At 55.2% G+C, this 56,961-nt stretch carries 50 protein-coding genes and 3 tRNA genes (2 of these 53 cut by a window edge); 31 read left to right on the top strand and 22 right to left on the bottom strand.

The features are described 5' to 3' along the window. Both AC1XYH_RS09910 and AC1XYH_RS09905 read right to left on the bottom strand, forming a co-directional pair. Positions 1 to 873, bottom strand: the 5' end (the start) of a protein-coding gene (locus tag AC1XYH_RS09910) for an acyl-CoA dehydrogenase (protein ID WP_483326348.1). Its footprint begins 1,674 nt before the window's first position; the window shows 873 of its 2,547 coding nt (coding positions 1-873); its start codon is at positions 871 to 873; its stop codon lies off the left edge, out of view. Between the two features lie 147 nt (positions 874 to 1,020). Continuing rightward, positions 1,021 to 2,331 carry a spinster family MFS transporter gene (locus tag AC1XYH_RS09905; RefSeq protein WP_483323038.1) on the bottom strand — a complete coding sequence of 437 codons (1,311 nt, stop codon included), beginning with the start codon at positions 2,329 to 2,331 and terminating at the stop codon, positions 1,021 to 1,023. A gap of 206 nt (positions 2,332 to 2,537) precedes the next feature. On the opposite strand from AC1XYH_RS09905, the gene AC1XYH_RS09900 reads away from it, so the two are divergent. Genes AC1XYH_RS09900 through queF form a run of 3 tightly spaced genes read left to right on the top strand, consistent with a single transcriptional unit; the run spans position 2,538 to position 5,137 of the window. Beyond that, complete coding sequence (locus AC1XYH_RS09900; protein ID WP_483323037.1) at positions 2,538 to 3,470, top strand: ABC transporter ATP-binding protein; 933 nt, start codon at positions 2,538 to 2,540, stop codon at positions 3,468 to 3,470. 1 nt (position 3,471) lies between these two features. Beyond that, the gene (locus AC1XYH_RS09895) at positions 3,472 to 4,248 is read left to right on the top strand and encodes an ABC transporter permease (protein WP_483323036.1); all 777 of its coding nucleotides are present in this window, start codon (positions 3,472 to 3,474) and stop codon (positions 4,246 to 4,248) included. Between the two features lie 52 nt (positions 4,249 to 4,300). Continuing rightward, positions 4,301 to 5,137, top strand: a complete 837-nt coding sequence (gene queF / locus AC1XYH_RS09890; RefSeq protein ID WP_483323035.1) for an NADPH-dependent 7-cyano-7-deazaguanine reductase QueF — start codon at positions 4,301 to 4,303, stop codon at positions 5,135 to 5,137. A gap of 77 nt (positions 5,138 to 5,214) precedes the next feature. Here the strand turns inward: queF and AC1XYH_RS09885 are convergent, their stop codons facing one another. From AC1XYH_RS09885 to AC1XYH_RS09875, 3 genes are all read right to left on the bottom strand, one after another. Next, entirely contained in the window at positions 5,215 to 5,493 is a 279-nt protein-coding gene (locus AC1XYH_RS09885; RefSeq protein WP_483323034.1) for a DUF4404 family protein, read from the bottom strand. 63 nt (positions 5,494 to 5,556) lie between these two features. Further along, entirely contained in the window at positions 5,557 to 6,111 is a 555-nt protein-coding gene (locus tag AC1XYH_RS09880; protein WP_483323033.1) for an HAD family phosphatase, read from the bottom strand. Between the two features lie 128 nt (positions 6,112 to 6,239). Next, a complete protein-coding gene (locus AC1XYH_RS09875; protein ID WP_483323032.1) occupies positions 6,240 to 6,668 on the bottom strand; it encodes an acyl-CoA thioesterase in 429 nt (142 codons plus the stop codon). A 106-nt stretch (positions 6,669 to 6,774) separates the two neighbouring features. Here AC1XYH_RS09875 and AC1XYH_RS09870 point away from each other — a divergent pair, with 106 nt between their 5' ends. Continuing rightward, complete coding sequence (locus AC1XYH_RS09870; protein WP_483323031.1) at positions 6,775 to 7,503, top strand: MlaA family lipoprotein; 729 nt, start codon at positions 6,775 to 6,777, stop codon at positions 7,501 to 7,503. A gap of 50 nt (positions 7,504 to 7,553) precedes the next feature. On the opposite strand, the gene AC1XYH_RS09865 is transcribed toward AC1XYH_RS09870, so the two are convergent. Beyond that, the gene (locus AC1XYH_RS09865) at positions 7,554 to 7,859 is read right to left on the bottom strand and encodes a PilZ domain-containing protein (protein WP_483323030.1); all 306 of its coding nucleotides are present in this window, start codon (positions 7,857 to 7,859) and stop codon (positions 7,554 to 7,556) included. Positions 7,860 to 8,086: 227 nt separating this feature from the next. Here AC1XYH_RS09865 and AC1XYH_RS09860 point away from each other — a divergent pair, with 227 nt between their 5' ends. Continuing rightward, entirely contained in the window at positions 8,087 to 9,277 is a 1,191-nt protein-coding gene (locus AC1XYH_RS09860; RefSeq protein WP_483323029.1) for a PP2C family protein-serine/threonine phosphatase, read from the top strand. Beyond that, positions 9,277 to 9,762, top strand: coding sequence for an anti-sigma factor antagonist RssC (gene rssC / locus AC1XYH_RS09855; RefSeq protein ID WP_483326347.1), 486 nt, complete (start codon positions 9,277 to 9,279; stop codon positions 9,760 to 9,762). Before AC1XYH_RS09860 ends, rssC begins: the two co-directional genes overlap by 1 nt. Here the strand turns inward: rssC and tal are convergent. Then, positions 9,751 to 10,701 (bottom strand): transaldolase, encoded by a 951-nt coding sequence (gene tal / locus AC1XYH_RS09850; protein WP_483323028.1) that lies wholly within the window; start codon positions 10,699 to 10,701, stop codon positions 9,751 to 9,753. The two genes, rssC and tal, sit on opposite strands and share 12 nt — an antisense overlap. A gap of 39 nt (positions 10,702 to 10,740) precedes the next feature. Next, a complete protein-coding gene (gene dusA, locus AC1XYH_RS09845) occupies positions 10,741 to 11,784 on the bottom strand; it encodes a tRNA dihydrouridine(20/20a) synthase DusA (protein ID WP_483323027.1) in 1,044 nt (347 codons plus the stop codon). Positions 11,785 to 12,607: 823 nt separating this feature from the next. On the opposite strand from dusA, the gene AC1XYH_RS09840 reads away from it, so the two are divergent. Beyond that, on the top strand, positions 12,608 to 13,972 hold the full coding sequence (locus AC1XYH_RS09840; RefSeq protein WP_483323026.1) for a spinster family MFS transporter: 1,365 nt from the start codon (positions 12,608 to 12,610) through the stop codon (positions 13,970 to 13,972). A gap of 210 nt (positions 13,973 to 14,182) precedes the next feature. On the opposite strand, the gene pabB is transcribed toward AC1XYH_RS09840, so the two are convergent. The 3 genes from pabB to rloB are packed head-to-tail and all read right to left on the bottom strand — an operon-like array spanning position 14,183 to position 18,092. Continuing rightward, on the bottom strand, positions 14,183 to 15,520 hold the full coding sequence (pabB, locus tag AC1XYH_RS09835) for an aminodeoxychorismate synthase component I (RefSeq protein ID WP_483323025.1): 1,338 nt from the start codon (positions 15,518 to 15,520) through the stop codon (positions 14,183 to 14,185). An 18-nt stretch (positions 15,521 to 15,538) separates the two neighbouring features. Next, positions 15,539 to 16,552: an alpha-L-glutamate ligase-like protein gene (locus AC1XYH_RS09830; RefSeq protein ID WP_483323024.1), complete on the bottom strand. Its 1,014-nt coding sequence runs from the start codon at positions 16,550 to 16,552 to the stop codon at positions 15,539 to 15,541. Between the two features lie 10 nt (positions 16,553 to 16,562). Further along, a complete protein-coding gene (gene rloB / locus AC1XYH_RS09825) occupies positions 16,563 to 18,092 on the bottom strand; it encodes an osmotic stress tolerance membrane protein RloB (RefSeq protein WP_483323023.1) in 1,530 nt (509 codons plus the stop codon). Positions 18,093 to 18,402: 310 nt separating this feature from the next. Here rloB and AC1XYH_RS09820 point away from each other — a divergent pair, with 310 nt between their 5' ends. The 6 genes from AC1XYH_RS09820 to AC1XYH_RS09795 all read left to right on the top strand — a co-directional run bounded on the left by AC1XYH_RS09820 (position 18,403) and on the right by AC1XYH_RS09795 (position 26,065). After that, entirely contained in the window at positions 18,403 to 19,107 is a 705-nt protein-coding gene (locus AC1XYH_RS09820) for a GntR family transcriptional regulator (protein WP_483323022.1), read from the top strand. Continuing rightward, positions 19,107 to 19,991: a methylisocitrate lyase gene (gene prpB, locus AC1XYH_RS09815; protein ID WP_483323021.1), complete on the top strand. Its 885-nt coding sequence runs from the start codon at positions 19,107 to 19,109 to the stop codon at positions 19,989 to 19,991. The genes AC1XYH_RS09820 and prpB overlap by 1 nt, the downstream gene beginning before the upstream one ends. A gap of 87 nt (positions 19,992 to 20,078) precedes the next feature. Continuing rightward, positions 20,079 to 21,242: a bifunctional 2-methylcitrate synthase/citrate synthase gene (gene prpC / locus AC1XYH_RS09810; RefSeq protein WP_483323020.1), complete on the top strand. Its 1,164-nt coding sequence runs from the start codon at positions 20,079 to 20,081 to the stop codon at positions 21,240 to 21,242. Then, complete coding sequence (gene acnD, locus AC1XYH_RS09805; protein WP_483323019.1) at positions 21,242 to 23,836, top strand: Fe/S-dependent 2-methylisocitrate dehydratase AcnD; 2,595 nt, start codon at positions 21,242 to 21,244, stop codon at positions 23,834 to 23,836. Before prpC ends, acnD begins: the two co-directional genes overlap by 1 nt. 82 nt (positions 23,837 to 23,918) lie before the next feature. Then, complete coding sequence (gene prpF / locus AC1XYH_RS09800; protein ID WP_483323018.1) at positions 23,919 to 25,097, top strand: 2-methylaconitate cis-trans isomerase PrpF; 1,179 nt, start codon at positions 23,919 to 23,921, stop codon at positions 25,095 to 25,097. A 179-nt stretch (positions 25,098 to 25,276) separates the two neighbouring features. Then, positions 25,277 to 26,065, top strand: a complete 789-nt coding sequence (locus AC1XYH_RS09795) for an SDR family oxidoreductase (protein ID WP_483323017.1) — start codon at positions 25,277 to 25,279, stop codon at positions 26,063 to 26,065. A 60-nt stretch (positions 26,066 to 26,125) separates the two neighbouring features. Here AC1XYH_RS09795 and folD read toward each other — a convergent pair whose 3' ends face one another. Continuing rightward, the gene (gene folD / locus AC1XYH_RS09790) at positions 26,126 to 26,980 is read right to left on the bottom strand and encodes a bifunctional methylenetetrahydrofolate dehydrogenase/methenyltetrahydrofolate cyclohydrolase FolD (RefSeq protein WP_483323016.1); all 855 of its coding nucleotides are present in this window, start codon (positions 26,978 to 26,980) and stop codon (positions 26,126 to 26,128) included. Positions 26,981 to 27,313: 333 nt separating this feature from the next. Here folD and AC1XYH_RS09785 point away from each other — a divergent pair. The 9 genes from AC1XYH_RS09785 to AC1XYH_RS09745 all read left to right on the top strand — a co-directional run bounded on the left by AC1XYH_RS09785 (position 27,314) and on the right by AC1XYH_RS09745 (position 36,891). Then, a tRNA-Arg gene (locus AC1XYH_RS09785) sits at positions 27,314 to 27,390 on the top strand. A gap of 41 nt (positions 27,391 to 27,431) precedes the next feature. Beyond that, positions 27,432 to 27,507 (top strand) — tRNA-His (locus tag AC1XYH_RS09780). Positions 27,508 to 27,560: 53 nt separating this feature from the next. Then, positions 27,561 to 27,645: transfer RNA gene (locus AC1XYH_RS09775), tRNA-Leu, on the top strand. Between the two features lie 510 nt (positions 27,646 to 28,155). Then, positions 28,156 to 29,502 carry a trigger factor gene (gene tig, locus AC1XYH_RS09770; protein WP_483323015.1) on the top strand — a complete coding sequence of 449 codons (1,347 nt, stop codon included), beginning with the start codon at positions 28,156 to 28,158 and terminating at the stop codon, positions 29,500 to 29,502. Between the two features lie 87 nt (positions 29,503 to 29,589). Beyond that, on the top strand, positions 29,590 to 30,231 hold the full coding sequence (clpP, locus tag AC1XYH_RS09765; RefSeq protein ID WP_483323014.1) for an ATP-dependent Clp endopeptidase proteolytic subunit ClpP: 642 nt from the start codon (positions 29,590 to 29,592) through the stop codon (positions 30,229 to 30,231). 175 nt (positions 30,232 to 30,406) lie between these two features. Continuing rightward, complete coding sequence (gene clpX, locus AC1XYH_RS09760; protein WP_483323013.1) at positions 30,407 to 31,690, top strand: ATP-dependent Clp protease ATP-binding subunit ClpX; 1,284 nt, start codon at positions 30,407 to 30,409, stop codon at positions 31,688 to 31,690. A gap of 186 nt (positions 31,691 to 31,876) precedes the next feature. Next, complete coding sequence (gene lon, locus AC1XYH_RS09755) at positions 31,877 to 34,276, top strand: endopeptidase La (protein WP_483323012.1); 2,400 nt, start codon at positions 31,877 to 31,879, stop codon at positions 34,274 to 34,276. 215 nt (positions 34,277 to 34,491) lie between these two features. Further along, positions 34,492 to 34,764 (top strand): nucleoid-associated protein HU-beta, encoded by a 273-nt coding sequence (gene hupB / locus AC1XYH_RS09750; RefSeq protein ID WP_092284196.1) that lies wholly within the window; start codon positions 34,492 to 34,494, stop codon positions 34,762 to 34,764. A gap of 231 nt (positions 34,765 to 34,995) precedes the next feature. Further along, entirely contained in the window at positions 34,996 to 36,891 is a 1,896-nt protein-coding gene (locus tag AC1XYH_RS09745; protein ID WP_483323011.1) for a SurA N-terminal domain-containing protein, read from the top strand. A 169-nt stretch (positions 36,892 to 37,060) separates the two neighbouring features. On the opposite strand, the gene AC1XYH_RS09740 is transcribed toward AC1XYH_RS09745, so the two are convergent. Next, positions 37,061 to 38,293 (bottom strand): OprD family porin, encoded by a 1,233-nt coding sequence (locus AC1XYH_RS09740; RefSeq protein WP_483323010.1) that lies wholly within the window; start codon positions 38,291 to 38,293, stop codon positions 37,061 to 37,063. 361 nt (positions 38,294 to 38,654) lie between these two features. On the opposite strand from AC1XYH_RS09740, the gene AC1XYH_RS09735 reads away from it, so the two are divergent. The 3 genes from AC1XYH_RS09735 to AC1XYH_RS09725 all read left to right on the top strand — a co-directional run bounded on the left by AC1XYH_RS09735 (position 38,655) and on the right by AC1XYH_RS09725 (position 42,141). Then, the gene (locus AC1XYH_RS09735) at positions 38,655 to 39,083 is read left to right on the top strand and encodes an ion channel (RefSeq protein ID WP_483323009.1); all 429 of its coding nucleotides are present in this window, start codon (positions 38,655 to 38,657) and stop codon (positions 39,081 to 39,083) included. 152 nt (positions 39,084 to 39,235) lie between these two features. After that, entirely contained in the window at positions 39,236 to 40,555 is a 1,320-nt protein-coding gene (locus AC1XYH_RS09730; RefSeq protein WP_483323008.1) for a Na+/H+ antiporter family protein, read from the top strand. 233 nt (positions 40,556 to 40,788) lie between these two features. Further along, on the top strand, positions 40,789 to 42,141 hold the full coding sequence (locus AC1XYH_RS09725; RefSeq protein ID WP_483323007.1) for a TAXI family TRAP transporter solute-binding subunit: 1,353 nt from the start codon (positions 40,789 to 40,791) through the stop codon (positions 42,139 to 42,141). On the opposite strand, the gene AC1XYH_RS09720 is transcribed toward AC1XYH_RS09725, so the two are convergent. After that, positions 42,081 to 43,034, bottom strand: coding sequence for an alpha/beta hydrolase (locus tag AC1XYH_RS09720; RefSeq protein ID WP_483323006.1), 954 nt, complete (start codon positions 43,032 to 43,034; stop codon positions 42,081 to 42,083). The genes AC1XYH_RS09725 and AC1XYH_RS09720 overlap by 61 nt on opposite strands. A 67-nt stretch (positions 43,035 to 43,101) precedes the next feature. Between AC1XYH_RS09720 and AC1XYH_RS09715 the strand changes: the two genes are divergently transcribed. The 5 genes from AC1XYH_RS09715 (at position 43,102) to AC1XYH_RS09695 (ending at position 48,634) form a co-directional block, all read left to right on the top strand. Continuing rightward, positions 43,102 to 44,019, top strand: coding sequence for an AAA family ATPase (locus tag AC1XYH_RS09715; RefSeq protein ID WP_483323005.1), 918 nt, complete (start codon positions 43,102 to 43,104; stop codon positions 44,017 to 44,019). Between the two features lie 8 nt (positions 44,020 to 44,027). Beyond that, the gene (locus AC1XYH_RS09710; RefSeq protein WP_483326346.1) at positions 44,028 to 44,990 is read left to right on the top strand and encodes a DUF58 domain-containing protein; all 963 of its coding nucleotides are present in this window, start codon (positions 44,028 to 44,030) and stop codon (positions 44,988 to 44,990) included. Next, complete coding sequence (locus AC1XYH_RS09705; protein WP_483323004.1) at positions 44,987 to 47,041, top strand: transglutaminase TgpA family protein; 2,055 nt, start codon at positions 44,987 to 44,989, stop codon at positions 47,039 to 47,041. Before AC1XYH_RS09710 ends, AC1XYH_RS09705 begins: the two co-directional genes overlap by 4 nt. Before the next feature lie 49 nt (positions 47,042 to 47,090). Continuing rightward, positions 47,091 to 47,555 (top strand): DUF3429 domain-containing protein, encoded by a 465-nt coding sequence (locus AC1XYH_RS09700; protein WP_483323003.1) that lies wholly within the window; start codon positions 47,091 to 47,093, stop codon positions 47,553 to 47,555. A gap of 83 nt (positions 47,556 to 47,638) precedes the next feature. Beyond that, positions 47,639 to 48,634 carry a hypothetical protein gene (locus AC1XYH_RS09695; RefSeq protein WP_483323002.1) on the top strand — a complete coding sequence of 332 codons (996 nt, stop codon included), beginning with the start codon at positions 47,639 to 47,641 and terminating at the stop codon, positions 48,632 to 48,634. Positions 48,635 to 48,698: 64 nt separating this feature from the next. Here AC1XYH_RS09695 and AC1XYH_RS09690 read toward each other — a convergent pair whose 3' ends face one another. The 6 genes from AC1XYH_RS09690 to AC1XYH_RS09665 form a co-directional block, all read right to left on the bottom strand. Next, on the bottom strand, positions 48,699 to 49,037 hold the full coding sequence (locus AC1XYH_RS09690; protein WP_483323001.1) for a zinc ribbon domain-containing protein YjdM: 339 nt from the start codon (positions 49,035 to 49,037) through the stop codon (positions 48,699 to 48,701). Positions 49,038 to 49,128: 91 nt separating this feature from the next. Beyond that, positions 49,129 to 50,511 carry an MFS transporter gene (locus AC1XYH_RS09685; protein WP_483323000.1) on the bottom strand — a complete coding sequence of 461 codons (1,383 nt, stop codon included), beginning with the start codon at positions 50,509 to 50,511 and terminating at the stop codon, positions 49,129 to 49,131. Between the two features lie 97 nt (positions 50,512 to 50,608). Further along, positions 50,609 to 50,893, bottom strand: a complete 285-nt coding sequence (locus AC1XYH_RS09680) for a YrhK family protein (protein ID WP_483322999.1) — start codon at positions 50,891 to 50,893, stop codon at positions 50,609 to 50,611. Positions 50,894 to 50,928: 35 nt separating this feature from the next. Continuing rightward, positions 50,929 to 51,342, bottom strand: coding sequence for a GFA family protein (locus AC1XYH_RS09675; protein ID WP_483322998.1), 414 nt, complete (start codon positions 51,340 to 51,342; stop codon positions 50,929 to 50,931). Next, positions 51,339 to 52,487 (bottom strand): YbaY family lipoprotein, encoded by a 1,149-nt coding sequence (locus AC1XYH_RS09670; protein WP_483322997.1) that lies wholly within the window; start codon positions 52,485 to 52,487, stop codon positions 51,339 to 51,341. The genes AC1XYH_RS09675 and AC1XYH_RS09670 overlap by 4 nt, the downstream gene beginning before the upstream one ends. A 90-nt stretch (positions 52,488 to 52,577) precedes the next feature. Further along, entirely contained in the window at positions 52,578 to 53,762 is a 1,185-nt protein-coding gene (locus tag AC1XYH_RS09665; protein ID WP_483326434.1) for a BamA/TamA family outer membrane protein, read from the bottom strand. 225 nt (positions 53,763 to 53,987) lie between these two features. Between AC1XYH_RS09665 and AC1XYH_RS09660 the strand changes: the two genes are divergently transcribed. Next, positions 53,988 to 54,302, top strand: a complete 315-nt coding sequence (locus AC1XYH_RS09660; protein ID WP_483322996.1) for an EthD family reductase — start codon at positions 53,988 to 53,990, stop codon at positions 54,300 to 54,302. An 84-nt stretch (positions 54,303 to 54,386) separates the two neighbouring features. On the opposite strand, the gene AC1XYH_RS09655 is transcribed toward AC1XYH_RS09660, so the two are convergent. Beyond that, positions 54,387 to 56,675, bottom strand: coding sequence for a fatty acid cis/trans isomerase (locus AC1XYH_RS09655; protein WP_483326345.1), 2,289 nt, complete (start codon positions 56,673 to 56,675; stop codon positions 54,387 to 54,389). 236 nt (positions 56,676 to 56,911) lie between these two features. Continuing rightward, positions 56,912 to 56,961: the final stretch of a DUF2238 domain-containing protein gene (locus tag AC1XYH_RS09650; protein WP_483322995.1), read on the bottom strand. The gene runs 634 nt beyond the window's last position; 50 of the gene's 684 nt are visible here — the last part of the coding sequence; the start codon falls outside the window, past its right edge; it ends in the stop codon at positions 56,912 to 56,914.

The raw sequence follows: 56,961 nt of genomic DNA, 5'->3' as shown, positions 1-56,961 counted from the left end.
GGTGGCAACGGGGCCCAGGGTGATATAGCGCTTCTCCCAGGTAACCCGCATACCAATAACTTCTTCGCCTTCCCATTGGCCTTTGCAGATGATGCCTTTATCGGGCATGGCGCCTGCATCCGAGCCAGCTTCGGGCGCGGTGAGAGCAAAGCAGGGGATTTCCTTGCCGGCGGCTAAGCGCGGCAGGTAGTGTTGCTTCTGTTCTTCGGTGCCGTAATGCAGCAATAGCTCGGCTGGCCCTAAAGAGTTGGGTACCATTACGGTAGAGCCCAAATCGCCGCTGCGGCTGGCTAGCTTCATGACGATCTGCGAGTGCGCATAGGCAGAAAACGCCTTGCCGTCGTATTCCTTGGGAATAATCAGGCCAAAAAAGCCATTCTCTTTGATGTAGCTCCACACTTCAGGCGGCAGGTTTTGATGTTCGGTGGTGACTTCCCATTCTTTGGTCATCCGGCAGAGCTCTTCTACTGGACCATCAATGAATGCCTGCTCTTCTGCAGTGAGGGCTGGGGCCGGAAAGCTGTGCAACTTGCCCCAGTCTGGTCGACCACTAAACAATTCGCCGTCCCACCATACAGTGCCGGCGTCCAACGCTTCTTGTTCGGTGTCGGAAAGCGGTGGCAACACTTTCTTGAACCAGCTAAATAGTGGTGCACTAATTTGGTTACGACGTATATCCGGGATATTGAGCGGAATGGCGATGCAGAGAAATACCGCCCATAGAATCAGGTCTATTACCCAATGCACAGGCCCCAACAGGGTCATAGCAAGTAGGTAAGCACCAACGCCAAGGCAGGCGTTGAGCAGGCTGGTGCGTACATAGGCGAGCGCGGCGATACAAAGCACTAGGCCAAGTAGCCAGAGCAGAGTCAGCATGAAGTCTTCCTTCTTCCAGAGATCCAGTAGTCAGCATAGCCGCTTTGGAGAGGCGGGGTAACTGACAGGCGTTAAGCAGTGGACCGGGAAGAAGCGCGGCGGTTCCGAACGAATGCTCAGAACCACCGGTCTATTTTGCGAAGATCAGCCGACTACGTTGGCGGTGTCTTGCTTGAGGGTTTTGCCGGCGAGATAGAAATGCCAGGAAGCCCAGATGTTGACGAAGGTCGCTGCTAGTAGCGCATAGCGCAGGCTGTCGCTTTCAAACCAGACGCGCATCAGGTCGCTGGCGATACCGATCAGCTGTGGGCCAAAGCCCAGACCGAACAGATTGAGAATAAACAGCATGATGGCCGAAGCCAACGCACGGCTGCGCAGCGGTGTGAGGCTCTGGATCATACCGAAGCTTGGCCCCAGGTAGAAAGCACCCAAAAATGCCGCTGGCATATAAAAGGCTAGTGCCAGATAGGTGTTATCGACCAGGTAGAATGCGCAGATAAACGGAATAGACAGCATCTTGGCGACACCGATGATCCAGGCATTCCAGCGCGCATCTTTGCTGGCCAGATGGTCTGCCAGCATACCGCCGATATAAGCACCCAGGCCGCCGACGATACCCATTACCGGGCCGAGGAACATGCCGACTTCGCTGGGTGTCATGCCATGGCTACGAATTAGGAAGGCGGGGGCCCAAACGATGGTGCCGTAACCGACCAGCGCAGTAAGAGTGACGCCGCAAACCACATGACGGGTAGTGCGAACCCGCCACAAAGAAGCGAAGCCAGCGCGAACGTTTGCTTTGCCTATCGGCGGCGGCTTAACGCCATCGGCAAAGCCGCGCGGTGGCTCGATCATGGTGAAACGCACAAGCAAGGCGATCACTAGGCCTGGCGCGCCGACCACAAAGAAAGCAGCTCTCCAGCCCCACCATTCGGCAACAAAACCACCAATCAAGAAGCCAAACATGATGCCGAAGTAAACGCCCAAGGCGTAGATCGACATCGCGCTTGAGCGCTTCTCTTTAGGGTAAAGGTCGGCAATCATTGAGTGTGATGAGGGGCCTGAGCCGGCTTCGCCAATGCCTACGCCAACCCGTGCGATAGCTAACTGCCAAAAGCTCTGCGCAGTTCCGCAGAGGGCTGTCATGCCGCTCCAGATGGCGATGGACCACGCAATGATATTGCGACGGTTGGAACGGTCTGCGAATACGGCAATCGGGATGCCGAGCGTGGCGTAGAAGAGAGCGAAAGCGATACCCGACAGGAAGCCCATCTGGGTGTCAGACAGCATGAGATCAGCTTTGATCGGTTCGATCAGGATGCCAACGATATTGCGGTCGATATGGCTTGAGGTGTACGCGAGTACCAACAGGATAAGTGCGTAACGGCGATAAGCTGGGGTGATGCGACTGGACATATCTGTCGCGTCTACCGAGGTGTCCGGCGTGTCTGCCATGTAATTCTCCGGGGTGTTTGTTGTTGTGGCGGGGAGAATACGATGTCTCTGTATGAGCCACAATCGACCACCCGGTCACATTTGTAGCAAATTTGTAAGTGTTTCTTAGTATTACAAAAAACCTGACCATGGGGGTTTTAAGGGTTGATTTTATGCAGTTCGCCCCCAATATCAGATCTCCACTTCTCTGGCTTAAAGGCATCTGCATGACGGCAGCTATTCGTATCAGTGGGTTGGAAAAAACCTATGCCAACGGCATGCGTGCGCTCAAGGGGATTGACCTGGAGGTGCGCGAAGGTGATTTTTTTGCGCTGCTGGGGCCCAACGGTGCGGGCAAGTCTACGACCATCGGGATTCTCTCTTCACTGGTTAATAAAAGCGCCGGTGAAGTCAGCATCTTCGGCCATAACATCGACACCGATTTATTGGCAGCCAAGCGCTGCATTGGTGTTGTGCCGCAGGAGTTCAACTTCAGTCAGTTTGAGAAGACCATGGATATTCTGGTCAATCAGGCGGGCTACTATGGGATTCCCCACCGCGAAGCCAAGGTTAAGGCGGAGCAGTATCTAAAGCGTCTTGGTTTGTGGGAAAAACGTGACGTACCGTCCCGCATGCTCTCAGGTGGCATGAAGCGCCGTCTGATGATCGCCCGTGCGCTAATTCATGAGCCCAAGTTACTTATTCTCGATGAGCCGACGGCAGGCGTGGATATCGAAATCCGCCGATCCATGTGGCAGTTCTTGCAAGAGATCAATGCCCAAGGCATCACCATAGTGCTCACCACTCATTATCTGGAAGAAGCCGAGCAGTTGTGTAAGCACATCGCGATCATCGATCAGGGCCAGATTATCCATAACACCAGCATGCGAAAGCTGCTCAATGGCTTGCACGTTGAGACCTTTTTGTTCGATTGCGCGGCCAGCTTTGAGCAAGCGCCAGAGATTGCTGACTACCCCTGCGAGTTGATTGATGAGCACACCCTTGCGGTGCAGGTGGACAAGGAGCAGGGCATGAACGACCTGTTTGCTGAACTGAGTCGCTTGGGTATCAAGGTATTAAGCATGCGCAACAAGAGTAACCGGCTTGAAGAGCTGTTTCTGATGCTGGTTGATGAGAATGCAGAAAAAGGGGCCGCTTGAGATGATGCACTGGCGTAGTAGTTGGATTGCCTTTACCACCATCCTGTTTAAGGAAATCAAGCGCTTTACCCGTATTTGGCCGCAAACGCTGCTGCCACCAGGCATCGTTATGGCGCTGTATTTTGTGATTTTCGGCAAAATGATCGGTTCGCGTATCGGCGAAATGGATGGCTTTGCCTACATCGACTACATAGTGCCGGGTTTGATCATGATGTCGGTGATCACCAATAGTTATTCGAACGTGGCTTCCAGCTTTTTCAGCACCAAGTTTCAGCGCTCGATTGAAGAGCTGATGGTTGCGCCGGTATCGCCGCACGTGATCCTCTTGGGTTATACCCTTGGCGGCGTAGCGCGGGGCTTGGCGGTCGGTTTGATTGTGACCCTAATGTCGCTGTTCTTTACGCGGCTGCAAGTACAGCATGTCGGTTTGACCATCTGTGTGGTGTTCTTTACCTCATTGGTGTTTTCGCTAGGCGGCTTTATCAACTCGGTGTTCGCGCGCACCTTTGACGATATATCCATAGTACCGACCTTTATACTGACGCCTTTGACCTACCTGGGCGGCGTCTTCTACTCGATTCACCTGCTGTCGCCCTTTTGGCAGGGGCTGTCGATGATCAACCCGATTCTGCACATGGTGAATGCTTTCCGTTACGGCATTCTAGGTGTATCCGACATTCCCATTGCTACGGCGCTGATCATCATGGCTGTGTTCACGGTGGCGTTGTACAGCTTGAGCTACTGGTTGCTGGTACGTGGGACCGGCATGCGACAATAATTAGCCTGGCCGCTGGCGTATTACCAGCGGCGCGACTTTGTGGAGACCGAGCATGTCAGAACATTCAGCAGACACTTCGCCTTTAGGTAAATCCAGTGCCTACGTGAGTGTTTATACGCCGTCACTGCTGTTCCCGATTCCGCGCCAACCCAAGTGGCAGGAGTTGGGTCTGGATGCTGCAGCGTTGCCGTTTCATGGTGTGGATATCTGGAATTGCTATGAGCTGTCCTGGCTGACCTCGTCTGGAAAACCAGAGGTGGCTGCGGCGGAATTTGTATTCCCGATCAAGGCAGCGCGGATTGTCGAGTCAAAATCCTTCAAGCTGTATCTGAACTCCTTTAATCAGACGGTCTTTCGGGATAGGCAGGAAGTGCAGCAGACCTTGGAGACCGACCTTTCGGTTGCAGCACAAGGGCCAGTGATGGTGCGCTTGTTGAGTATGCAGCAGCTGCACAAAAGCGGCATGTTGCCGATGGCTGGCGTTTATCTGGATGAACAGGATGTTGAGGTCAGCCGTTACCAATATGACCCATCACTTTTGGCGCTATGCATGCCAAGGGTGGAGGTTAACGAACAACTGTACAGTCACCTGTTGAAGTCCAACTGTCCGGTAACCGGCCAACCTGATTGGGGTAGCTTGCAGATTGATTACCGTGGGCCACAGTTGAACAGAGCGGCACTGCTTCGGTATTTAATCTCTTTTCGCCAACATGCAGATTTTCATGAGCAGTGTGTAGAGCGCATTTTCATGGATTTGCTCAGGCTACTAGGCGAGGGCAGTGAGCTGACTGTGTATGCGCGCTACGTTCGGCGTGGCGGGCTGGACATCAATCCTTACCGTTCAACTCGTGCGGGTATGCCGGAGAATCTGCGGCTTGCACGGCAATAGTAGTGGTGCGTAATTAACTAGACGTGTAGACAGCAAAACGCCGGCAATGCCGGCGTTTTTTATGCCAGAGTTAAGGCTTAGATGCCCATGTCTGACAGACTTTGCATGACGTTGCGTAAGGTGCCGGCCAATGTAGGATGGCGCACGGCAAATTGCTCGGCCATCAGGTTAACGCCATCAACCAGCGTCGGATCTTCCTCTGCCGGCTCGTCGCCTTCCTTTACCAGCAGGCGCGCGTAGATGTTATTAGCCATCCCTTGCAGGGATTCGCGCTCTTCTGCAGTCAGCTCCGCATTGGGATCGTTGAGCGTGTCTTGCAAGGCTTCCAGTTGGGCTTTCAGGCGCTGTGTGGGCATGGCTTACTCCGGTTAAGGTTTTCCATACTATAACCTGTGAGCTGCGCGTTCGTCCGCCCCGATTTACGCTCGCTCGCCCTTTTGCAGGCGTTGGCTGATATCCACCAGGCACGGCATCAGCTCGTCGACCGCATCGATAACATAGTGCGCGCCAGCGTTCAGCAGGGCCATGGTCGCTTGCATTCGCAGCTGATCCTGCTCCACGGATGGTAGCTGCTGCCATCCGGTCATGGCTTGCCGGTCTAGGCTACCGCTCAAGGCGGTCCCGACTGTCCACATGCCGGCGTTCAAGCCGGCTTGAACGCCCGTAGCGGTGCCGCTGACAAGTACGCAATCACTCAGTCGATGGCTTTCCAGCGCCATCGCGACGAGTGCCGGCAAGTCCGGCGCTGGCGCTGGCCGCTGAGCGTCATTGGCTGCTCGGTATGCAAAGGTATTGAGTGCAGACGGCAACTGGAACGGAGTTTGGCTGAGTAAACCAACAGGCTGTTGTTCCGCAGTCAGTTGCTGCAACAGCGGCGCGGCAACCGGCAGCAGCGAGCCCGCAGTGCACGCATCGCACGGCAGCAGAGTGCCGACGACGTCAAAGAGGACAGCCTCGATTCGAGCGTGGGGCATGGGTCATATCCTGGTTTGGTTACGCCATTAAAAATGCCGCCCAAGGTCGCGGTATTGTGCGCGAGAGTGGGCGGCATGATGACCGAATATGATCTGACAGTTTTATTGCACAGTGATGACAATGAACATCACACGGACTCAAACGGCTCCTTGCCCATAGCAATACGCACACTATCGGGAACCGGAATGGGCCGCTGTGAGCTAACGTCGATCCACACCATTTTAACGTCACCTTGGCCAACCAGCTCCGGCTGTCCTTTAACGTACATGCGATGGTCGAGTGTCAGGCTGGAGCGACCCACATCACCGGCATACAGCTCGACGACAACAGTAGCGGGATGTACGACGGGGCGAAGGAAGTGATGGTTGCAGGTCAGTAGCACTAAGCCCTGGCCGATCTCGCGACGATGCGCGCCCAGGCCGTCGAGCCACATGATGCGTGCCTCTTCCAGATACTGGTAATAGCGGGTGTTATTGACGTGCTGGTTGCTGTCCATATCGCCATAGCGGACGGGCAGTTCGCAGCTGTAGAGCACAGGCTTGTTGTTTTCGGTCATAGTAAAATCGCTGATCTATACGAGTAATTTGCATTACACTGGCACGCCCGGCTGGCGGCATCAGTACGCTGTCGGTTATTCAGAGATGAAAACGGAGACGTTGCTGATGAGATTTTTAAATACAGGTGCTGGTGCGGTGTTGCTGTCTTTTTCGACGCTAGCCTGTATTACACCTGTTTTTGCCGATGATTCCTATGAAGATTATGACTCTGGATACGCGAATCCTGATCCGTGGGAAAAACTGAACCGCTTCACCTTTGGTTTTAACGACACGCTTGACCGTTACACGCTCAAGCCGGTTGCCAAGGTCTATGACTGGGCAACGCCGGAATTTGTTAGCGACGGAGTGGGCAACTTTTTCGATAACCTCGGCGAGCCTATGAACTTCGTCAACAACACCTTGCAGCTGAAATTCCGCGATGCGGGTGTTGATATGTCACGCTTTCTATTCAACAGCCTGTTGGGTGGTCTGGGCGTGGTTGATGTTGCGACTCGCATGGGCTTGCAGCGCAGCGATGAAGATCTGGGGCAAACGCTGGGTGCTTGGGGAGTAGGGAGCGGTCCCTACTTTGTGATGCCTTTCTTCGGGCCAAGCACGGCGCGTGATTTCGGCTCCAAGTTTCCAGAGAACTTCTTTAATTACACTTACACCGGTTATATCAGCGATGTACGTGTGCGTAACTCCTGGTTTGCCCTGGACCTGGTTGATACCCGTGCTGGGCTGTTGGAGCGTGAAAAGCTGATACGCGGCGATCGCTACACCTTCGTGCGTAACGCATTTCTGCAAAATCGCGAATACAAGGTCAAGGACGGTAACGTCCAAGACGAGTTCTGAGCTCGGGCGAGCAACCCGCGTAGTTTGCTGTTAGTACAGGTTCGACATTCTCAATCGAGAGTGTCGAACTGAATCCCGATGACGCTACCGCCATCCTCACCTGCCTCACAACGCACTACCTGACCTCTGGCTTGTAAGCCTTGCATGCCCTCTGTAGGGGAAGGGATGGCGAGCTCGACCAAGGTCCCTTCAATGATGCGCTGCGCACATACCACCTGAGCCCCTTGATTAGACAGATCCTGACATTGCACGCCATGGGTCTGGTCATCGGATAAGACCCGCAGGGTGGCTGTGGTCTCCATCTTCATACGCATAAAGTCGCGTTTTTCGCTGTACTGCTGGTCATGAAATGACATGCTTTACTCCGGCTGAGACGCAACAGAATACCGACTGTTCCTATTGCAATATCCTAGTTCGACCTGTGCTGAGAGACAAGCGCCACGGGTGCTATGGGTAACGGTTGCTTGCCGCTGCGGATGGGAGTACTGTTTGCCCCTTGAAAACATCAGGTTTTTCCTGATCTGGCACTCCACCCTGTGGTCATGGCTCCAGCCGCGCTCCATGACATTGACGTAGGGACTCTATGCAGCTTCCAGGCACGACACTGCTGGTGATTGACGACGATGCTCACGTTCGGCAACGCATTTCAGCGCATTTGGAACATGGCGGATATGATGTCTTGCAGGCCAGTGACGCCAGCGAAGGACTCGCCTTGTTCACTGCGCAGCGTCCGGGCTTGGTGCTCTGTGACCTTCACCTGGGACACGGCCGTGGTTTTGAGTTGGTACGTGAAATTACCGACAGCGCCCCTGATATCCCGGTCATTGTCGTCTCCGACAGTGGCTTGATGAGCGACGTGGTAGAAGCCCTTCGCCTTGGCGCCAGTGATTATCTAATCAAACCCTTGGATGACTTGGTGTTGCTTGAGCACGCGGTACGTCGCTCGCTCGACCGGTCTCGCCTGCGTATTGAAAACCAGCGTATTCGTGAACGTCTGGAGCGCGCCAACCGCGATCTGGAAAACCACCTTAAAGAATTACGCGACGACCAAGCTGCCGGTCACCAGGTCCAGCTCAATATGCTGCCCGCATCGCCTTGGGTCAGCGGAGAGTACACTTTCGAGCACCGCTTAATTCCTTCTTTGTATCTGTCCGGCGATTTTGTCGACTATTTCCGTGTGTCCGATAGCCAACTGGCTTTCTATCTAGCGGACGTTTCCGGGCATGGTTCTTCTTCTGCTTTCGTTACGGTATTGCTCAAGTTCATGACGACGCGCTTGATGTACGAACAGCGCAAGGCTGAAAATGCCGGGCGTATCGAGTTCAAGCCGTCCGATGTGTTGAGTCATATCAACCGTAGCCTGATTGCCTGCAAGCTGGGCAAGCATGTCACCATGTTGGGTGGCGTAATTGACGAACACAAGCAAACGCTGACCTACAGCATTGGCGGGCATTTGCCGTTGCCGATGATTTTTGCGGATGGCGAAGCACGGTATTTGCTGGGTAAGGGGCGGCCTGTTGGTTTGTTTGACGACGCCGAGTATCACAACGAGGTAATTGATTTACCTGCGAAGTTTAGTCTGGCACTTTGCTCCGATGGGGTGCTTGATTGCCTTGAAGGGACTACTCTGAAAGAGAAAGAAGCGCGCTTGCCCCAGCTGTTTGCTGAATCTGGCGGCGCATTACGCGGGTTACTGGCAGGTTTTGGGTTAGATCCCAACAAGACCATGCCCGATGATATTTCCGTTTTGGTGTTAGGCAGGAACGCAGAATGATGAGTACTGGCAAGATCCAGTTTGCGGAATCGCAGGGCACCTTTGTACTCAAGTTCATTGGTGACGTCAGGCTGACGCTCTGTGCGGCACTGGATGCTTATATCGAAAAAATCTTCAGCGTGCTCAGTTTTGAGTCGATCGTTATCGATTTGACTGAAACCGAAGGTATAGACAGCACCTCCCTTGGCCTGCTGGCTAAGCTCTCGATTCTATCCAAGCAGAAGGTGGGCTTTCTACCTACGCTGGTTTCCAACCATGAGGACATGAACCGATTGCTGCAAAGCATGGGTTTTGACCAAGTGTTCAACATCGTCTCCGAAACCACACCCACCTGTGCCGAACTGAAAGACCTGCCAGGACAGATGTTGTCTGAAGAGAAGGTTAAGAGGAAGGTGCTGGAGGCGCATCATATTTTGATGCAACTCAATGACAGCAACCGCGAGGCCTTCCGTGACCTCGTCAGTGCTTTGGAATCAGACGCCTGATTTGATCCGCGCAGCAATCAACTTTTCCAATTTGACCTGATCGGCCGCAAAGGCGCGTATACCTTCCGCGAGCTTCTCTGTGGCCATCGCGTCTTCATTGTGTTGCCAGCGGAAGCGCTCTTCGTTTAATACGTCGCGGTCGTCAATTTGTCCTGCGTGCAGCAGCGGGGAAAGGGCTAGTACGCCATCTTCTTCCTTCAGGCTTTGTAGCAGCGCGGGGCTGATTGTCAGGCGGTCGCAGCCGGTAAGTGCTTCGATCTGGCCTAGGTTGCGAAAGCTCGCACCCATAACGACAGTGTTGTACAGATGCTGTTTATAGTAGCGGTAAATCCGCGCTACCGATTGCACGCCTGGATCATCCAATCCGCTGAAATCACGGCCTTCCTGTTTTTTATACCAATCGTAAATACGACCAACAAAAGGCGAAATCAGAAATACGCCCGCGTCTGCGCAGGCTTTGGCCTGAGCAAAGGAAAACAGCAACGTCAAGTTGCATTGAATACCTGCGCGCTCTAGCTCTGCAGCCGCTTGAATACCTTCCCACGTGGAGGCGATTTTGATCAGCACCCTATCGCGGGTAACGCCAACACTTTCATAGCGCTCAATCAGCTCGAATGCTTTTTTCAGGGTGGCGGGTCGATCAAATGAAAGTCGTGCGTCTACTTCGGTAGAAATGCGGCCCGGGATTAGCTTAATGATGTCGCTACCTACCGCCACGGCAAAGCGGTCGCAGGCTTCGGCTACTGGGTCAGGGCTGCGCGCGGCCTCGGTTATTACGCGGTTGAGCAAAGGGCTGTAGCTTTCTTGCTCGGCAGCTTTCAATAACAGAGATGGGTTGGTAGTCGCATCGACTGGCTGCAGGGTGCGGATGGCGTCGATGTCGCCGGTATCGGCGACAATCAAGGTATGTTGCTTAAGACTTTCCAGTTTTGAACTCATGGCATTCCGTATGCTTCAACAGGTTGCCTAGACCTTACCTCAAGCGGGTTGAAGCTCGCAATCGCGCGGTTGCAGACGCTGTGTCATATCTTCCAACAGCTGATCATAGAGAGCCAATGGCTGGTCTGTTTGATGAATAGTACTGCTCAACTGACGGCGGAAATGTCGAGCGCCCGGTATTCCCTGAAACAGGCCCAGTATGTGCCGGGTTACGTGGTTCATCACGCCGCCTTGCTCGATATGCCGTGCTATGTAGGGACGCATCTGTGCCATCACCTCCAGGCGCGAGAGGGGAGGCGTATCGTCGCCGTAAAAGCGCTGATCCACTTCGGCCATCATGTAGGGGTTGTGGTAAGCCTCCCGGCCAACCATAACGCCATCTAGCTCTTCTAGGTGCTGCTGCATGATATTCAGATCGGTTAGGCCGCCGTTCAGTAAGATTTCCAATTGCGGAAAATCTTTTTTCAATTGGTGCACTACGTCATATTTGAGCGGTGGAATGTCGCGGTTTTCTTTGGGCGATAACCCCTCAAGGATGGCGATACGCGCATGCACCGCGAAAGTATTACAGCCGGCCTCATGCACCTGACCAACAAAGTCGCACAGCTCCGCATAGCTGTCGCGGCCGTTGATGCCAATGCGGTGTTTGACAGTCACTGGAATACTGCAGGCATCGCGCATCGCTTTGACACCGTCGGCAACCAGTTGCGGGTGGCCCATCAGGCAAGCGCCGATCAAATTGTTCTGCACCCGATCACTTGGGCAGCCTACATTCAAATTGACCTCAGCAAAATTAGCCTTCTCCGCCAAAGCGGCGCATTGCGCGAGCTCGGCGGCATTGCTGCCGCCCAGCTGCAGCGCAAGTGGTTGCTCTTCAGGGTTGAAGCCGAGAAAGCGCGTGCGGTCACCATGAATCACCGCCCCGGTGGTCACCATCTCGGTATACATCAGGGTGTGACGGGTAATCAGACGGGCAAAATAGCGGTAATGACGGTCAGTCCAATCCATCATCGGCGCAACGGAAAAGCGGCGATTGGGCTCTGGGCGCGTGGTTGCCGGGCTAGAGTGCTGATTTTGGTGCATTAGTGACTGCCTGTTTAGTGCCTATTTACTGCCGTTTTAAGCTGTTTTCTAACGGTCGTTGCTACACAGTAGCAGCGACCGGGAAAATGTAGCACTGCTGTGGGAGCGATTACGGCATTGAAGAGAAGCGCGAGTACAACTAGCTACACGGCGCAGAGGGGCGATAGTTTATCAGGAAAGCCTGACTGTTGAGTAAACCGGCAGTCAGCGCTTGGCTCAGTGCAGAGCTCATGCACTCATAGCGAAATTGGGATGCTCCCATCTCTACCGCAGCTTATTTCGCTTGCGCCACGTGTACTAAGCTCAGGTTCCGGGGGCATTCCAGCCTGAGCGAAAGCCCGGCTGACAAACTCACAAAGTTTGTGCCTGTACTAGCTTATTGTCACAGGGGGACGCGAAGGCGTAGTAATTGCGCGCTTATTCCTGCTCGTCTGCATAGGATTGGTTCAGCATTTAGCTCTGAATCACATCTGCGCAAAGCACGCAGGCGCCTGTAAAAGTAGGCGTGCAACCTCTGCAACCTCAAGAAGAATGCGCCCGCTACCGCCACTTGCTCCGCATGCACAAGAAAGCTGTGCAGTGGGTATGATAGTGACAATCGATAGCAGTCTCTGTAGTCGCTCTGATCTGTTATTCACCAAGCTAATAGCGCGTTGATCATGTTGCTGGCGAATGCTTCCGAGGTTCGTGGCATTAGTCCAAACTGCGAGACAGGCCCTATCCATGCCCGACTGATGTTGCTCAGCAAAGTCTTGTTGTAGAGCTTGTCTATAAAGACTGCAGGCAGCGCTTTTCAGGACAATAACAAATAAAGGTAGCTTTCATGCAGCAGTCTCAACAAGCCAAGAACGCTTGGCGGGTTCTCTTCCTGCTTTTTCTCGCCAACATGTTCAATTTCTTTGACCGCACTATTCCGGCAATCATCATCGAGCCACTTCGACGCGAATGGGATCTGAGCGATTTTCAGCTGGGCTTGGGCGGCACTGCATTTACCGTCATCTACGCGCTGGCGGGCATTCAGCTGGGCCGGATGGCCGACGTAGGCTCGAGGCGCAAGATTATGGGTTGGGGCTTGGCGGCATGGAGCGGCTTTACTGCGTTGACGGGCGCTGCCTGGAATTTCTGGAGCTTCCTGGCCATTCGCATGGGCGTGGGCGTGGGGGAAGCCAGCTACGCCCCAGCAGCCAACTCGTTGATCGGCGATTTGTTTCCGGCGCATAAGCGCGCCCGCGCTATGGGCATCTTTATGTTGGGCTTGCCGCTAGGTCTGCTGTTGGCATTCTTTACGGTAGGGGCCATGGTTGAAGCCTTCGACAGCTGGCGCGCGCCGTTTTTTATTGCTGCGGTACCGGGGTTGGTATTGGCGGTTTTCGTATTCTTCATCAAGGAACCAGAGCGCGGTGCGGCAGAGACGGTAAAAATCAGTCGTGCTCCGGTCAGTAACCCGATACGTAAGATATTCGCGGTGCGCACCTTTTGGTGGCTGACGTTGGCCGGCCTAGCTTATAACTTTGCATCTTATGCCTGTAACTCTTTTATGGTGCCAATGCTGCAACGCTATTTTCATCTGCCTTTGCAGGAAGCTGCGGTATCAACCGGGGTCATCGTTGGTATTACCGGGCTGATTGGCCTGACGACAGGCGGCTGGATCGCGGACAAAGTGCACCAACGCTGGGCCACGGGGCGCTTGATGTTTGGCGCGGTGAGTATGCTAGTTGCCGCATTGGCAACGGGCTATGCGCTGCTGGCTGGCGAGATTGAGATTGGCGTATTTATCGGTGTATTCGCGTTTGGTTGGTTGTTCTCGTATAACTATTTCACCAGTGTTTACACAGCAATTCAGGACGTTATCGAGCCGCGTTTGCGAGCGACCGCCGTTGCAGTGTTTTTTGCTTGTCTGTATTTGTTTGGCGGTGGCATGGGGCCAATGGTGGTGGGCTTGTTGTCTGATCATTTTGCCGAGTCTGCACAGCTGGCGGCTGGCGCTTCGGAGATGAGTGAAGTCTTCAAGGCGCAGGGACTACACGATGCCATGTTGTTGATTCCGGTAGCACTGTTGCTCGCGATGGCGGCTTTGTTGGTGGCGTCACGTTATTTTGTTGCTGATGCTAGGGCAATGGAAGCCGGAATGGCACTTGGTGCTGAGCAAGCAGAGCTTGAAGAGGCTGCAGCAGCTGCGTCAACCTGAGTCTCTTTTTGGAAAAAAAGCCCGGCGATTGCCGGGCTTTTGCGTTTTGGTGTTAAGAGGATGGGTTATTGCTGAGCCTTTCTACGCCGAGCAGGGTGCTCGGCAAATCCAATGACGTGAAATGCTTCATGACAGGTATGGCCAGGAACGCTGTAGACCGCTTTAGACGTCTCGGCACGGGAAGGGCTGTTGCAGGATTTTTAGGGACAATCAGGCAGGTTTGACAGGTAGAGCGCTGAGCAAATTGCTGATTTTTGTCAGGGTTTCCTGGTACTCGGCATCCACGTTGGAATCGGCGACTATGCCGCCTCCGCCCCAGCAATAAATCTGCTGGTTGGTGCATATCAGGCTGCGGATGGCGATATTAAAATCCATCTGGCCTTCGCAACCTATGTATCCCACGCCGCCGCAGTAGAGGCTGCGTCTTACTGGCTCGAGTTCTTCGATGATCTGCATGGCGCGTATCTTCGGCGCACCTGTAATCGAGCCACCGGGAAAGGTGTTTCGCAGCAGGTCTATGGCATCTTGATCGGGTCTGAGGGTGCCGGTAACGCTGCTAACTAGGTGGTGCACGTTGGGATAGCTTTCCAGGCCGAACAGCTCAGGTACGCGAATGCTGCCCGGCACACAGCTACGTCCTAAATCGTTGCGTAGCAGATCGACAATCATCAGATTCTCGGCACGGTCCTTAGCGCAATGCTGCAGCTCGGCGGCTAGCACCTGGTCCTCTTCCGGGGTGTTTCCACGAGCGCGGGTGCCCTTGATTGGGCGCGCTTCAATCTGACGGTCACGCAATTGCAGAAAGCGCTCGGGAGACAGGCTTAGTAGCGCTCCGTGCGGAGTTTCCAGATAGGCAGAAAACGGCGTGGGGCTGGTTTGCCGCAGTTGCCGATAGGCGTCCAGAGGATCGCCCTTAAAGCGCGTGCTGAAACGTTGTGCCAGGTTGATCTGGTAACAGTCGCCGGCGTGGATGTACCGCTGGATGCGGTCGAAGGCGTGGCTGTAATCGGTTTTGCTTTGCTCCGCATGGAAGGGCGCTTGTAGCTGAAAGGGTTGCAGCGATGGTTGAGCGCTCTTCAGGTGCTCTAGTAATTCAATACGCTGCGCTGCTGGCAGCGCTGGGTGACATACCAGCCAGCAACGTTGTAGTAGGTGGTCGGTTACCAGGCTCCAGAGGTGGATGCCAAGACTCAGGTTGGGCAGTTGGATATCCGCTTTGGCAGTCGTGGGCAGGTCTTCCAGCTCGCGGGCTAGGTCATAACTCAGATAACCCAGTGCACCGGCGCCGAAAGGTAGCTGTTGTGTGTTGGGCCAGCGGGCGGGGCCAAGGGTACGTAAAGCGTCACGTAGCTTGGAAAAGACGTCATCCAGATTGCCAGTGGATTCAATCTGCTCAACAGGCGCTGCGCTAAGAATGCTGTAGCGGCCCAACTGTGAGCGATTATCGGCGGAGTCGAGCAGAACCGGCGAGCCAAGACCCCGCAGGCTGATCAGTCGAGGTAACGGATCAGCCTGGTAGGCAAGCTCACTGAGGTGGTATTCAGGCATGGACGGCAATGCCTGGGTTCATGCAGGTTCTGGGCTAGGCTGGGTGTCGCTAGGCTCAGCATTGAGTTGCGCGCCAAAATGCAACTGCGAGAACGCTACACGTTCGTCAACCGTTTCTGTTTTTCCGGCTTTCTTCAGTGCTGCCAAATGGTGCTCGACCAGGTGACAGCGCGCAGTGAGGCCGGTGTCGTTGGCGATCTGGATGTTAAGGCCTGGGCGAGCGTTGAGCTCAAGAATCAGCGGGCCCTTATCCTGATCCAGTACCAGGTCTACACCAATATAACCAAGACCCGACAGCTCGTAGCAGGACGCGGCCAAGGTCATGAAGCCGTTCCAATCGGGCAGCTGCACGCCTTCGACCGGGTTAGTGGTGTCGGGGTGCTTATTAATGATGTTGTTCAGCCAGGTGCCTTTGAGGGTCAGCCCGGTGGCCAGATCCACGCCTACGCCAATAGCGCCTTGGTGCAGGTTGGCTTTGCCGCCGGACTGCCGGGTAGGCAGACGTAGCATGCCCATCACCGGATAGCCCATCAGGCAGATGATACGAATATCCGGCACGCCTTCGTAACTGATGCTTTTGAAGATCTCGTCCGGGGTGACCCGGTATTCGATCAGCACGCGGTCGCGGTGACCGCCAAGCGAATAAAGGCCCGAGAGAATACTGGAGATGTGATGCTCGATCTCTTCGTGGCTGATGATCTTGCCTGAGACGGTCCGGTAGCGACCTTCGTAGCGATCGGCAATGACCAAAATACCATCGCCACCAGCGCCTTGCGCTGGCTTAACCACGAAGTCGGAGTAGGGCGCGACAATAGAGTCAAACTTGTCGATGTCTTTTTCCGTGTCGATGATGCCGTACATCTCGGGCACGTTGATGCCAGCGGCAATGGCGCGTTCCTTGGTCAGGATCTTGTCATCAACCACGGGATATAAATGGCGCTTGTTGTACTTGAGTACATAGTCGGCGTTGCGGCGGTTGATGCCCATGACACCTTGCGCCTGCAATGCCTTCCAGGTTTTCCAGAAAAACATGATGCTCTCCTCAGGCCTGTTTGCTGAGTGCTTTGAAACGCACCAGCTCGGTCAGGCGGTAGCCGCGGTAGCGACCCATGGCCAGCATGAAGGCAACCAGAATTAACAACACGGCCGGGAAGGTGAACACAAAATAGGTCAGCTCCGGAATGGTCATCAACAGGTGCGCCAGCGTGGCAGCAATCATAGTGCCCACGGCAGCTTTGAGTGAGTGACCCGCACCGCGCTCTTCCCAAGTGATCGAGAGACGTTCGATGGTCATGGTCAGAATCACCATCGGGAACAGAGACACGGCCAGTGCGCGTTCCATGCCCAGCTTGTGACTGATCAGACTAATAACGGCAATCAGCAGCACCACGAAGGTCAATACGACCGATAGACGTGGCAGCATCTGCAACTTCAAGTGTTCAAGGTAGGAACGTAACGACAGGCCCAGCGCGATGATGATGGTGAACAGCGCGATGCCCCAGACGATATCCGTCTCGCGGAAGGCCAAGGCAATCAGCACCGGGGTAAAGGTCCCGAGTGTCTGTACCCCGATCAGGTTACGCAGTACCAGAATGACCAGTACGCCGATCGGGATCATGATCATCACCTGATACACGCGCTGCGCTTGCAACGGCAGGCCGTACAGGGAGTATTCGAGCAGTGCAGAAGCACGGTTCTCGGTGGTCAGCTTGGCCAGGCGAAGGGCGTTCATCTCGCTGTTGGTAACGGTCAGTGCAACGTTGCTCTGGCGGCCGCCTTCCATCGATAGCAGCGGCTCCGGACCGGTCCACCAGACTAACCGATTGTCAGGCATACCTTGCTGCCCGGTTTCCGGGTGGAAGTACATCCAGCGCTCGCCGTTGTAGCTGCGCAGCCAAAGCTCTGGCGACTGGGCTTCAGTGTTCTCAAGGCGGATGGTGTGCACCATTTCCAGCGGGATGCGGGCGTTGGATAGCAGCAGATCAATGACCCGAGCTTTGTCCATCGCGCCGGTGCCGCCATTGAGCAGCAGCTTGACGTTGTCGTCGGTGATGTCGTTGACGCGGCGGATGGTCTCACTGATAAAGGTTTCGATATCAGCGGAGTGCTGGCGAATAGGGTTGATCAAGGCGTCGGCAGCAATTTGCTCCGGGCCTTCCAGCGGGATCGGCTGACGCGGCGGTGGCGGGGCAGCAGCAGCTTGTTCTTCGCTGTACCGTTTGGTCAGTACCAAGCGGTAATACAGGGTTTGGTTACCACTGGCACGGCGTGACGACCAGGTTACCCGGCGGTTGCCGTTCTGGCTGTTAACGCTCACACCGTAGTTGTTGGAGATAAAGCTCTCGTTGAGGCTAACGTACTCCTGATTCAACGGTGGAATATAAAACTGCGCCTTGATTGGCGTGCCGGGCGTTGCTCTGAACTCGACTTTGGCATCCAGGCTCCAGATGTCGTCGGTTTCATCTTCGGTTACCGGGATATCCAGGACGTAAATTTGATAGCCGGTAATGAGGAAACCCAAGCTTACGAGCACGGCAATCAGGATTTTCAGGTGCAGATTTATTGAATGCATAGTTTTCTCAACGTCTGTTTTAAGTCGGCGTTGCCCTGAAAATCTGGCAGGAGGCGCGGCACGCTGGCGGCATCTTAGCATGACCCTGCGCTGCCTCGTAGAGGCTGGTTACAGGTTCTGTTCAGCTATCGGCATCACGGTGTCGATGTAAATTGTCGACAATCCGACGGCCGCTGCCGCTTCAAGTTCCATTGTAAGTGGGGTTATCTGCAGCATAGCCCAGGAATTGAAGGGCGTATTGTTGACAATTACGGGTTGTGGCGCGCAAAATCCAGTGGTTTTTGAATTCCTTCTCAAGGATTGTCTACAATTGACCTCCATAGAACTGGAAGAACCTACCAAAACCCTATCTGACGGAGCCTTCCGCCAGATTCAGACGGCTATCGTCAAGGGCGATATCGCCCCTGGCACGCGCATCAGCGAGCAATACCTTTCTACTACCTTTGGGATTGGCCGCGGCCCGCTGCGCGAGGCTATTCGCCGTTTGGAAGGTCGCCGCCTCGTGGTACGCATCCCGCATGCCGGGGTAAGGGTTGTGTCGCTCAGCTATGAAGAGCTGATTGAGCTGTATCACGTGCGCGAGGCGTTGGAAGGCATGGCTTGCCGCTTGGCGGCGCAGAATATGACGGACGATGAGATTCAGGGCCTGCGCGATGTGCTCGCCATGCACGAGCAGCACAGTGGCCTGAAGGAAAATAAGTCCTACTATCAACAGGAAGGTGATCTGGATATTCACTTCTTGATAGTGCAGGGCAGCAAAAACCGAACGCTCAGCAACATGCTGTGTGACGAGCTGTATCACCTGGTGCGTATGTATCGCTATCGCTTCTCTACCACGCCCAAGCGACCACAACAGGCCTTTGCCGAACACCACAATCTTATTCAAGCCATTGCTGATCGTGATGGCGAACTTGCGGAAATGCTGATGCGTCGTCATATCAGCGCATCTCGCCGCAATATCGAGCGCCGCATGCAAGAGCAGCGCGCTACCACTTCCTCAGGAGGGAAAGTCTGATGTCGAAAACCCCAGGTCAACGTTTCCGTGATGCTATTGCTGCAGAGAGTCCACTGCAGGTCATTGGTGCTATCAACGCCAACCACGCGTTGCTGGCTAAGCGTGCTGGCTTTAAGGCTATTTATCTGTCAGGTGGTGGTGTGGCTGCCGGTTCATTGGGCTTGCCGGATCTGGGCATCAATACCCTGGAAGACGTGCTGATTGATGTGCGGCGTATTACCGACGTATGCGATCTGCCGTTGCTGGTCGACATTGATACCGGCTTTGGTCCCAGCGCCTTCAATATTGAGCGCACCGTTAAAAGCCTAATCAAGGCGGGTGCCGGCGCGGCACATATCGAAGACCAGGTAGGCGCCAAGCGCTGCGGTCATCGCCCCGGCAAGGAGATTGTCTCCACTGAAGAAATGGTCAATCGCATCAAGGCCGCTGTGGACGCCAAGACCGATCCGAGCTTCTTCCTGATTGCGCGCACTGATGCCATTCAGGCAGAAGGCGTGGACGCGGCCATCGAGCGTTGCAAGGCCTATGTTGAAGCGGGTGCTGACGGCATCTTCGCCGAAGCCGCCTACGATCTACCGACCTACGAGCGCTTTGTTAAAGAGCTGAACGTTCCCATTCTGGCGAACATCACCGAGTTTGGCGCGACGCCGTTGTTTACCCGCGATGAGCTGGCGTCTGTCGGTGTAGCTATCCAGCTGTATCCATTGTCAGCCTTCCGCGCTGCTAACAAAGCTGCTGAAAATGTTTACACCAGCATCCGTAACGAAGGGCATCAGCAGAACGTCGTCGACAGCATGCAGACACGCGCCGAGCTCTATGACCGCATCGGTTATCACGCGTTTGAGGAAAAGCTCGACGCGCTATTCGCCGCCGGTAAAAAGTAACTATTTATTGACTTGATCATCTAGCCCAGCCCCGTCCGTGCGGGGTTGTTGCACATTACAAGAATGATCCGTGAGGAGACTAACGCCATGAGTTCCACCCCCGAGAATCCAACGCCGGCTTTCAAGCCAAAAAAATCCGTGGCCCTGAGCGGTACTGCCGCCGGTAATACATCCCTGTGTACCGTAGGCCGCAGCGGCAACGACCTGCATTATCGTGGTTACGACATCCTGGATGTTGCCAACACCTGCGAGTTTGAAGAAATTGCTCACCTGCTGGTGCACGGCAAGCTGCCGACTATAGCCGAGCTGGCGGGTTATAAGGCCAAATTGCAGGCGCTGCGCGGCTTGCCCGCGTCACTCATGGCGGCTTTGGAACAGCTGCCGCCGTCTGCCCATCCGATGGATGTGATGCGCACCGGTGTGTCTGTGTTGGGTTGTGTGTCGCCAGAGAAGGATGATCACAACCATCCGGGCGCGCGCGACATTGCCGATAAACTGATGGCGTCTTTTGGCTCTATGTTGCTGTACTGGTATCACTTCAGCCACAACGGCAAGCGTATCGATGTAGAAACCGATGACGATTCAATCGGCGGTCATTTCCTGCATCTGCTGCACGGTAAAAAGCCCTGTGAATCCTGGGTGCGCGCCATGCATACCAGTTTGAATCTTTACGCAGAGCACGAGTTTAACGCCTCTACCTTTACCAGCCGCGTCATTGCCGGTACGGGCTCTGATATGCATTCGTGCATTGCTGGCGGTATTGGCGCATTACGTGGCCCTAAGCACGGTGGCGCCAATGAAGTCGCCTTTGAGATTCAAAAGCGTTACGACAACCCGGACGAGGCTGAGGCTGATATCCGTGCCCGCGTTGAAAAGAAAGAAGTAGTTATTGGCTTTGGCCACCCGGTTTATACCGTTTCTGATCCGCGTAACAAGGTGATCAAGGACGTCGCGCGCGAGCTCTCTGAAGCGCAGAACAACACCAAGATGTATGACATCGCCGAGCGGCTGGAAAGCGTCATGTGGGAAGCCAAGAAGATGTTCCCCAACCTCGATTGGTTCAGCGCCGTCAGCTACCACATGATGGGCATACCGACCGCCATGTTTACGCCCCTATTCGTCATCGCGCGTACCTCTGGCTGGTCCAGCCACGTGATCGAACAGCGTATTGACGGCAAGATCATTCGGCCGAGCGCCAACTACGTCGGCCCTGAAGATGTGGTTTTTGTACCACTCAAGGATCGTAAGTAATGAACACTGACTATCGCAAATCCTTACCCGGTACCCAGCTGGATTATTTCGATACGCGTGAGGCGATCGAAGCCATCCAGCCTGGTGCCTACGCCACGCTGCCCTATACCTCTCGCGTTCTGGCCGAACAGTTGGTACGTCGCTGCAGTCCGATCATGCTGACCGATTCGCTTAAGCAGCTGATCGAGCGCAAGCGCGATCTGGACTTCCCCTGGTATCCAGCGCGCGTGGTCTGCCACGACATTCTCGGTCAGACCGCATTGGTTGATTTGGCCGGCCTGCGTGACGCCATCGCTGAGAAGGGCGGTGACCCGGCCAAGGTCAACCCGGTGGTGCCCACTCAGCTGATTGTTGATCACTCGTTGGCAGTGGAGCACGCCGGTTTTGAGGAAAACGCCTTCGAGCAGAATCGTGCGATTGAAGACCGTCGCAACGACGACCGCTTCCACTTCATCAACTGGACCAAGACTGCGTTCGAGAACGTCGACGTGATTCCTCCAGGCAACGGCATCATGCACCAGATCAACCTGGAAAAGATGTCGCCGGTCGTGCAAGTGCGTGATGGCGTGGCTTTCCCCGATACCTGTGTAGGTACCGATAGCCACACGCCTATGGTCGATGCGCTCGGTGTAATCTCCGTGGGCGTTGGTGGGCTAGAAGCGGAAAGCGTGATGCTCGGCCGTGCCTCCTATATGCGTTTGCCCGATATCGTCGGCGTAGAGCTGGCTGGTCGGCTGCAGCCGGGTATCACCAGTACCGATATGGTGCTGGCGATTACCGAGTTTTTACGCCGCGAGCGGGTGGTGGGTGCGTACCTGGAGTTCTACGGTGAAGGCGCTAATGCGCTGACCGTCGGTGACCGTGCAACTATCTCGAATATGACGCCTGAATACGGCGCGACGGCAGCGATGTTCTACATCGACCGGCAGACCATCGATTACCTGAAGTTGACCGGTCGTGATGATGATCAGGTCAAGCTGGTGGAAGACTTCGCCAAGCACACTGGCCTGTGGGCCGATGAGCTGACAGAGGTCGAATACGAGCGCGTGTTGCGCTTTGACTTGTCCAGCGTGCACCGCAGCATGGCCGGGCCATCCAACCCGCATGCACTGCTGCCTACATCTGAACTGGCTGCCCGTGGCATCAGTGGTGTGATTGAAAACGAAGAGGGCAAGATGCCTGACGGCGCGGTGATTATCGCTGCGATCACCAGCTGCACTAACACCAGCAACCCGCGCAATATGATTTCTGCGGGTCTGATTGCGCGTAACGCCAATCGTCTTGGTTTAACCCGCAAGCCTTGGGTTAAAACGTCGCTGGCGCCGGGCTCGAAAACCGTGAAGATGTATCTGGAAGAGGCTAAGTTATTGCCCGAGCTGGAAAGTCTAGGTTTTGGCGTAGTGGCTTTTGCCTGCACTACGTGTAACGGCATGAGCGGCGCGCTGGACCCGGTCATCCAGAAAGAAGTGATCGAGCGTGATCTTTACGCGACGGCTGTGCTGTCGGGTAACCGCAATTTTGATGGCCGTATTCACCCCTACGCCAAGCAAGCCTTCCTGGCCTCGCCGCCGTTAGTGGTGGCTTACGCGATTGCTGGCACCATTCGCTTCGATATCGAGAAGGATGTGCTGGGCCTGGATCAAAACGGTAATCCAGTCACCTTGAAAGACATCTGGCCGAGCGATGAAGAGATCGACTCCATCGTCAAAGCTAGCGTTAAGCCGGAGCAGTTCCGCCAAGTCTACATTCCGATGTTCGACATTACGCATGACACCGAATCCAAGACGCCGCCGCTGTATGATTGGCGCCCGAACAGTACCTATATCCGTCGCCCACCGTATTGGGAGGGCGCCCTGGCGGGTGAGCGTTCACTCAAGGGCATGCGTCCCTTGGCAGTGCTGCCAGACAACATCACCACCGATCACCTGTCGCCGTCTAACGCCATCATGCTAGACAGCGCCGCAGGTGAGTACCTGCACAAAATGGGCTTGCCGGAGGAGGACTTTAACTCCTACGCGACCCACCGTGGTGACCACCTCACAGCGCAGCGCGCGACCTTTGCCAACCCCAAGCTGATCAACGAAATGGCCGTGGTAGATGGCAAGGTCAAGCAGGGTTCGCTGACGCGTATTGAGCCGGAAGGTAAGGTCATGCGTATGTGGGAAGCCATTGAAACCTACATGGAGCGCAAGCAGCCGCTGATCATCATTGCTGGTGCTGACTATGGCCAAGGGTCTTCACGTGACTGGGCTGCCAAGGGTGTGCGACTGGCGGGTGTTGAGGCAATTGCCGCTGAAGGGTTTGAGCGCATTCACCGTACCAACCTGGTCGGTATGGGAGTGATGCCACTGGAGTTTTTGGCGGGCACCACACGCCAAACCCTGGAGATCGATGGCACCGAAACCTATGACGTGGAAGGTGATTTGTCGCCCGGCGCGACCATGACGTTGGTTATTCACCGCAAGAATGGTGAGCGGGTGGATGTGCCGGTTGTCTGTCGTTTGGATACCGCTGAAGAAGCCGCCATCTACCAGGCCGGTGGCGTTTTGCAGCGCTTTGCTCAGGACTTCCTGGAAGCCACTGTGGCGGGTTGATTCGCCGTTCCACTTTACCCATTGCACACCGCCCCGAGGTATTGCAGCCTTGGGGCGGTGTGCATGAGAGGATCTTGTCATCATGTCCTATGTGCCTCAAATCAAAATACCCGCCACTTATATGCGCGGTGGTACCAGTAAAGGTGTGTTCTTCAGTTTGCAGGACTTGCCCGAGCGTGCACAGGTTGCGGGCCCAGCTCGCGACGCATTGCTGTTACGCGTGATCGGTAGTCCCGACCCTTACGGCAAGCAAACCGACGGTATGGGTGGCGCCACCTCCAGTACCAGCAAAACGGTGATTGTCGGCAAGAGTACCCAGGCTGATCACGATGTGGATTACCTTTTTGGTCAGGTAGCTATCGATAAAGCCTTTGTCGACTGGAGTGGTAACTGCGGTAACTTATCCGGCGCTGTAGGGGCCTTTGCCATCACCAGTGGTTTGGTCTCGGCTGAGCGCGTGCCCGCTAATGGCATCTGCACCGTGCGTATCTGGCAAGCGAATATCAGCAAAACCATCATTGCTCATGTGCCCATGACGAATGGTGAGGTGCAGGAAACCGGCGATTTTGAATTGGATGGGGTGACCTTTCCGGCCGCTGAAGTACAGATTGAGTTTATGGACCCAGCCGACGGTGAAGGCTCCATGTTCCCTACCGGTAATCTGGTTGATGATCTGGAGGTGCCGGGTGTGGGTACGCTTAAGGCGACCATGATCAATTCCGGTATTCCCACTATATTTATCAACGCAGCGGACATTGGCTATAACGGCAGCGAGTTGCAGGGCGATATCAACGGTGACGCAGCAGCGCTGGCGCGCTTCGAGCTGATTCGGGCCCATGGCGCTATGCGCATGGGGCTGATAAAGGATGTATCTGAAGCCGCAGGCCGTCAGCACACACCTAAAGTCGCTTTTGTTGCGCCATCAAAAAGCTACACGTCGTCCAGCGGTAAAGCAGTACCGGCAAGCGATATTGATCTGTCGGTGCGAGCGCTGTCGATGGGCGTATTACACCACGCCATGATGGGCACCGCGGCAGTGGCGATCGGTACAGCGGCAGCCATCCCCGGCACGCTGGTCAACTTGGCCGCTGGAGGTGGCGAGCGCACCGCTGCTACCTTCGGTCATCCCTCCGGTACTTTGCGCGTTGGCGCTGAGGCCGCGTTGGTTGATGGTCAATGGCAAGCCACCAAGGCAGTCATGAGCCGCAGTGCACGGGTGCTTATGGAAGGCTGGGTGCGCGTGCCGGGCGACGCGTTCTGAGTCGTACCGGAAGACCCGGTCTAGGCTGGGTAGCCTTTTTTTTTGCAGTCGCTGTGAGCCGGCTCGCCCTTTACTTATCAGTGTTTTGAATAGTACCGCTTGCATTGCGGGCTGCGTCTGGCGATGGCCCGGTGGCATGCTACTCTAAATTTTTTACTCTACTCGATAGGGAATTCGTCATGAATCTGGATTTATCAGGTAAGCGGGCCTTGGTGTGTGGCGCCAGTCAGGGGCTAGGCGAGGCCTGTGCCTACCAGTTGGCACAACAGGGCGCAGAGGTTGTATTGCTGGCTCGTTCGGCAGACAAGCTGCAGACATTGTGTTCACGTTTGCCGGCGGAGCATGGCCAGGAGCACAGCTTTCTTGCCGTGGATATGCAAGATCACAAGACGTTGGCTGAAGTGGTTGGCTACGAGTTGGAGCAGGGCGGGGCCATGCACATCTGGATCAACAACACTGGCGGTCCAGCACCCGGCCCCGCGCATACCGCTGAACCTCAAGCCTATGCCGAGGCGTTTATGCAGCACATGGTTAGCGCTCAAGTGTTACTTCAGCTTTTGTTGCCGGGCATGCGTGAAGCGCAATACGGTCGTATTCTCAACGTATTGTCTACCTCGGTGAAGCAGGCGATACCCAATCTGGGCGTATCCAATACCATGCGTGCGGCAATGGGTAATTGGGCCAAGACGTTGGCCGGCGAGCTGGCGGCAGACGGTATTACTGTAAACAACGTATTGCCGGGGCTAACGCGCACGCCACGCCTTGATAGCTTGATTGCGCATAGCGCTAAGGCCAGTGGCAAGACTATTGAGCAGATTACTCAGGGCATGGCGGCGAGTATTCCCGTACAGCGTTTTGCCGAGCCGGCAGAGTTTGCCAACGCGGTTGGCTTTCTAGCCTCGCCGGCGGCGGCCTACATCAACGGAATCAATTTGCCGGTCGATGGTGGCAAAACCAGTAGTCTGTAAAGCGGTGTCAAAACAAAACGCCCGGCCAATGGCCGGGCGTTTTGTTTACTGCTAGCCGGATCAGTCGTGCAGATGGGCGCAGGCGTGCAGGGTATTCTCCAGCAGGCAGGCGCGCGTCATCGGACCCACGCCACCGGGTACGGGGGTAATCCAGCTAGCGCGTTCCGCCGCCGCAGCGAACTCCACATCACCCACCAGGCGACCGTCTTCCATTCGGTTGATACCCACATCAACCACGATGGCACCGGGCTTGATCCATTCGCCTTTCACCAGGCCGGGTTTGCCGGCCGCTACCACCACCAAATCTGAGCGACGCACGTGGTCTTCCAGACTCTTGGTGAAACGATGGGTAATGGTGGTGGTGCAGCCGGCCAGTAGCAGCTCTAAAGCCATGGGGCGCCCGACGATGTTGGATGCGCCAACGACGGTGGCATCCAGGCCGTACAGGTCCACACCGGTGCTTTTCAGTAGCTTGACGATACCCATAGGCGTACAGGGGCGCAGCAACGGCATGCGTTGTGCCAAGCGTCCAATGTTGTAGGGGTGAAAGCCGTCAACGTCTTTGTCGGGACGGATGCGTTCAAGTAGTTGCGAGGCATCGAGGTGGGCAGGGAGGGGCAGTTGCACCAAAATGCCGTCTATCTCCGGATCGTCGTTGAGATCATCGATCAGGGTGAGCAATTCTTGCTGTTGGGTGCTTGCGGGCAGGTCATGCGAGCGAGAGATAAAGCCAACCTCTTCACAGTCTTTTCGTTTATGCGAAACGTAGACTTGAGATGCCGGGTCGCTGCCGACCAGAATTACGGCCAATCCTGGCAAACGTAAGCCGCGTTCAGTGCGTTCGGCAACTTTCGCGGCGATCTCCTTACGGAGGTTGGCAGCAATCTGCTTGCCATCAATGAGCTGGGCGTTCATGGGGTTCCTGACGCAGAATAAATTGGCGGCATTGTCGCACGCTCAGGCCTGTACGCAAAAGGGCGATCATGGTCTGAGTCCGTAAAAGCAGAAAACGGCGGGTTTGCTTGTCGCCAGCATAGAAAGTTTTGCCGCGCGGGAGCGATAAGCTGCTCTTCTGATTAAAAAAATTACAAACCAACGTTGACGTGGCGCGGCTCGCTAAGTATTATTTGCCCCGCTTCACAGACACAGCGATACCGGTTTGGAAGGTGGTCAGGCTCCACCGAGTGATCGTCACAAAAGATCAGTCGGACATGCCGATGATGTTTCATCATCTACCATGTGCAAAAGGTGCCCGTAGCTCAGTTGGATAGAGCATCCGCCTTCTAAGCGGATGGTCGCAGGTTCGAGTCCTGCCGGGTGCGCCATTGCGCGAAGGTTTGGAGTGTTAGTGTTGCAGTGAGTAGTGGTGGGCGTAGCTCAGTTGGTAGAGCACAGGATTGTGACTCCTGTTGTCGTGGGTTCGATCCCCATCGTCCACCCCATTATTCTGTGAAAATGCCAGGCTCCCGGCCTGGCGTTTTCGTATTAGCTTTATGCGGACGTGGTGGAATTGGTAGACACACCAGATTTAGGTTCTGGCGCCGCGAGGTGTGAGAGTTCGAGTCTCTCCGTCCGCACCATTCAATCAGCTATTGTCTTTTCCAAGACGGTTGATGATGTGTAGAAAAGCCTGTTTGAGCTGGATTCGGTTCAACTCAGTGCTAAATATCGTAAGAAGCCGCTCCCAAACAGCCGTTCACTGGCTGCTAAGCGCGGCTTTTTGCGTTTCTGGTGTTTGGGTTTTATATGTTTTCGGTGTTGACGCCTGCGCGGTGAGCCAACACTGAGAGGGTGTTGTCGGCTGATTGCAGGTTTACGAGTCAGTTGAATGGTCATGAGCTCTCTACCAATTCAAGTGCTCACCCTTGAATTTGGTTGCCTCCGCATTCATATCATTACAATCGCGTCTTGGTTTAATCGAGAAAAAGAGACGACTGTGTCGCTATCTGCCCGCTCTGAGGCGATATCTGTGCAGTGGTGCCGCCTGTTTGCGCCGATGGTGATGACTTCTACGCTTCAAGCGCATAGAATGTTGTCCCTTTGCGATTCACCAAATACATAATTCATTGTCTGTTGAACGAGGAATTTCCATGCAAGTTTCGGTTGAAACCACCTCCGGCCTCGAGCGCCGCATGACCATTGGCGTTCCTGCCGATCGTATTGAAAGCGAGGTCAATAAGCGCCTGCAGCAGACTGCACAGCGTGCGAAGGTCGATGGTTTCCGTCCAGGCAAGGTGCCGATGAGCGTTATCCGCAAGCGCTATGGCGCTTCTGCTCATCAGGAAGTGATCGGCGAAGTGATTCAATCCACCTTCTATGAAGCCATCATGCAAGAAAAGCTCACTCCGGCCGGTGCGCCGAATGTTGAGCCCAAGAGCATGGAAGAAGGTAAGGATTTCGAGTACACCGCAACCTTCGAAGTTTATCCGGAAATCACTTTGGCCGAGTTTGATGGCATTAAAGTTGAGCGTCTCGAGTCGTCAGTGACTGACGCAGATCTGGATACCATGCTGGAAACCCTGCGCAAGCAGAACACCCGTTTTGAAACCGTTGAGCGTGCTGCGCAAAACGATGACCAGCTGACTATCGATTTTGTTGGCAAGGTTGATGGTGAGGCTTTCCAGGGCGGCACTGCCGACGATAGTAATATCGTATTGGGTTCCGGTCGTATGATTCCTGGTTTCGAAGAAGGTTTGGTGGGTGCTAAGGCTGGCGACAGTCTGACACTGAACGTGACCTTCCCAGAGGATTACCAGAATCTGGATCTGGCCGGTAAAGCTGCCGAGTTCGACGTTACCGTCAAGGCAGTTGCAGAGCCTGCGTTGCCTGAGCTGAACGAAGAATTCTTTGCTCAGTTTGGTGTTAGCGAAGGCGGTATCGAAGGCTTCCGCGCCGAAGTTCGTAAGAACATGGAGCGTGAGCTGAATCAGGCGATCAAAACCAAGGTTAAAGCCCAAGTAATGGACGGTCTGCTGGAAACCAACACCGTTGATGTACCTAAGGCGCTGGTTGCCAACGAAATCGACCGCCTGCGCGAGCAAGCTGTGCAGCAGTTTGGTGGCTCCAATATTCAGGCCAGCCAATTGCCTGCTGAGCTGTTTGAAGAGCAGGCCAAGCGTCGCGTTAGCTTGGGTCTGGTTGTGGCTGAAGTGGTCAAGAAGAATGACATCAAGCCCGACAACGATCGCGTGCGCACCATGATCGAAGAGCTGGCCGCTGCTTACCAGGAACCAGAGCAGGTCATCAACTGGTACTACCAGAATGAGCAGCAGCTGGGCGAGATTCAGTCGGTTGTGCTGGAAGAACAAGTGGTGGATACTGTGTTACAGAAGGCGCAGGTAACCGATAAAAAGGTAGCCTACGAAGAAGCCGTTAAGCCCGCGCAGCCTGCACAGGTTGAAGCTGGCGAAGCGGAAGAGAACAGCGCAGACGAGTAATCTCGTTGCCGTTTTTCGCTAACGAGAGCCAGCCTTCGGGCTGGCTCTCGTGTTTTCGTGACATGCTTATTGGAGTGACAGGAATCCATGACCTATAACAGCTTTTCGCAGTTTCCACCGGACGTGCAGGCCGCCGGCGGTCTGGTACCAATGGTTGTTGAACAATCCGCCCGTGGTGAGCGCTCCTACGACATCTACTCTCGCCTGCTGAAAGAGCGGGTAATCTTCCTCGTGGGTCAGGTCGAAGATTACATGGCCAATCTGGTCGTTGCGCAGTTGTTGTTCCTTGAGTCGGAAAACCCCGACAAGGATATTCACCTGTACATCAACTCTCCAGGTGGCTCGGTCACTGCTGGCATGGCGATTTATGACACCATGCAGTTCATCAAGCCGAATGTCAGCACGCTGTGTATTGGTCAGGCATGCAGCATGGGTGCTTTGTTGTTGGCGGGCGGTGCTCCAGGCAAACGCTATTGCTTGCCGCATGCGCGCATGATGATCCACCAGCCGCTGGGCGGTTTCCAAGGCCAAGCCTCGGATATTGAGATTCATGCCCGCGAAATCCTGTTCATCCGCGAGCGCCTGAACAAGGTGTTGGCAGATCATACCGGGCAGCCGCTGGAAGTGATCGAGCGTGATACCGACCGTGACCGCTTTATGAGTGGTTCTGAGGCAGTTGATTACGGTCTGATCGATAAGATGCTGGATTCGCGTCCAAGCGCTGAGTAACCATTTGTTTCATGCCGGTGAACCCCGCACTGACTGCCGTTAGTGTGGGGTGCTGCTTCATTGCAGTGCCTGAATAACGGGGCTGACAGGTGCATGTTGATCGGGTCGCACTTGCAAAGTGGGCACAATGCCCCCATCTTTATATTCAAGAGCGACTTAAGAGTAGGGGTTTTCGATGACCGATATTACTGGGAAGAGTGACGACAACGGCAAGCTGTTGTATTGCTCCTTCTGCGGCAAGAGCCAGCATGAAGTGCGCAAGCTGATTGCCGGCCCCTCCGTGTTTATTTGCGATGAGTGCGTTGATCTGTGTAACGACATCATTCGCGAGGAAGTGCAGGAAAGTCAGGCTGAGAGCAATAATCAAAAATTGCCTACGCCAGTTGAGATTTGCACCATTCTTGATCAGTACGTCATTGGTCAGGAACGCGCTAAAAAAGTACTCTCTGTTGCCGTATACAACCACTACAAGCGGTTGAATCAGCGCCAGGGTAAAGATGAAGTCGAGCTGGGCAAGAGCAACATCCTGCTTATCGGTCCTACCGGTTCGGGTAAAACGCTGTTGGCCGAAACGCTGGCGCGTCTGTTGAACGTACCCTTTACCATTGCCGACGCCACCACGCTGACCGAAGCCGGTTACGTTGGTGAAGATGTAGAAAACATCATTCAGAAGCTACTGCAGAAGTGCGACTACGACGTAGAGAAAGCCCAAATGGGTATTGTCTACATTGATGAAATCGACAAGATTTCGCGCAAGTCTGATAACCCTTCTATTACCCGTGACGTATCGGGCGAAGGTGTACAGCAAGCACTGTTGAAGTTGATCGAAGGCACGGTTGCCTCCGTACCGCCCCAGGGTGGACGCAAGCATCCGCAGCAGGAATTTTTGCAGGTAGATACCCGTAATATCCTGTTCATCTGTGGTGGTGCTTTTGCCGGTCTGGAAAAGGTCATTCGTGATCGTTCCGAGAAGAGCGGTATTGGTTTCAACGCCACTGTGCGCAGTAAAGATGGCGGTAAGAAGGTCGGTGACGCGCTGAAAGAAGTTGAACCGGATGATCTGGTGCGTTTTGGCCTGATCCCTGAGTTCGTTGGTCGTCTACCGGTTATCGCAACCTTGAACGAGCTGGATGAGGATGCGCTGATCCAGATTCTGACTGAGCCGAAGAACGCGTTAACTAAGCAATATGCGCGTCTATTCGACATGGAAGGGGTAGAGCTGGAGTTCCGTACTGATGCGTTGAAGGCTATTTCTTCACGCGCGCTGGAGCGTAAATCCGGTGCTCGAGGCCTGCGTTCCATTCTGGAAAGTGTGTTGCTGGAAACCATGTTTGAGATTCCATCAGCCGAAAACGTCAGTAAGGTAGTGATCGATGAGAACGTCATCAAAGGTGAGGCTAAGCCTTTGCTGATTTACGAAACGGTCGAGCAGCCACCAAAGGCTATGCCTGAGGATTGATCTGCAAGTCGTTGATTGCGCCGCCACTTTGGCGGCGCAATCGTTTTTGCTATACGCAAAATGCGGCAATATTATTACGCTCTCCCTGCTTGTTTTTTCCTTTCCTAGCCCCCATCTTGAATTCATGGACTTTTCATATTTCGGCGCCGCTGTATCTGTGCGCCCCTCAGCGAGTGAGCCTCAGCCATGACGACTCTTAGCGAATTCCCGCTCCTGCCATTACGCGATGTGGTGGTGTATCCCCATATGGTCATTCCCCTTTTTGTGGGGCGTGACAAATCCATTCAAGCGCTTGAACAGGCGATGTCTGGTGGTAAGCAGGTGTTGTTGATTGCCCAACGCGATCCGGGCGAAGACGATCCCGCGCGCGATGGCATGTACGACATGGGTACTGTCGCCACCATTTTGCAGTTGCTCAAATTGCCAGACGGTACCGTTAAGGTGCTGGTTGAAGGTGAACAGCGCGCGCGCATTGACTCAATTGAAGAAGTTGAAGGCTATCAGTCGGCAACGGTTGAGTTGCTGACTGAGGTGACGCTGGATGAGCGTGAAGCCGAGGTGCTCACGCGCAGTCTGATGAGTCATTTCGAGCAGTTTGTACAGTTAGGTAAGAAAGTCCCTTCCGAGGTGGTTTCGTCTCTTTCGAGTATTAATCAGCCCGGCCGCTTGGTCGACACTATGGCCGCTCACTTATCGCTGAAGCTGGAAGAAAAGCAGGCGATTCTGGAAATACTCCCTCTGAACGAGCGGGTAGAGCATGTGTTGGGTGTGCTGGATGGCGAGATTGACTTGTTGCAAGTCGAAAAGCGTATCCGCGGCCGGGTTAAGAAACAGATGGAGCGCAGCCAGCGCGAGTACTACCTGAACGAGCAGATGAAGGCCATCCAGAAGGAGATGGGTAATCTGGATGAAGGGCACAGTGAGTTTGACGAGCTGCGCAAGAAAATTGACGACGCCGGTATGTCGGAAGAAGCCTTGACCAAGGTTAATGCTGAATTCAACAAGCTGAAGATGATGTCGCCTATGTCGGCCGAAGCGACCGTGGTGCGCTCTTATATCGATTGGCTTACGGCAGTGCCGTGGAAAAAGGCCAGCAAGGTGCGACATGACATCCAGCGTGCCGAGAAGGTGCTGGAGGAAGATCATTACGGCCTGGAAGAGGTCAAGGAGCGTATCCTTGAGTATCTGGCAGTGCAGAAGCGGGTGCGTAAGCTTAAAGGGCCTGTGCTCTGCCTGGTGGGGCCTCCTGGCGTAGGTAAAACTTCGCTGGGCGAATCCTTGGCACGGGCAACCAATCGTGAATTTGTGCGCATGGCGCTCGGTGGGGTGCGCGATGAGGCGGAAATCCGCGGTCATCGTCGGACCTATATAGGCTCGCTGCCAGGTAAATTGATTCAAAAGATAACTAAGTCGGGCGTAAAAAACCCGCTGTTCTTGTTCGATGAGATCGACAAGATGGGTCAGGATATGCGCGGCGATCCTTCCTCAGCGCTGCTAGAGGTGCTGGATCCAGAGCAGAATCACGCCTTCAATGACCATTACCTTGAGGTGGATTACGACCTGTCGGACGTGATGTTTATTTGTACTGCAAACTCGATGAATATCCCGGCGCCGCTGCTCGACCGCATGGAGGTCATCCGGATTCCGGGTTATACCGAAGACGAGAAGATCAATATCGCCGATCGCTACCTGGTGCCCAAGCAGGTTAAGAACAACGGATTGAAGAAAGACGAGCTCACTTTCAGCCAAGAATCGCTGCGTGACCTGGTCCGCTATTACACTCGCGAGGCAGGTGTGCGTGGTTTGGAGCGCCAAATCGCCAAGGTTTGCCGCAAAGTGGTGAAAGAACAGGTTGCGGAACGCAAGCCCAAACCGGTCGCGCTTGATGAGAATTTACTCGAGCATTACCTGGGGGTACGCAAGTTTAATTACGGCCTTGCTGAGGAGGCAGATCAGGTTGGTCAGGTGACCGGTTTGGCCTGGACTCAGGTAGGTGGCGAGTTGCTGAGTCTGGAAGCTGTCGTGGTTCCTGGGAAGGGGCGGCAGATCAAAACCGGCTCGTTGGGCGACGTTATGCAAGAGTCCATCAGCGCTGCTTTGACCGTGGTTCGCAGCCGTGCAGCGAGCCTGGGAATCAAGGCGGACTTCCATGAAAACAACGACATACACATTCATGTTCCGGAAGGAGCAACGCCTAAAGATGGCCCCAGTGCGGGCGTCGGCATGTGTACTGCGCTGGTTTCTGCGCTGACTAAAATCCCGGTACGGGCGGACGTTGCAATGACCGGTGAGATCACGTTGCGCGGCCAGGTATTGCCGATTGGCGGCTTGAAAGAAAAGCTGTTGGCGGCACATCGTGGGGGCATTAAAACGGTGATCATCCCGCACGAAAATGTCCGCGATTTGAAGGAAATTCCTGACCGTATCAAACAAGATATTGACGTCAAACCTGTGAAATGGATTGACGAGGTGTTGCAGATTGCGCTGCAATACATGCCGGAGCCCTTGAAAGAAGGGGTTGAAGAGATGGTTGCAAAGGATGACAATCGCGAGACTGATGAGAAAGGACGCATCAGTACTCACTGAGGCGATTTGGGTCCGGTGAGTGAAGCGCGTCCAGTGTGGGAGTGTTTTGCTAACCGGTCCGGGATTACTTCAGGCATTCCTTGACACGGTTTTTGACCGCTTGCTATAAAGCGTGCTTCGACCTAAGCAGGTATGCTGACTGGCCACAGCTTTGCTAAGACCACAAGCTTACATAATGACTAACAACTCATTTGAATTTAATAAGGGGACTTAGAGTGAACAAGTCTGAACTGATTGATGCCATCGCCGCATCTGCCGATATTCCTAAAGCTGCTGCCGGTCGCGCTCTAGACGCCGTCATCGAGTCCGTCACTGGTGCACTGAAGGATGGTGATTCGGTTGTATTGGTAGGGTTTGGTACATTCGCTGTTAAGGAGCGCGCTGCGCGCACTGGCCGCAACCCGCAGACTGGTCAGCCGATCGAAATCAGCGCTGCCAAAATTCCTGGCTTCAAAGCAGGTAAGGCACTCAAGGACGCTGTGAACTAATTGCGTCCCTGATCTGATGTGACATGCCGACGGCTCAGGCCAAGGCATGCTACGGAGCCATCCAGGACGCTACAGGCCCAGGCCTATTACGTCGCACAGATGGCTCCGTCAGTTACCAGAAAGGCGCATCGACAGGATGCGCCTTTTTTGTTGGAAGTAGAGAAAGACCATTCAAGGCTTGAGTGGCATGAACCTAGCGCTGGGCGTTCAGGTTAAACAGAATTCGGGGGCATGATGCTGCAAAACATGAGGGACAATGCGCAAAGCTGGGTCGCCAAGGTGATCGTTGGCGTCATTGTGCTGATATTCGCTTTGACTGGCTGGGAGTCCATCAGTCGTTTTTCCAATACCGCAGATGAGGCGGCTGAGGTAAACGGTGAGGTGATATCCAAGCTGGAATTGGAGCAGGCTGTGGCATTGCAGCGCCGCCAATTGATTCAGCAGTTGCAGCAAATGGGCAACAACAGCTTTGATCCAAGCATGATTGATGAAAGCTTTTTACGCACCAGCGTGCTGGATGGTTTGATTGAACGGTCGGTACTGATTCAAGGTGCTGAAGAGGCGGGCTTCGACGTGTCTGATCAAATGATCGACCAGTTAATCCTGACTACACCGGATTTCCAGGTAAACGGCAAATTCGATAGTGACCGCTTCGATATCGTGATCCGCAACATGGGTATGCCCTCGCGCATGGCTTTCCGTGGCCTGGTGCGTCAGCAGCTGCTGATTACCCAGTACCGTAATGGCTACGAAGCGACTGCATTTGCGACGCCGGTCGAGCGTAAGCAGTTGGCCGATCTGGAAAACCAGACTCGTGACTTTTTGGTCATTGAAGTGCCGGTAGCCGATGCCTCCGCTGTTCAGGTTACCGATGAGGAGATCGCGCAGTATTACGCCGCGAGTGCTCAGCAATTCATGACGCCCGAGCAGGTAGTTCTGGAAACGTTGACGCTTTCACGCTCCAGTTTCTTTGATCAGGTTGACGTAAGCGAAGACGCGGTTAACGAGCTTTATCAGCGCGAGATCGGCAATTTGGCTGAACAGCGTCGCGCTTCACACATCCTGGTGGAAGTGGCTGATGACGATGCAGATGCCAAGGCGCGTATTGAAGCTGCGGCGGCACGTATCAATGCCGGCGAAGATTTCGCGAAAGTAGCAGCCGATGTGTCAGACGATGGCGGCAGCGCGCGCAATGGTGGCGATCTGGGTTATGTCATCAAGGGTAGCTTTGATCCGTCTTTCGATGATGCGTTGTTTGCTCTAAAAACGGATGAAGTCTCGGCGCCAGTGCTTACCAGCTATGGCTATCACCTCATCAAACTGACTGACTTGAAGGCACCCGAAGTGCCGACACTTGAGTCCATGCGTGAGCAGCTGGTTCAGGAGTTGAAGTCTGAACAGGTGGAGCGCGCATTTGTTGATGCTTCGCAGGAACTGGCCAATCTGGCGCACGAAGCGTCTGACCTAGCCGAGCCGGCAGCCGCATTGAACCTGAAAGTTGAGTCCCTGGGGCCAGTTGAGCGTCTGGGTGGTGAAGGTTTGGCGAGCAATCCGAAGGTTATGAATGCCGCTTTTACCGATGACGTGCTGAAAAACGGTTACAACAGTGATCTGCTCGAGCTGGATGCCGACACCGTAGTGGTCGTTCGCGTTAAACAGCATCTCAAGCCAGAGCAGCGTCCACTGGAGGAAGTGCAGCAGGAGATCAGTGAGCTGATGGCTTACGAAAAGGCTGAAAAAGCGTCAGCTGAACAGGCTGATGGCTACATTGCCGGTTTGCAATCAGGTGAGCTGACCATGGAAGCTTTGGCGCAGCAACAGGGTGCCGAGTGGCAACAGTATGAGGCAGTGGGTCGCTCATCCAGCGACATCCCCACGCCGTTGCTGCGTAGCGTGTTCGGCCTACCTAAGCCTACTGCCGAAAAAGCAGTCTACGGGCGTATCAAGCAGCCTGCGGGCGGCTTCTGGTTGGTGGCGTTGCGCGGTGTGGCAACCGCCGGAGATGTGCAGGTTGAGGAGGGTGCTGCTTCGCAGTATCAACAGTTCATTGCGGGGCAATCGGGCCAACAGGACTTTAGCGCTGCGCAAGAACAGCTGCGAGCTGACGCTGAGATCGAACGTTTCTGATCGGCCGAAAGTACTGGCATTGCAGAAAAGGCGCTTAGGCGCCTTTTTTGCTTTTTTGTAAGCCGAAAGCGAGGAGCAAGAATATTGGAGGCAAAAAAATGCGGTGACAGTTGTCACCGCAGAAAACGACCGGCTTCGTATTGGGGGGCTTGAAGCCGTTCGGAGCAGCCTATTTCAACGCAAACGTGTAATTCAGTATTAAACGGTTTTCATCAATGTCGCGGGTGGCATTGGAGCGGACCATCGCGTTGCGCCAGCGTACAGACAGGTTTTTCAAGGGGCCGCTTTGTAAGGTGTAGCTGACATCAACATCGCGTTCCCATTCGCTGCCTTCGCGGTTACCAACAGCAAAATCGTCGCCTGTGACGTAACGGGTAAACGCGCTGAGGCCAGGTACGCCTAGAGTGGCGAAGTTAATGTCGTAGCGAGCTTGCCAGGATTTCTCGTCGGCGCGAGTAAAGTCTAAAATTTGCACATAGTTGGCTACGTACGGGTCGGTTTCGGCGAGGTACGGAAAGGCTGTGTCGCCGTCACTGTGTTGGTAGCCAAGCCACAGCTTGTGTGCCCCGGTAGCGGCAGACAGCATCAGCGACTTCATCTGGTGATCAATGTCCAATGGCTGGTTGCCACTGTCACCGGTATCAAAGTAAGCAAGGTTGGCGCCGAGCGTCCAATCACCTACCGGTTGAGCATGCACCAGATTGAACAGGGTCTGTTCGTATACATCTTCCAGTTCCGCACCCCAAATCCCAATTTTGGTGTTGTCGCTGTTAAACGCGTAGTTACCGCCCAAGTAGTTGAACCTGTCCGAACTACCACCCAAAGTGGCACGTATATCTTCGGAGTTGGTGCTGTTGCGGTAGTTCACTTCGCGCAATTGCCCGCCCTGCAGGTCTAGATTCTCTATTTCATTTACTGCCAAGCTGGCACCGGTGAACTCTTGTGGTAACAAGCGCAAATCGCCGGACGAGGCGATCGGCAGCTTGGGCATCAAACCACCGACTTTCAATACACTTTTAGATAGACGTACTTTGCCGGCAGCAGTCGCTTCGCTGTAGCTGCCGGGACCTTCGTTGCCATAGCTGTTGGGCAGTAAGCCGGTGCCTGCGCGGTCGTCGGCAGAGTCCAGTTTTAAACCCACGCCCGCATAAACATCGACGCCGAAACCGATAAAGCCCTCGGTGAAGCCCGACTCTGCTTTGAAAATAAAGCCCTGAGCCCATTCTTCTGCTTTGGACTGGGCGCCGGGATCACGAAAATCGCGGTTGAAATAGAAATTGCGTAACTGAAGGTTGGCGTTGGCGTCATCGACGAATCCGGCCGCCTGAGCATTGCCTGCCAGGGATGTTCCCAGAGCAACGGCGATAGCGCCCGCGAGGGTGTGGGTTTTCACATGCTTCATTGTTGTTCTCCTGATGTGAGTCGGTGCGCTGCTATGGCGCGAATTAACTAAAGCACGGGAGACTGGAGTGGGCCTTACGACGATAGTATTAACGTCATCAAAGTGTCACCCACCGACAATCTTGGGTCGTCATCTGAAAGGCTCGTTGTTGACAGGGTGCTGACGTTTTTCTGAGGTTTATTGGTAGGGACTTATACGGCTTGTACTTTAGTCTAGTGCGGGCAACGAGTTGGCGTTGGTTGGGCGCGTTAGAAGCGCGATGTGGCATCGCTACCGTGAAAGTAAGATAGTGCGGTAGCCTGAGCTTGCCATCGGCGGCTTTGCTAAAACGCTTGAATAACGATCCGTAGGGAAAGAGTTAATGTTGATGAACTTCGTGTTGGGCTTGTCGATGATGGCGCTGTGTTTGTTGCTGCAAGGTTTTTTGGTTATCGCCGCGCTGCGTTATTTTGCCAGACGGCAGGCGCAGGTACGCTCGGCCTTTTTGGCTGCTATGCGGGTCACGGTCGGTTTAATGTTCATTCTGATCGTCGGCAACGTAGCTCAGCTGGTGGCTTGGGCAGTGTTGTTTTATGCGTTGGGCGAGTTCGACACTATGCAGCTGGCTATATATCACTCGGCAGTCAACTTCTCTACCTTGGGCTATGGCGACATCGTTATGTCGGACAAGTACCGGCTGTTGGGGCCGCTTGAGGCGCTCAATGGTGCCTTGATGATTGGCGTGTCTACTGCAGCACTATCCCGAGCCTTCGCAGAAGCGGTTAAAGATCGAGCTTTCGTCTCGCGTTGACGGGCTTCTCTACTTGGCTTATCGATCATCGGTCTGTGCCTTCGGTCGTGCGTTTTTGACAGCGGGGGCAGCCTTCGGCAGAGTACGCGACCTTTAGGGTTGTCTGGCCGTGTGCCGAAGATGGCTAAGCCTTACTTTGCTGGAGTGCGCAAATGAATGCGGTGGTTGCGGCAGTTGCCGTCATGTTGGTATTGAGCCTGTGTCGGGTACACGTTGTGGTCGCTCTCATTCTGGGTGCAATTACCGGTGGTTTGCTCGGTGGATTGGGGTTGCAAACTACGCTGGAAACCTTCCAGAATGGGTTGGGTAAGGGCGCCAATATTGCGTTGAGTTATGCGCTACTGGGTGCCTTTGCGGTTGCTATTGCCAAGTCGGGCTTGGCGCACGCGCTGGCCGATCGTGCGTTGCAGGTAGTCGACCGTCAGCAGCAGGGTGGAGCGGGACTATTGAAGCTGGTGCTGATCCTGATGCTGGGCGGCGTTGCCATTGCTTCACAGAACATTCTCCCGATCCACATTGCCTTCATTCCGCTGTTGGTTCCGCCGTTGTTGTATGTCATGGCGCGGTTGAACCTGGATCGCCGCGCGGTAGCCTGCGTGCTGACGTTTGGCTTGATAACCCCTTACATGTTTTTGCCGGTAGGCTTTGGCGGCATCTTCCTTAACGATATTCTGCTGGCGAATGTCGCCGAGAGCGGCGCTGAAGTGGAGGGCATCAATGTGATGCACGCCATGGCACTGCCTGCGCTGGGAATGCTGCTCGGTTTGCTGGTGGCGATTTTTATAAGCTATCGCAAGCCGCGAGAATACGATGTGGCACGCATTCGTCAGGTTGAACGCTTGGAAGGTGGCTATAGCCCGATGTCTTTGCTGGTAGCACTGGTCGCGGTGGTGGTTGCCTTCATCATCCAGCTTTGGCTGGACTCCATGATTGTGGGGGCCCTGGCTGGCTTTGTGATTTTCTCCGTTTCTGGTGTGGTGCGCTGGAAAGACGCTGACGGGGTGTTTACCGAAGGCATGAAGATGATGGCGATGATCGGTTTTATCATGATCGCCGCCGCCGGGTTTGCCGAGGTAATGCGTGCAACTGGAGCGATTCAGACGTTAGTAGAAAGCTCCGCTGACCTCATTGGCGGTAATCGCGCGTTGGCTGCGTTGCTGATGCTGCTGGTTGGTTTACTGATCACCATGGGGATTGGCTCTTCATTCTCCACCATCCCGATTATCGCGGCTATTTATGTGCCGCTAGCGGCTCAGTTAGGGTTTAGCCCCTTGGCAATAGTTGCACTGGTGGGCACCGCTGCCGCGCTGGGTGATGCGGGCTCACCCGCCTCTGACTCAACTTTAGGACCGACAGCCGGCCTAAATGTGGACGGCCAGCACAATCACATCTGGGACACGGTAGTGCCGACCTTTCTGCATTACAACCTGCCGCTTATTGCCTTCGGTTGGCTGGCCGTGATGGTGCTGTGATGTTGAACCATTCTTTAAGCGCCAAGCGTTAGAGAAACAGCGCGGTCGCAGCCTATTTACCTGCGAGCCTTCGCCCCTCGGCGGAGGTTCGCAGGGGCGTCTCCTATTCTGCATGCCCGTTCAGATTGAGTTGATCAAGGCTTGCCGCGCACTTGAACATTTTTTTACCTATCTTTCGCGCTGCCGCCGTAGGCTGATTAGACTGAAGGGAGATTCGTCTTCGGAGTGGCAGGATGCAAAGTCTGAAACATATATGGCTGTTTATTCGTACTAACCTATGGATCATCCCGCTGACGTTATTGTTGGTGTGGTTACTCTTCCGTTTTCTCGATCCTGCACCACCCAAGGTGTTGGTGATGACCACTGGTAGCGAAACCGGCGCCTATCACCAGTTTGGTATGGCGTTGAAAGAGGAACTGGCCAAGCAGAAAATTGACCTGCAACTAAGGCCCAGTCGCGGCTCGTTGGATAACCTTAAACGTCTTACTGATGGCACTGGCGAAGTACAAATCGGCTTGATTCAGAGCGGTACCGAATCATTGCTGCAGCCTGTACAGCGCAAGCGTCTGATTGGTCTGGCTGCGCTCTACCATGAACCTTTGTGGCTGTTTCAACGCAAGGGCGCGAACATCACTCAATTGTCTGATTTGGAAGACAAACGAGTGGCGGTGGGCAGTGACGGCAGTGGAACCTGGGCGGTACTCAAAGGGCTGTATCAGGAACACCAAGACCTGACGCGGCTAGAGCTGCTGAATGACGGTTTGTGGCGCAAAATGGGCAGTACCGCTGCGGCGAACGCGTTGATTGCTGATGAGTTAGATGCGGCTTTTCTGGTATTGCCAGCGGGTAATCGATTGGTAACGCGTTTGGCGGCCAATCCGGACATTACCTTGATTGACCTCTCGCAGGCTGATGCCTTCGCGGCAAGGCTGCATTTTCTGGAAGCGTTGGACGTCCCCAAAGGTCTGCTGAATATTGCACAGCATGTGCCTGAGCAGGACACCAAGGTGTTATCGCCGGTAGCGATGCTGGTGGGTAATCAGGACTTTCACCCGGCGCTCACTGCGGTAGTGCTGGAAGCCGCGCGCAAGGTACTGCGCGAAGGCAATCTGCTGGATCAGCCAGGACGCTTCCCTGCAGGTGAGCCTATGGGGCTAGAGCTCAGCGCTGAGGCTGATTATTATCATCGTCAGGGCGTCCCATTCCTGCAGCGATATTTACCCTTCCAGGTCGCCTCGGCGGTAGACCGTTACGTGGTACTGATCATCCCCTTCATTGCCATCATGTTTCCATTATTGAAGAGCATGGGCCCGCTGTATCGCTGGCGTGTGCGCGCACGCGTTTATCGCTGGTATGAGCATCTGCGACGGATCGACAAGTTGATCCATAGCGGCAAAATCCGCGAGCGCTACGCGGAAGAGATTCAAGGGTTAAAGGATCTGGAGGGCGAACTCAACCATGTTGATGTGCCGCTCTCCTACGCGCACGAGCTATACAGCCTGCATTTGCACGTGCGCTATATGATCTACCGACTGGGAACCATGCAGTCGGAGGAAGAGGGTGAGGAGGCCTCTGGGCCGGCCTGAGCACTGATGAAACAGCTGACCTGTTCAATCACCGGCGCCCAGTGCTGGAAGGGTGATGCGAGTGTCAGCAGAATCTTGATATGGCCCAGGTCGTCCAGCACGTCACTCTCTACGGCGACGCCCTGTTCACGCAGGGCTTGGGCCAACTGCCGGGTATTGCGTTCTGGGTCAACTAAATCATCTTCACTGCCGGCTAGCAACAGCGCTGGTGGGCTCTTTACGCTCGCGTGTACCAAGGGTTGTGAGTCAACTGGCGTGTCAGGGTGATAGAACACCGGCTGCACATCGGGATTGCGGATCGGCAAAAAGTCATACGGCCCCGCCAAGCCAATCCACCCGCTAAGCATCTCTGGGCTGAGTTGCTCCTCTGCCAGCCAGCGTGGATCAAGAGCTAGCATGGCGGCGTTATAAGCGCCGGCACTGTGCCCCATCACAAACAAAGGCCCTGGCTCTTGTTGCCAATCGCTCTGATGAGCTTTGGTCCAGGCCAATGCTTTGGCGCTGTCGCGCAGGAAGTCTGGATAGCGTACTTCAGGATATAGGCGGTAATCGGGGATCACCGTGATGATGCCGCGGCTGGCCAACGCCTGGCCAACAAACCGATACTGGGCTCGTTCACCGCTGCTCCAGCTGCCGCCGTAATAAAACACCACCACCGGTGCGCCGGGCTCCAGTTTTTCGGGTAGATAAACGTCCAGTTGCTGCCGTGGTAACTCGCCGTAAGACTGATTGCTCAGCTTCTGGTAACCATCGTGGGATGCCAGCCAGTTGACCGGAGATAACGCCGAACAACCGGTTAGCAGGGTGGTTAATAACACAGAAAGATTACGCAGCAGCATGGGCAGATCCTCGACGCTGATTGAGTTATCGGTGCGCAAGCTGTTACAAGCCATTGCATTTGTCTTTCACGCCGCAGCGCTTGCACCTACCATGGCATGGTAACCCGGAGATGAGGTGAGCATGAAGGACGCGTTGAAAGCGGCGCAGGATGCGATAGATCAGGTCGTGTTGGGCAAGTCCCACGCGGTCAAACTGGCCTTGACCTGCATCCTGGCAAAAGGGCATCTGCTGATTGAAGACTTGCCCGGCATGGGTAAAACCACCCTGTCACAAGCGCTGGCCTCGGTTTTGGGCATGAGTTATCAGCGGATTCAATTTACCAGCGATTTGCTGCCTGGGGATATTCTCGGTACGTCGGTTTTTGATCGCAACAGCGGTCAATTTGTCTTCCATCCGGGGCCTATCTTCGCCGAGTTAGTGCTCGCTGATGAAATTAATCGGGCCACACCCAAGAGCCAAAGCGCCTTGCTGGAAGCGATGGAGGAGGGGCAGGTGACGGTTGATGGCGCGACACGCCCGTTGCCTGATCCCTTTTTTGTGATCGCCACCCAGAACCCGGTATCACAGGGCGGCACCTTTGCTTTGCCGGAATCGCAGCTGGATCGTTTTCTTATGCGTCTGTCGTTGGGTTACCCGAGCGAGAAAGCAGAGAAAAGCTTACTGCAGGGCGACGACCGTCGTGTGCGGCTGGACCGCGTAGAGGCAATACTCGGTCGTGATGAGTTGCGTCGCCTTCAAGCGCTGGTGCCGCAGGTCAACGCCAGCGAAGCCTTGGTGGATTACATTTTGCGATTGGTGAATCACACCCGCAACAGCGACGTTTGTGCCTGGGGGCTGTCGCCCCGCGCCAGTCTGGGGTTGCTGGCCGCGGCCCGTGCCTGGGCCTTGCTTGAACAGCGTAGTTACGTGATTCCTGAAGACGTACAGGCGGTATTGCCTTCAGTGGTTAGCCACCGCTTGCGCGCCGCAAATGACCCCGCAGGCCACGGCGGCGACAGTCTCGCGCTCTGGCTGCTCAACGAAGTGCCAGCGGTGTGAGCAACGGCTTGCGCGCGCGCGGTCGAGCGTTGCACCAACGCTGGTTGAAGCGGCGTATACCTCCGGCGCAGCAAATCAGCCTTGATCATAGGCGCATTTTTATTCTGCCCAGCCGGGCGGGCCTGGGTTTTTTGTTTTTGTTGGCGATTCTGCTGATCGGCGCCATTAACTACGAGAACAGTCTGGTTTACGGGCTGACCTTCCTGTTACTCAGTCTGTTCTGGGTGACCTTGCATCATAGTTATCGAAATCTGGCGGGCATCAGCCTGCGCGCTACCGGGGGCCGGCCGGTGTTTGCTGGCGAGCAGGTGCCGCTGGGGCTGGTATTGCTCAGCCCCACGCGTGAGCGCCAAGCGCTTAAGCTGAGCTGGCCCCAGTCGGTGCCGCAACAACTGGATGTACCCGGTGATGGTGAGGTGGCTAGCACACTCTATTACCCAACGACGCGACGCGGCTGGTTGCAGCCGGAACGATTGCGTATCGAGACCCGCTTCCCCTTGGGATGGTTTGTTGCCTGGAGTCTGCTGGACCTGAACTGGCGGGTGCTCGTCTACCCGCGACCCGTCAAGGCGCCACTGCCCGTCCATCGCAGTGGCGAAGGCCAGGACGAGGCTCAGCAGATACAACTGGTGGAAGGTGTGGATGATTTTCAGGGGCTGCGCCACTATCGTCCCGGTGACTCCCGCCGGCGACTTGACTGGCGTGCTTATTCACGTGGTCAGGGATTACACAGCAAAATATTTGCCGAGCCACAACAGCAAAGCCAATGGCTCGATCTGGAGCAAACACAGGGCGCTGATCTGGAGCAACGACTGGGTATGTTGACCGGCTGGATCTTGGCGCTGGAAGCCGCGGGCCGTCCCTATGGTTTGGCGCTGGGTGGCTCGCGACTGCAGCCTGCGTTGGGCGAGGCGCACCGTGATGCCTGTTTGCGCGCGCTGGCGCTGTATGGGCTGGAGGGCAGCGGATGAGCGCCGCCGGTTTGATCCCGCGCAACAGCCTGGCCTGGTTACTGACAGCCCAAGTGGTGGTGCTGTTACCGCATCTGCCGCGCTTGCCCTGGTGGGTTGCGTTGCTATGGGTCGGCTGTGCGTTATGGCGGGTACAAATTCAACGTATGCGCTGGCATTCCCCGGGAATATTGCTGAAGAGCGCAGCACTGGTGGCGATCTTGTTGGGGGTGTTTCTCACGCAGGGCACCCTGCTTGGGCTGGATGCCACCGTGATGTTTCTGCTGCTGCTGTTCATGCTCAAACTGTTGGAAATGCACAACCCGCGCGATGCCCTGGTGGTGGTGTATCTCGGCTTTTTTATTCTGGCTACAGCCTTTCTGTTTGATCAGGGCATTCCGCTGACGCTCTATCAGTGTGGGTCTTTACTGGTGTTGGTGGCGGCCTTGGTGGGTTTGCAGCAAAGTGCTGGGCGTAATGATCCTACGCGTGCGCTGCGCATCGGTGGGGTGATGGTGCTACAGGCGATACCGCTGTTATTGGTGTTGTTCATTTTCTTCCCTCGGCTGGAGCCACTTTGGTCTGTGAATATGCCGGGCGGCAGCTCCAAAACCGGACTGTCGGACACCATGTCGCCAGCCGATATCGCCAATTTGGCGCGTTCACCTGAATTGGCGTTTCGCGCCAGTTTTGACGGTGAGATACCGCCGCTTTCGACGCTCTATTGGCGGGCATTGACCCTGAGCCGTTTCGACGGACGCAGCTGGTCGCAAGACCGCTTGCTGAATAACCTGCCAGCATTGCCGCTGGATACCTCCGGCGAGTCAGTTGAGTACCGGGTGGTAGCTGGTGCCAGTGGCCAGCACTGGGTTTACAGCTTGCGCGGTGCCACTACCGATAATCCAGCCCTGCGGCGTATGCACGATTTCAACCTGCAATCCATTGCCCCGCTCAACAGTACTTTTGGTTACCGTGCGCGTTCTTATGTAAATGTACAGATGCAGGCGGAGCCCTTGAGCAAGCTTGAGCGTGCTCGGCAACTGGAACTCCCACAACAGGGTGATCCACGTGCGCGTGAGTGGGCACAAGCATTGCGCGAGCAACATCCGGATGATGACGATCTGGTGCAGGCTGTACTGGGCTACTTTAATCAGCAGCCGTTTTTTTACACGCTCAAGCCCACGCCCTTGGGTGAGCACAGCAACGACGAATTTCTGTTCGACACCCGTCGCGGGTTCTGTGAGCACTACGCCGGGGCCATGACCTTCGTCCTGCGGGCGGCCGGCATTCCTTCTCGGATAGTGGCGGGTTATCAGGGTGGTGAGGTGAACGAGCAGGGGGGGTATGTGCTGGTTCATCAATTCGACGCCCACGTGTGGGTCGAGGTGTGGTTGGCGGGACGGGGCTGGGTCTCGGTAGACCCGACCTTTCAGGTTGCCCCCGAGCGAATTGAACAGGGTCTGGAGGAAGCGGTACGCGGCGAGGGCAGTTTTCTTGAAGACTCCTACTTGTCTGGCTCGCGCTATCGCGGCGTGACCTGGCTGAACGACGCGCGGCTGGCTTGGGACAACGTCAATTATCAATGGCAATTGCGGGTGCTGAATTTTAAGGGTGAGGAGCAGATGGGCTTGTTCCGGCGCTGGCTCGGCACCGCGGACTGGCAGCGAGTTGGTATGGTGGTGCTGGGTCTGGCTGGCGGCATCATGCTGCTGCAGGCGATGTGGTGGCTGCGTCCGCAGCGCATGAACGGTAGCGCTCAACAGCGTGTCTGGAAACGCTTGGATCAACGCCTAGCGCGGCTGCGCTTGCAGGCGTTACCGGGCGAGGGGCCACGTGCTTGGCAACAGCGGCTGCAGATCGCACTGCCAGCGCAGCGCAGCGCGATAGACAGTTTCTTTGATGAGTTTGTGCGGCAATCCTACGCGGCCACAGATTCCGCGTCCAAGGCAGATCAGCAACAGTTGCAGCAGGCATTGCGCGCTTTGTTCAAGGTTATACCGCGCAAGCGTCCGGCATCCGCCAGCTATTTGCTGCAGGATGGTCCGTTGTCCAGCCGCGATAAGTCCTTATAATTGCCGTGTGCGCCAAGCGTGGCGACAAACCTGAATCTCTGGAGTAGGCATGCATCCATTCAGCGCTACACGTCCCCCAAAGCTGGCCTTGGGGTTGGGTCTGGTGGGGCTGATCCCCTTCGTCAGCGGCGCGTTGGGCTTGTGGGTAACACCTGAAGCTTGGCGTGAGCGGATGTTGGAAGAGTTACTCGCTTATGCCGCTATCATCCTGGCGTTCATGGGCGCGATTCACTGGGGCTTGGCGATGCGTGCGGAGGAAGAAAGCAGCAAAGCGCCCATTCAGTTGGCGCTGTCGGTGGTGCCGCCGCTATTGGGGTGGGTAGGTCTGAGCCTGCCCATCAATCTGGCGCTACCGGTGTTCTTTTTCGCCTTTGCCACCTTGTATTTTGCCGATGTCTGGGCGGTCAGACATGGTTTGGCTCCCATGTGGTATCCAGCATTGCGCAAACCGCTGAGTATTGTGGTGGCTTTAAGTCTGTTGGTGGCATGGCTGGCGGTGGGACGTATCAGTTAGCCTTCACTGATTCGGGTGATGGGCGGGCACAATCGCATGTGCTCAAGTAGGGGGCACAACAATAAGAGTTTCTGGCCCCTTATATGGAACACCCCTTACACAGTATTGATTGCCGCTGGCTGTTGGCGCTGTATGCGGTAATCCCGCTATCGGTCCTGTTGGTTACGCTGGATCTGCTGCTGTGGAATAGCTGGCTGGCGAACGAGGTGTTGCCGGGCGATCCCAATGACTGGCCGCTCTGGGCGGTACTCTTTGGATTACCGCATATTATTGCTAGTCTGCTGACCATGGCCAACGGCGAATATATCTCGCACTACCGTCGTACGTTGCTACCGCCGTTCTGTGTGTTCTTGCTAATCGCCATCGCTGGGCATTTTGGCCCTCAGCCGGTGAGCTACAACCTGCTGTTTGTTTTCCTCGCTTTCTACACTATTTATCATGTGCTGGCGCAGCAGCTTGGGCTGACGCTGATGATGCTGGGCACTCGCCCGGATCGACTGTTCACTTGCTGGAAATGGCTGGCGATACTGGCGGGCTTCGCGATTTATATCAACGTTTACGGAATGCGCTTTCTCGGCCACTGGGAGCTGGCTGGTGTTAATGGCTATGAGTTGATGACGGCGATAGGGTCGGGGTTGTGCGCCGCTGTGGTGGTGCTTTCCTGGCGGCTGACGCGCAGGGCCAAACCGGGTATCGGTCGTTGGTACTTGTGGGCTAACGCGGCCATGCTGGTTTCTGCCCTGTTGATCAACGAGCTGGGCTACACCTTGTTTGTGATTCTGATTCCGCGGGTCATCCATGATCTGACGGCTTACAGCGTGTATATCACCCACGACCGCAATCGCAACCGTTCGGGTTCTAGCAGCCTTAGCTATCGGCTGACGCATACCAGCAGCTGGTCGCCATTCATTGTATTGCCGCTGAGCTCACTGCTAATTGCCTACGCGCTAACCAGCCACCAGAATCATCCTTGGGTCAATATCGTGATTCTGACGCTGTCATTTCTGCATTATTACTACGAGGGCTTCATCTGGCGGGGGCCGAATCCGCACCGTCAGTACATTGCTTTCAAGCGTTGAAGGGAGTGTAGGGCGGGTCGGGCGGCCAAATGGGAGGGATGCAATGGGGCCGCCCGGCCGGGGATCAGGACTTCTTAACGAACTCTGACTTTAGCTTCATCGCGCCAATGCCGTCGATTTTGCAATCGATATCATGGTCGCCATCAACCAATCGAATGTTTTTTACTTTAGTCCCGACCTTCACCACCAACGACGATCCTTTAACCTTGAGGTCTTTGATCACGGTAACGGAGTCGCCGTCTTGTAGCGGGTTGCCGTTGGCGTCTTTTATGCCACTGCCCGCGTCTTCTTTATCGTCAGCTTGCTGTGGCCATTCGTGTGCACATTCCGGGCAGACGAACATCATGCCGTCTTCGTAGGTGAAGGCTGAGTCGCAGCTGGGGCAATGGGGAAAATCGCTCATCGGTTAACCTTTTCAGCGGTCCATAACCCTGTGGAGTACAAGGTTTTTAGGCCCGGCATGATGCCGCAACCCGTCGCAGCTGTCCATGTTGTCAGCAGAGTACGGCCTCTGTTGCAGGCTGCCGCAATTGATAGCGGGTATAGGTACAGGCCGAGGCGAAGGCGAAAATACCGGCAGATAGGCTGAGCATAGCCAGATGGTTTACCTGAGTAATGCTCACTTCACTGGGACTGGCCTGCAACGGGAAACCGATCAAATCCAAACCAATGCCGGCAACCAGGTAACCGGCCGCTGCTGCCATCTTGCCAGTGAAAGAAATGGCGCTGAAGAAAAAACCTTCTTGCTGCTGACCACTGTGGTCGGCGTGCTGCTGCGCTACATCTGCCATCATCGATGCGCCGGAAATCATCGCCAAGCCGGATGCCGCTCCGCCCACAAACAACAGCAGCAAAATCAGTGGCACGAACAGCGCGCTATTCTGACTGGGAAACATGCCCAGCAGCGCAAGCACGACGGCAATGTTGCTAGCCAAGGCGGCAACCAGCGCGGCACCAATGATGGTGGGTTTCTTGTCAAAGCGCTGGTGTAAGGGTTTTGTCAATAAAATACCGACCGGCCAGCCGAGCAACACGCCGGCGCCCAGCAGCGCAATGTTGTTACTGGTCAACCCCCAGAAGTACACGTTCAGGTGCATGTTCAGGGTCTGGGTAATACCTATGGAGATGGCCACCAGTAAGGTGCCGAGAAAGAGCGCGCGAAACGAAGAGTTACGCCAGATACTGAACAGGTTTTCACGCAGAGACAATGGGTTCTGCGTGCTGTTATTGGTGGGGAGAGCGCTAATCTGGCCCCGGGTGCCCCAGGCAGAAAGCAGAATGCTTGCTGCCATCAGCAGCGCACCGAAGAGTGCTACCAGCGGATAGCCGGCGGGATTCAGCAAACCGTTTTCAAAGGTAGCTGTTTCGGGGAAGAATAAAGGCACACCCAGAAGTACCACCACTGCAGCGCCGCTGACGCCACAGAACCCGCGCCAGGCGGCAACCGAAGTGCGCTCGTGATAGTCGAGTGTTAGCTCGGCACCTAGCCCCAGATAGGGCACGTAATAAAGTGTGATAGCTCCGCGCACCAGCACTGCAAAGCCGGTTAGCCAAAGAAACAGGCCGGTTTGTCCAAGACCATCGGGCGGGGTAAACAGGAAATACCAAGCTATCCCTAATGACAACGCCGCAGCCAGCATAAATGGGTGCCTGCGCCCAAAGCGCGAGCGGCTATGGTCCGAAATATAGCCAGCCAGTGGATCGGTGACGGCGTCGAAAACGAGCGCAATCATGACCGCCAATCCAGCCAGCGAGCCAGACAGGCCAAGCACTTGGGTAAAGAAGAAAAACAGGAAAATATTGAAGCCAGTGCTTTTTACGGTTTCAGCAATCTGGCCCACGCCGTAGGCGAACTTCGTTTTGCGACTCAGCGGCATATAACTCACCTGTTTTTGTTGTTTTTTTTGTGCAGATAGTGGGTTCAGTATTATTTAATTCGGTTTTGTATACAAGTGTTCACTTCTTGCTCGTGATTTAATTCTCCCAGTTGCTGGCGTTACAGCGGCGTAGATGGATGTGGCCTATTAGGCGAATACTGGGGCGAATCAAAAACTGCGCACTGCCAATGATAAAGAACACAACGGCGAGCTTTTCGTATTGAGGAAACAGAAACAACACGCTGCCCAAGAGAAACCAGATGGCGATGAAAAAGTCGTTGATGATGCTGAGCACTTCGTAACGGCGGCGAATCACCAGTTTCTCGTTGCCCAGTGGCAGGGTGAGAGGGTTTTCCTGGTTTTGCTCTGATCTTTCGGTCATGCGTTACCTCGCAGCGAGCTCAAGATTGGGGGTCGTTATTTCTCCGACGTGGTGGGTGCGGCTTGCGCATACTGCGGCAAGTCGTCGTTAATCAGCCACCAGTTGGCGGCCGAGTCGGTATAGGCATGAAACGCTGGCCGCGAGGCCAGGTTCTGGTCCAGTGTGCCTGCGCGCAGACGAATAACCGTAGGGTCATTGAATCTGTGGCTGTACAGCGGAGAGCCACAATGACTGCAGAACACGCGCCCCTTGCCTTCGGAGGCGGAGTACTCCTTGAGCAGGTCTGTGCCGCGCAGTAACTCAAACTGACTGCGCAGGACGGGGATGTTGCTTACAAAAGGGGTGCCCTGCGCCTTGCGGCATTGTTGACAATGACACAACTGGATCGGTTGCAGCGCGCCGGTAATTCGGTAGGCAACGCCGCCACACAGGCAGCTCCCGGTGATCATTCGGCTTCTTGCTCAGTGGATGGCAAGGCGCGGGCCTTGATGCTGCGGTTGTCGGTGGTATACAGCAGCAGGGCGCCGGTTTCATCGAGTTCAAAACGCTGTATGTCGCCTAGCACCTCAAGGAAATGCTCATCCTGATTCATTAACGCTGGCGCACAGGCTTTTTGCGTAGAGGCGATCGCCTGGGTAGATAGCCCTTCACCGGTGAGTTGGTAACTAGTGGTGTAGTGATTACAGGCTGCGCGGCCACCCAGCAGGCCATCGAGGGTGAAATTCAGGCTCATCTGGGTGTTGTCGATCACGCCTTTGCTGTCGACGTCCTCAACGATCCATTCACGCCCCGTCAGCAGTGAGTCCGGCGCACCACCACAGCCTTTGAGCGTTTCACCGTTGACCTTGACGCTGACCTCATAGGGGTAAGGCATGCCCGTCATGCTATCGCGGCACAGCTCAGGTGTTACATCGACAATCACCGAGTTCGCTTCAGTGCTGGCGTTAAAACGATAGCTATCGTCTTCGCGGGTCGTGGTTGGAGTGGGGGTCAGAATAGTGATGGGGTCGTTCTGACGGCTAAGACTCATACGCTCGCTGTCGACCTTAAGGGTCCATCCCGGCTCATTGCCGTTGGCTGTAAAGGGTAAAAAGGCGTCCACATCGACGATTTCGGCATCGTCCGCCACGGCGCCATTGATCTTGATCATCATCAGTGTGCCGAGATCTACTACCGGTTGGGTGACATCAATCAGGTTGGCGCTGTCGGTCGTCCAGAGCAACTGGCCCTCGGCGCTGCGAATCTGCGCTGACACTGAGTAGCGCATGCGCGCATCAAACATGGCGGGTTCAACTTTGAGCGAAAAGGGCACCGGTACCTGCTTGCCAAACAACGTCGTGTTCTGTTCTGCCAGTAGGGTGGCTGGTGTGTCTGCACGTGAAACGTCGCTCAACTTGATGTGCGCAACGCTGCCGTCTGGAAGGGCGATGCGCTCGCGATAGCTGATGCTGCCAATTACCTGCTCGGTGGCTGGCGCTGGCAGCTCCTGGTTATCGCCATCGTCAGTGGTTGCCTGACTGGCCAAGTTGCTGCAACCAGCAGCGAACACGGAAGTAAGACCAATCAACAATAGGTGCGCAGGGGTGATGTGCATGCAAAACTCCTCGTATACGGCGGCGAGCGCCAGCGATATCCATTCGTAGCAAGAGTGTAACTGAAAGCAGACCTCAGGTTGCCAGCCGGCTTACCAGGTGGATCCCGCCTGAATATAGACGGCGGATTCTTCTGGACCACGGGCTACATCAACGCCCATGGCAAAGCCATAACGTTCGGCAACCATGTAACGAAAACCGCCGCCAATACTGTTGGCAGCATCTGCCTCGCCAAGTTCATTGAATTTATCGGCGGCGCGCCCGGTGCCGACAAAGCCTTTGAGTCGCCAGCGCGGTTTGACCTTCCAGGTAAGTTCGGCCTCGGTAACCGCCACGGCATTACCCTGGTAGCGCGAAGCGGGTATGCCGCGCAGGTTGATCGACGGCGGTATGTAGGGTGGTAGCAGCACATCGTCGTTGACTGAGATGCCGTCGTATTGCAGGCGCACACCGAGGTCTAAGGCAGGGGATAGCACCCAGTAATTCAGCCCTTTGATTCGGTAGCTGGCGTAGTCGTAATCGCTGCCCAGCGCATCGTCGAAACGCATGTACTGAGCGCCATAATTAAAACCGCGCTGCGGATCAATGGGGCTGTCACGAGAGTCGAACTCGGCGACCAGCCCAAGCCCTGAGGTAGTGCCTTTCTCCCCGAGATGGCGGTTGAGATAATCGTTAACCTTCTGCTGCAGTGCTGGATTGGGCAGCGGTATTTCATCTTCCAATGAAAGGCTGACCTTGCGATAGAGCTGTTTTACGCCTAGAAACCAGGGCGTACCGGGTACGCGCAGCTTTAAATCCTGCAGCACAACGGGACCTCTTATATTCAATCCCACGCCATTGCTCAGCGGCAAACCGGCGAAGGAGTAAAAATCGATATTGAAGTCGGAATAGGCAAGAAAGCCCCGATAGCGAATGCTGTCGTCGCGCCAGAAGCCCAAATGCGCCAACCCGTAACCGCGGCTGCCATTTGAGGTGAAGGCTAGGCCAGCCAGACTTATGTTCTCGGGTACCAGCTTGTCATCATTTTTTTCTGCCTTCTGCTCATCGGACTCATGGAAGAACACCATGGCCAGTCCCAGCCCAGTGCCGACGGCAGGCTCGGTGATGATTTTGGGAACGGGAATGAAGGGGAGATTCCAGCGGTCAAGATAACTTCCCGGATCGAGCGCGCCGTCTTCAGGCTCGCTGCTGTAATCGTGATACAGCGATGCCAGCGCTGGCTGGGCCTGCAAGAATGCAAGGCAACAAAGATACCGACCTAATAACGCTAACCGCATTCCAGCTCCCCAACGATGGAAGGCCGAATGTCCGGCCTCAACTCTCTCAGTAAAGCATAGAGACCGTGGCTTTTCCGCAGATCGACAGGTTGGAGCTCGGCAATGCCACTGATACGGCATTCGCAGCGCTGATGGCCCTGCCGTTGGAGTCTGCGCTGAGGCAAACTGGCTTAACTCGGAATTGATGCTCCGGGCCATTCCCGCCTTAAATCACTGGAGCCCGTAATGATAAAGATCAGTGTGATGTACCCCAATACCCCCGGCAGCCGTTTCGATCACGACTATTACCGTGATCAGCATATGCCTATGGTCAAGCGTCTGATGGGTGATGCCTGCCTGTCGTTTGGCGTGGATCGTGGCTTGGCCGGCGGCACGCCGGATGCGCCAGCAGCCTACGTTGCTATGGGGCATCTGTTTTGCGAGTCGGTGGAGAGCTTTCAAGCGGCCTTCGGCCCGCACGCCAAGGTTATTCAAGGTGATATCAGCAGTTACACCGACCTTGCGCCGGAGTTGTTGATCAGTGAAGTAGTGGTTGGCTAAGACTCGCCCCACGTTTTCGTTTGCCGGTGCGCTTGCGACAAGTGTGTCACCGCGAAGGTGACACACTTGTCAGTGCTCAAAGATTTATAGATTTTGGTAGCGGTTGACGTCGAGCACACCTGCTTGATCGGGTGTGGTTTCCTCGGTGCTACGCTGGAAGTCGGCCATGATGTCCCAGAACTCGGGATGGGTGCGCCGCACACCCCAGCGATCAGCCAACGTGTGCAGGCCGTTCTGATTCCGGACCGCCGACAGCGTGTCGATGAATTCAGGCAACTCATCCAGAGTTACGTCAAAGCTAAAGTTGGGATAGCTGCCTATTGTGCCTTCGATCAGCGTTAGCGTGTCTTCCTTGAGTAGAAAGCGTGATTCCTCGCCAAACATGAACGCGACACTGGAGTGCGCACGGTTGTGAACCAGTGTGTATACCCAACGCTGATCGCCTTGCTTAACGCGTAGAAAGGTGACTTCTGGCAATAGGCTGATCACCGGCAGGCTGGCGCCATCTGCTCGCGCGAGCGGTTGCAGAGTAGATTCCAATTGCTGCTGTGCGCTGCTGATAGCGGCGCGCTGGCAGTTATTTTCGGGGCAGCGATTCAAGGTGTCCGGTGGCCCGCTGACCTGCGCCGTGCGCTCCATCAGGAGCTGACTGAAACGCTGCATGACGGCTTTATTGGTGCCCGCGTCTTTGTAATCCATTACGACGGGTGTCGTGGTGTCCAAGCCGGTGTAGGTAAGCGCGTGCTTGATCTTGGCGTTGCCTTGATACCAGCTGGCGTAGAGCGCTTCGCGTTTTTCCCGAGGTACAAAGCGCAGCATGTTGTGCTCGGCGCCGTTGCGAATCAGGTCAAAGTACAGACGCGTTTGGCCCTGATGAGAGACGCTGCCGAATACGTTGAAGTTAGCGACCAATTCGTAATAAGTGCGTTCCAGCAACGGATAATCCATAACCCAGATAGTGCGGGGGACGCGGCCGTGCAGGCCCTTGCGGACCGAGGCGCTGTCGTGGTGGCGGAAGATGGTTAGCAGTGCATCCTGGTTCCAGTTATCGCCATCCCACAGCTCGTCTAGCGTGGCGCCATCGGGTTTGCGCTTTGCATAGTAGTTGCGGCGCAGATCAAGGTACTTGTTACGTTTTTCATTGTAATCAAGCCACTCTGAACCGAAGTCGAGTATGTCGCTCTTTTGGCCGGGTAGCCCAAGTAGGGGGCTGGCTTTCAGGCGGTAATTAGCATCGTTGACGAAAGCTTCCTGATCGGGGTCTTCAAACACCGTCCAGAACTGATCACGGATAACGTCAGTAGCGATCTGACCGCGGCAGACCGGGCCGCGTATGAAGTTGCGTACGAAATACTCGGCGTTATCCAGCAGGAACTGATAGCGCGCCTTGGCTGGGATGGCTGAGAAGGTGATGAATGGATTGGCACGCTCGGCATAGCTGTAACCGGGTAGCGTGACCATCTCCCATTGCGGTTCGAAAAACAGCGATTGATAACGTTTAAGGCGAGTTTCACCCAGCGCGTAGGTGATGTGTGTCTTCTCTACGATGGTCTGGCGTAAGGGTTGCAGACGGTAGAAGAAGGCCTGCTCTGGATCATCGTTAGGGCGCACGGTACGCAACGGGCGTACCGGCTGGCCTGGGGGCGTGCTGGAGCGCACCAATGAGTAGAACGCGCTGCCTTCAATGTCAGGAAAATAGAGGTGTGCCGCGAATAGATGCTCGAACAGGTAACGAGCGACCAGTTGCTCGCGCATGCCGGTCTGGTTGAAGAAGCTTTCCCACCGCTGGGTCATGGCTTGTTCGGTATCGCTGGGATTGTAGGCTGCTGGCGTTACCACTGCGCCCTCGCTGATCCATTGCGTGAGCTGCGTGAATTCATCGTCGGTAAGCCCAGTAGCACCGTAAGGCATACCGCCATGGGGGAATTTATCGGCGTAGTCGGCAAACTGCCCAACGCTCGGGCAGCTGTTACTGCGCGCGGTACTTAAGGTGATATCTTCGGGCAAGCGGCTGTTGGTTGCCACAGGATTGGCTCGACCCAGCTCCAGCATCTTGTAGAGCACGGAGGCATCCAGGCCGCTCAACTGGCCGTCTTCAGCGCCGTGTAAAACAGAGAAAAAACCTTTTTCACGCCACTCGGCGGTTGAGCTGGCATCGACGCCCAGCCGCGTAGGCACCATATCTTCGAGTCGGCCGCCGTCGTACACAGGCAAGGTGGACGCGCCTCGTTCCAAGCCTTCAGCACTGGTCAGTTTGAGCTGGCAAGGCGCGTCATAACAGCCGTGGCAAGCCATACACTTGTGTTCAAAGATAGGGCGGATGTCGCGCTGATAATCGTAGGTTTGAACACGCGCCGCTATGGGCTCTTCCATCGGGTATTGCGGGATTTGAGTGCAGGCAAGAAACAAGCCGGCTATGAGCAGCACCAATGCTGTCAACTTCAGTCGAGTCATGCCTGAAACGCGCGCCATGTAGATTCCTTCGGGCTGTCTTTTCTATGTGCTGCAGCGCTCAAGACGCCGCGGCATTGCTGATTGGGAGCGCGGATGGTCGGCGCTGCTGCTGCGCGGGACTTTAACATTTCACGCGCGAAACAGCAGCTGGGTATTTATCGATGGTCTTGCTGCGCCGTGGTTTGTTCTCGCTCTTGCAGCAATC

The sequence above is a fragment of the Pseudomonas sp. GW-45 genome, from assembly GCF_056896675.1.
Note: the sequence above shows the minus strand (reverse complement) of the source record. Positions and strands in the feature narration are given on the sequence as shown.

Coding starts and splice junctions, on each gene's coding strand:
- AC1XYH_RS09905 (WP_483323038.1), bottom strand. CDS start 2,331: ATGGCAGACACGCCGGACACCTCGGTAGACGCGACAGATATGTCCAGT.
- AC1XYH_RS09900 (WP_483323037.1), top strand. CDS start 2,538: ATGACGGCAGCTATTCGTATCAGTGGGTTGGAAAAAACCTATGCCAAC.
- AC1XYH_RS09895 (WP_483323036.1), top strand. CDS start 3,472: ATGATGCACTGGCGTAGTAGTTGGATTGCCTTTACCACCATCCTGTTT.
- queF (WP_483323035.1), top strand. CDS start 4,301: ATGTCAGAACATTCAGCAGACACTTCGCCTTTAGGTAAATCCAGTGCC.
- AC1XYH_RS09885 (WP_483323034.1), bottom strand. CDS start 5,493: ATGCCCACACAGCGCCTGAAAGCCCAACTGGAAGCCTTGCAAGACACG.
- AC1XYH_RS09880 (WP_483323033.1), bottom strand. CDS start 6,111: ATGCCCCACGCTCGAATCGAGGCTGTCCTCTTTGACGTCGTCGGCACT.
- AC1XYH_RS09875 (WP_483323032.1), bottom strand. CDS start 6,668: ATGACCGAAAACAACAAGCCTGTGCTCTACAGCTGCGAACTGCCCGTC.
- AC1XYH_RS09870 (WP_483323031.1), top strand. CDS start 6,775: ATGAGATTTTTAAATACAGGTGCTGGTGCGGTGTTGCTGTCTTTTTCG.
- AC1XYH_RS09865 (WP_483323030.1), bottom strand. CDS start 7,859: ATGTCATTTCATGACCAGCAGTACAGCGAAAAACGCGACTTTATGCGT.
- AC1XYH_RS09860 (WP_483323029.1), top strand. CDS start 8,087: ATGCAGCTTCCAGGCACGACACTGCTGGTGATTGACGACGATGCTCAC.
- rssC (WP_483326347.1), top strand. CDS start 9,277: ATGAGTACTGGCAAGATCCAGTTTGCGGAATCGCAGGGCACCTTTGTA.
- tal (WP_483323028.1), bottom strand. CDS start 10,701: ATGAGTTCAAAACTGGAAAGTCTTAAGCAACATACCTTGATTGTCGCC.
- dusA (WP_483323027.1), bottom strand. CDS start 11,784: ATGCACCAAAATCAGCACTCTAGCCCGGCAACCACGCGCCCAGAGCCC.
- AC1XYH_RS09840 (WP_483323026.1), top strand. CDS start 12,608: ATGCAGCAGTCTCAACAAGCCAAGAACGCTTGGCGGGTTCTCTTCCTG.
- pabB (WP_483323025.1), bottom strand. CDS start 15,520: ATGCCTGAATACCACCTCAGTGAGCTTGCCTACCAGGCTGATCCGTTA.
- AC1XYH_RS09830 (WP_483323024.1), bottom strand. CDS start 16,552: ATGTTTTTCTGGAAAACCTGGAAGGCATTGCAGGCGCAAGGTGTCATG.
- rloB (WP_483323023.1), bottom strand. CDS start 18,092: ATGCATTCAATAAATCTGCACCTGAAAATCCTGATTGCCGTGCTCGTA.
- prpB (WP_483323021.1), top strand. CDS start 19,107: ATGTCGAAAACCCCAGGTCAACGTTTCCGTGATGCTATTGCTGCAGAG.
- prpC (WP_483323020.1), top strand. CDS start 20,079: ATGAGTTCCACCCCCGAGAATCCAACGCCGGCTTTCAAGCCAAAAAAA.
- acnD (WP_483323019.1), top strand. CDS start 21,242: ATGAACACTGACTATCGCAAATCCTTACCCGGTACCCAGCTGGATTAT.
- prpF (WP_483323018.1), top strand. CDS start 23,919: ATGTCCTATGTGCCTCAAATCAAAATACCCGCCACTTATATGCGCGGT.
- AC1XYH_RS09795 (WP_483323017.1), top strand. CDS start 25,277: ATGAATCTGGATTTATCAGGTAAGCGGGCCTTGGTGTGTGGCGCCAGT.
- folD (WP_483323016.1), bottom strand. CDS start 26,980: ATGAACGCCCAGCTCATTGATGGCAAGCAGATTGCTGCCAACCTCCGT.
- tig (WP_483323015.1), top strand. CDS start 28,156: ATGCAAGTTTCGGTTGAAACCACCTCCGGCCTCGAGCGCCGCATGACC.
- clpP (WP_483323014.1), top strand. CDS start 29,590: ATGACCTATAACAGCTTTTCGCAGTTTCCACCGGACGTGCAGGCCGCC.
- clpX (WP_483323013.1), top strand. CDS start 30,407: ATGACCGATATTACTGGGAAGAGTGACGACAACGGCAAGCTGTTGTAT.
- lon (WP_483323012.1), top strand. CDS start 31,877: ATGACGACTCTTAGCGAATTCCCGCTCCTGCCATTACGCGATGTGGTG.
- AC1XYH_RS09745 (WP_483323011.1), top strand. CDS start 34,996: ATGATGCTGCAAAACATGAGGGACAATGCGCAAAGCTGGGTCGCCAAG.
- AC1XYH_RS09740 (WP_483323010.1), bottom strand. CDS start 38,293: ATGAAGCATGTGAAAACCCACACCCTCGCGGGCGCTATCGCCGTTGCT.
- AC1XYH_RS09735 (WP_483323009.1), top strand. CDS start 38,655: ATGTTGATGAACTTCGTGTTGGGCTTGTCGATGATGGCGCTGTGTTTG.
- AC1XYH_RS09730 (WP_483323008.1), top strand. CDS start 39,236: ATGAATGCGGTGGTTGCGGCAGTTGCCGTCATGTTGGTATTGAGCCTG.
- AC1XYH_RS09725 (WP_483323007.1), top strand. CDS start 40,789: ATGCAAAGTCTGAAACATATATGGCTGTTTATTCGTACTAACCTATGG.
- AC1XYH_RS09720 (WP_483323006.1), bottom strand. CDS start 43,034: ATGGCTTGTAACAGCTTGCGCACCGATAACTCAATCAGCGTCGAGGAT.
- AC1XYH_RS09715 (WP_483323005.1), top strand. CDS start 43,102: ATGAAGGACGCGTTGAAAGCGGCGCAGGATGCGATAGATCAGGTCGTG.
- AC1XYH_RS09705 (WP_483323004.1), top strand. CDS start 44,987: ATGAGCGCCGCCGGTTTGATCCCGCGCAACAGCCTGGCCTGGTTACTG.
- AC1XYH_RS09700 (WP_483323003.1), top strand. CDS start 47,091: ATGCATCCATTCAGCGCTACACGTCCCCCAAAGCTGGCCTTGGGGTTG.
- AC1XYH_RS09695 (WP_483323002.1), top strand. CDS start 47,639: ATGGAACACCCCTTACACAGTATTGATTGCCGCTGGCTGTTGGCGCTG.
- AC1XYH_RS09690 (WP_483323001.1), bottom strand. CDS start 49,037: ATGAGCGATTTTCCCCATTGCCCCAGCTGCGACTCAGCCTTCACCTAC.
- AC1XYH_RS09685 (WP_483323000.1), bottom strand. CDS start 50,511: ATGCCGCTGAGTCGCAAAACGAAGTTCGCCTACGGCGTGGGCCAGATT.
- AC1XYH_RS09680 (WP_483322999.1), bottom strand. CDS start 50,893: ATGACCGAAAGATCAGAGCAAAACCAGGAAAACCCTCTCACCCTGCCA.
- AC1XYH_RS09675 (WP_483322998.1), bottom strand. CDS start 51,342: ATGATCACCGGGAGCTGCCTGTGTGGCGGCGTTGCCTACCGAATTACC.
- AC1XYH_RS09670 (WP_483322997.1), bottom strand. CDS start 52,487: ATGCACATCACCCCTGCGCACCTATTGTTGATTGGTCTTACTTCCGTG.
- AC1XYH_RS09665 (WP_483326434.1), bottom strand. CDS start 53,762: ATGCGGTTAGCGTTATTAGGTCGGTATCTTTGTTGCCTTGCATTCTTG.
- AC1XYH_RS09660 (WP_483322996.1), top strand. CDS start 53,988: ATGATAAAGATCAGTGTGATGTACCCCAATACCCCCGGCAGCCGTTTC.
- AC1XYH_RS09655 (WP_483326345.1), bottom strand. CDS start 56,675: ATGGAAGAGCCCATAGCGGCGCGTGTTCAAACCTACGATTATCAGCGC.